Origin of the sequence: Xenorhabdus sp. BG5, from assembly GCF_015163665.1 — a bacterium.
Classification (GTDB): Bacteria; Pseudomonadota; Gammaproteobacteria; order Enterobacterales; family Enterobacteriaceae; genus Xenorhabdus.
In genome coordinates, this window is record NZ_JADEUG010000018.1 from 1 (window position 1) to 57,671 (window position 57,671).

At 41.7% G+C, this 57,671-nt stretch carries 48 protein-coding genes, 1 tRNA gene and 6 pseudogenes (1 of these 55 running past the window's edge); 24 read left to right on the forward strand and 31 right to left on the reverse strand.

Translation table 11 applies throughout. The features are described from left to right. Positions 1 to 159 precede the first annotated feature (159 nt). From IQ209_RS10920 to IQ209_RS10965, 10 genes and pseudogenes are all read right to left on the reverse strand, one after another. Positions 160 to 336: pseudogene (locus tag IQ209_RS10920) on the reverse strand (HK97 gp10 family phage protein); the annotation flags it as partial. Position 337: 1 nt separating this feature from the next. Then, positions 338 to 685, reverse strand: coding sequence for a hypothetical protein (locus tag IQ209_RS10925; RefSeq protein WP_193851333.1), 348 nt, complete (start codon positions 683 to 685; stop codon positions 338 to 340). 2 nt (positions 686 to 687) lie between these two features. After that, positions 688 to 1,059, reverse strand: coding sequence for a hypothetical protein (locus IQ209_RS10930; protein ID WP_228005834.1), 372 nt, complete (start codon positions 1,057 to 1,059; stop codon positions 688 to 690). Continuing rightward, positions 1,037 to 1,291, reverse strand: coding sequence for a hypothetical protein (locus tag IQ209_RS10935; RefSeq protein ID WP_228005835.1), 255 nt, complete (start codon positions 1,289 to 1,291; stop codon positions 1,037 to 1,039). Before IQ209_RS10935 ends, IQ209_RS10930 begins: the two co-directional genes overlap by 23 nt. Before the next feature lie 76 nt (positions 1,292 to 1,367). Continuing rightward, a pseudogene (locus IQ209_RS10940) lies at positions 1,368 to 1,871 on the reverse strand (major capsid protein); the annotation flags it as partial. Positions 1,872 to 1,878: 7 nt separating this feature from the next. Next, a pseudogene (locus IQ209_RS10945) lies at positions 1,879 to 2,808 on the reverse strand (phage portal protein); the annotation flags it as partial. A 2-nt stretch (positions 2,809 to 2,810) separates the two neighbouring features. Further along, positions 2,811 to 3,353 (reverse strand): HK97 family phage prohead protease, encoded by a 543-nt coding sequence (locus IQ209_RS10950; protein WP_193851334.1) that lies wholly within the window; start codon positions 3,351 to 3,353, stop codon positions 2,811 to 2,813. Between the two features lie 43 nt (positions 3,354 to 3,396). Next, positions 3,397 to 4,553 (reverse strand): annotated as a pseudogene (locus tag IQ209_RS10955) (phage major capsid protein). Positions 4,554 to 4,719: 166 nt separating this feature from the next. Further along, positions 4,720 to 5,115, reverse strand: a complete 396-nt coding sequence (locus tag IQ209_RS10960) for a DUF1240 domain-containing protein (protein WP_193851335.1) — start codon at positions 5,113 to 5,115, stop codon at positions 4,720 to 4,722. Continuing rightward, positions 5,112 to 6,077, reverse strand: a complete 966-nt coding sequence (locus IQ209_RS10965; RefSeq protein WP_193851336.1) for a hypothetical protein — start codon at positions 6,075 to 6,077, stop codon at positions 5,112 to 5,114. Before IQ209_RS10965 ends, IQ209_RS10960 begins: the two co-directional genes overlap by 4 nt. 426 nt (positions 6,078 to 6,503) lie before the next feature. Between IQ209_RS10965 and IQ209_RS10970 the strand changes: the two genes are divergently transcribed. Then, a complete protein-coding gene (locus IQ209_RS10970; RefSeq protein WP_228005836.1) occupies positions 6,504 to 6,914 on the forward strand; it encodes a helix-turn-helix domain-containing protein in 411 nt (136 codons plus the stop codon). Here IQ209_RS10970 and IQ209_RS10975 read toward each other — a convergent pair. Together IQ209_RS10975 and IQ209_RS10980 are read right to left on the reverse strand one after the other, a co-directional pair. Next, positions 6,912 to 7,763, reverse strand: a pseudogene (locus tag IQ209_RS10975) (tyrosine-type recombinase/integrase); the annotation flags it as partial. The gene IQ209_RS10970 and the pseudogene IQ209_RS10975 sit on opposite strands and share 3 nt — an antisense overlap. Positions 7,764 to 7,957: 194 nt before the next feature. Beyond that, positions 7,958 to 8,045 (reverse strand) — tRNA-Ser (locus IQ209_RS10980). 181 nt (positions 8,046 to 8,226) lie between these two features. Here IQ209_RS10980 and tusE point away from each other — a divergent pair. After that, positions 8,227 to 8,556, forward strand: coding sequence for a sulfurtransferase TusE (gene tusE / locus IQ209_RS10985; protein ID WP_193851337.1), 330 nt, complete (start codon positions 8,227 to 8,229; stop codon positions 8,554 to 8,556). Positions 8,557 to 8,571: 15 nt separating this feature from the next. Here tusE and yccX read toward each other — a convergent pair whose 3' ends face one another. Further along, complete coding sequence (yccX, locus tag IQ209_RS10990; protein WP_193851338.1) at positions 8,572 to 8,850, reverse strand: acylphosphatase; 279 nt, start codon at positions 8,848 to 8,850, stop codon at positions 8,572 to 8,574. Between the two features lie 233 nt (positions 8,851 to 9,083). Between yccX and hspQ the strand changes: the two genes are divergently transcribed. Then, positions 9,084 to 9,404, forward strand: coding sequence for a heat shock protein HspQ (hspQ, locus tag IQ209_RS10995; protein ID WP_187651412.1), 321 nt, complete (start codon positions 9,084 to 9,086; stop codon positions 9,402 to 9,404). A gap of 69 nt (positions 9,405 to 9,473) precedes the next feature. Here hspQ and IQ209_RS11000 read toward each other — a convergent pair whose 3' ends face one another. After that, positions 9,474 to 9,887 (reverse strand): CoA-binding protein, encoded by a 414-nt coding sequence (locus tag IQ209_RS11000; protein WP_193851339.1) that lies wholly within the window; start codon positions 9,885 to 9,887, stop codon positions 9,474 to 9,476. Positions 9,888 to 9,977: 90 nt separating this feature from the next. Between IQ209_RS11000 and IQ209_RS11005 the strand changes: the two genes are divergently transcribed. Continuing rightward, positions 9,978 to 10,406: a methylglyoxal synthase gene (locus IQ209_RS11005; protein WP_193851340.1), complete on the forward strand. Its 429-nt coding sequence runs from the start codon at positions 9,978 to 9,980 to the stop codon at positions 10,404 to 10,406. On the opposite strand, the pseudogene helD reads toward IQ209_RS11005, so the two are convergent. Next, positions 10,404 to 10,892, reverse strand: a pseudogene (gene helD / locus IQ209_RS11010) (DNA helicase IV); the annotation flags it as partial. The gene IQ209_RS11005 and the pseudogene helD overlap by 3 nt on opposite strands. A 66-nt stretch (positions 10,893 to 10,958) precedes the next feature. On the opposite strand from helD, the gene yccS reads away from it, so the two are divergent. The 11 genes from yccS (at position 10,959) to IQ209_RS11065 (ending at position 24,299) form a co-directional block, all read left to right on the forward strand. After that, on the forward strand, positions 10,959 to 13,124 hold the full coding sequence (gene yccS, locus IQ209_RS11015; RefSeq protein ID WP_193851341.1) for a YccS family putative transporter: 2,166 nt from the start codon (positions 10,959 to 10,961) through the stop codon (positions 13,122 to 13,124). A gap of 404 nt (positions 13,125 to 13,528) precedes the next feature. Next, positions 13,529 to 14,557, forward strand: a complete 1,029-nt coding sequence (locus IQ209_RS11020) for a radical SAM protein (protein ID WP_193851342.1) — start codon at positions 13,529 to 13,531, stop codon at positions 14,555 to 14,557. 4 nt (positions 14,558 to 14,561) lie between these two features. Beyond that, a complete protein-coding gene (locus IQ209_RS11025; protein WP_193851343.1) occupies positions 14,562 to 15,905 on the forward strand; it encodes an acetyl-CoA carboxylase biotin carboxylase subunit family protein in 1,344 nt (447 codons plus the stop codon). Between the two features lie 4 nt (positions 15,906 to 15,909). Then, entirely contained in the window at positions 15,910 to 17,121 is a 1,212-nt protein-coding gene (locus IQ209_RS11030) for a hypothetical protein (RefSeq protein ID WP_193851344.1), read from the forward strand. A 34-nt stretch (positions 17,122 to 17,155) separates the two neighbouring features. After that, positions 17,156 to 18,304: a DegT/DnrJ/EryC1/StrS aminotransferase family protein gene (locus IQ209_RS11035; RefSeq protein ID WP_193851345.1), complete on the forward strand. Its 1,149-nt coding sequence runs from the start codon at positions 17,156 to 17,158 to the stop codon at positions 18,302 to 18,304. Then, positions 18,301 to 19,152, forward strand: coding sequence for a hypothetical protein (locus IQ209_RS11040; RefSeq protein ID WP_193851346.1), 852 nt, complete (start codon positions 18,301 to 18,303; stop codon positions 19,150 to 19,152). The genes IQ209_RS11035 and IQ209_RS11040 overlap by 4 nt, the downstream gene beginning before the upstream one ends. Next, entirely contained in the window at positions 19,142 to 20,521 is a 1,380-nt protein-coding gene (locus IQ209_RS11045; protein ID WP_193851347.1) for an AAA family ATPase, read from the forward strand. The genes IQ209_RS11040 and IQ209_RS11045 overlap by 11 nt, the downstream gene beginning before the upstream one ends. After that, positions 20,518 to 21,378 carry a hypothetical protein gene (locus IQ209_RS11050; RefSeq protein ID WP_193851348.1) on the forward strand — a complete coding sequence of 287 codons (861 nt, stop codon included), beginning with the start codon at positions 20,518 to 20,520 and terminating at the stop codon, positions 21,376 to 21,378. Before IQ209_RS11045 ends, IQ209_RS11050 begins: the two co-directional genes overlap by 4 nt. A 1-nt stretch (position 21,379) precedes the next feature. After that, positions 21,380 to 22,465 (forward strand): GNAT family N-acetyltransferase, encoded by a 1,086-nt coding sequence (locus IQ209_RS11055; RefSeq protein WP_193851349.1) that lies wholly within the window; start codon positions 21,380 to 21,382, stop codon positions 22,463 to 22,465. Positions 22,466 to 22,474: 9 nt separating this feature from the next. Then, positions 22,475 to 23,647, forward strand: a complete 1,173-nt coding sequence (locus IQ209_RS11060) for a hypothetical protein (protein ID WP_193851350.1) — start codon at positions 22,475 to 22,477, stop codon at positions 23,645 to 23,647. A 124-nt stretch (positions 23,648 to 23,771) separates the two neighbouring features. Continuing rightward, positions 23,772 to 24,299, forward strand: a complete 528-nt coding sequence (locus IQ209_RS11065; protein WP_193851351.1) for a nucleoside 2-deoxyribosyltransferase — start codon at positions 23,772 to 23,774, stop codon at positions 24,297 to 24,299. A 49-nt stretch (positions 24,300 to 24,348) separates the two neighbouring features. Here IQ209_RS11065 and IQ209_RS11070 read toward each other — a convergent pair whose 3' ends face one another. Next, positions 24,349 to 24,972 carry a TfoX/Sxy family DNA transformation protein gene (locus IQ209_RS11070; protein ID WP_193851352.1) on the reverse strand — a complete coding sequence of 208 codons (624 nt, stop codon included), beginning with the start codon at positions 24,970 to 24,972 and terminating at the stop codon, positions 24,349 to 24,351. Positions 24,973 to 25,275: 303 nt separating this feature from the next. On the opposite strand from IQ209_RS11070, the gene sulA reads away from it, so the two are divergent. Together sulA and ompA are read left to right on the forward strand one after the other, a co-directional pair. Beyond that, positions 25,276 to 25,785, forward strand: a complete 510-nt coding sequence (sulA, locus tag IQ209_RS11075; protein ID WP_370588414.1) for an SOS-induced cell division inhibitor SulA — start codon at positions 25,276 to 25,278, stop codon at positions 25,783 to 25,785. A 356-nt stretch (positions 25,786 to 26,141) separates the two neighbouring features. After that, a complete protein-coding gene (gene ompA, locus IQ209_RS11080; RefSeq protein ID WP_193851354.1) occupies positions 26,142 to 27,266 on the forward strand; it encodes a porin OmpA in 1,125 nt (374 codons plus the stop codon). A 58-nt stretch (positions 27,267 to 27,324) separates the two neighbouring features. Here ompA and matP read toward each other — a convergent pair whose 3' ends face one another. Then, entirely contained in the window at positions 27,325 to 27,774 is a 450-nt protein-coding gene (gene matP, locus IQ209_RS11085) for a macrodomain Ter protein MatP (RefSeq protein WP_193851355.1), read from the reverse strand. 207 nt (positions 27,775 to 27,981) lie between these two features. Between matP and IQ209_RS11090 the strand changes: the two genes are divergently transcribed. After that, complete coding sequence (locus IQ209_RS11090; RefSeq protein ID WP_193851356.1) at positions 27,982 to 29,712, forward strand: Lon protease family protein; 1,731 nt, start codon at positions 27,982 to 27,984, stop codon at positions 29,710 to 29,712. A gap of 85 nt (positions 29,713 to 29,797) precedes the next feature. Next, positions 29,798 to 30,316 carry a bifunctional 3-hydroxydecanoyl-ACP dehydratase/trans-2-decenoyl-ACP isomerase gene (gene fabA / locus IQ209_RS11095; protein WP_193851357.1) on the forward strand — a complete coding sequence of 173 codons (519 nt, stop codon included), beginning with the start codon at positions 29,798 to 29,800 and terminating at the stop codon, positions 30,314 to 30,316. A 79-nt stretch (positions 30,317 to 30,395) separates the two neighbouring features. Here the strand turns inward: fabA and rmf are convergent, their stop codons facing one another. The 6 genes from rmf to rlmKL form a co-directional block, all read right to left on the reverse strand. Beyond that, entirely contained in the window at positions 30,396 to 30,554 is a 159-nt protein-coding gene (gene rmf / locus IQ209_RS11100) for a ribosome modulation factor (RefSeq protein ID WP_193851358.1), read from the reverse strand. Positions 30,555 to 30,736: 182 nt separating this feature from the next. Then, positions 30,737 to 31,342 (reverse strand): membrane integrity-associated transporter subunit PqiC, encoded by a 606-nt coding sequence (pqiC, locus tag IQ209_RS11105; RefSeq protein WP_193851359.1) that lies wholly within the window; start codon positions 31,340 to 31,342, stop codon positions 30,737 to 30,739. Further along, positions 31,342 to 32,991, reverse strand: a complete 1,650-nt coding sequence (pqiB, locus tag IQ209_RS11110; RefSeq protein WP_370588415.1) for an intermembrane transport protein PqiB — start codon at positions 32,989 to 32,991, stop codon at positions 31,342 to 31,344. The genes pqiC and pqiB overlap by 1 nt, the downstream gene beginning before the upstream one ends. A 1-nt stretch (position 32,992) precedes the next feature. Then, positions 32,993 to 34,261 (reverse strand): membrane integrity-associated transporter subunit PqiA, encoded by a 1,269-nt coding sequence (gene pqiA / locus IQ209_RS11115; protein ID WP_193851361.1) that lies wholly within the window; start codon positions 34,259 to 34,261, stop codon positions 32,993 to 32,995. A gap of 49 nt (positions 34,262 to 34,310) precedes the next feature. Further along, entirely contained in the window at positions 34,311 to 36,221 is a 1,911-nt protein-coding gene (locus IQ209_RS11120; protein WP_193851362.1) for an ABC transporter ATP-binding protein, read from the reverse strand. A 4-nt stretch (positions 36,222 to 36,225) separates the two neighbouring features. Then, on the reverse strand, positions 36,226 to 38,361 hold the full coding sequence (rlmKL, locus tag IQ209_RS11125; protein ID WP_193851389.1) for a bifunctional 23S rRNA (guanine(2069)-N(7))-methyltransferase RlmK/23S rRNA (guanine(2445)-N(2))-methyltransferase RlmL: 2,136 nt from the start codon (positions 38,359 to 38,361) through the stop codon (positions 36,226 to 36,228). A 137-nt stretch (positions 38,362 to 38,498) separates the two neighbouring features. Between rlmKL and IQ209_RS11130 the strand changes: the two genes are divergently transcribed. Next, entirely contained in the window at positions 38,499 to 39,611 is a 1,113-nt protein-coding gene (locus IQ209_RS11130) for a YcbX family protein (RefSeq protein ID WP_193851363.1), read from the forward strand. Between the two features lie 231 nt (positions 39,612 to 39,842). Here the strand turns inward: IQ209_RS11130 and IQ209_RS11135 are convergent, their stop codons facing one another. The 3 genes from IQ209_RS11135 to pepN form a co-directional block, all read right to left on the reverse strand. Beyond that, positions 39,843 to 40,394, reverse strand: a complete 552-nt coding sequence (locus IQ209_RS11135; protein WP_193851364.1) for a cell division protein ZapC — start codon at positions 40,392 to 40,394, stop codon at positions 39,843 to 39,845. A gap of 159 nt (positions 40,395 to 40,553) precedes the next feature. After that, a complete protein-coding gene (gene pyrD / locus IQ209_RS11140; RefSeq protein WP_193851365.1) occupies positions 40,554 to 41,564 on the reverse strand; it encodes a quinone-dependent dihydroorotate dehydrogenase in 1,011 nt (336 codons plus the stop codon). A gap of 252 nt (positions 41,565 to 41,816) precedes the next feature. After that, on the reverse strand, positions 41,817 to 44,435 hold the full coding sequence (pepN, locus tag IQ209_RS11145; RefSeq protein WP_193851366.1) for an aminopeptidase N: 2,619 nt from the start codon (positions 44,433 to 44,435) through the stop codon (positions 41,817 to 41,819). A 326-nt stretch (positions 44,436 to 44,761) separates the two neighbouring features. Between pepN and pncB the strand changes: the two genes are divergently transcribed. The 4 genes from pncB (at position 44,762) to IQ209_RS11165 (ending at position 51,655) form a co-directional block, all read left to right on the forward strand. Further along, positions 44,762 to 45,976 (forward strand): nicotinate phosphoribosyltransferase, encoded by a 1,215-nt coding sequence (pncB, locus tag IQ209_RS11150; RefSeq protein ID WP_193851367.1) that lies wholly within the window; start codon positions 44,762 to 44,764, stop codon positions 45,974 to 45,976. A 220-nt stretch (positions 45,977 to 46,196) separates the two neighbouring features. Then, entirely contained in the window at positions 46,197 to 47,597 is a 1,401-nt protein-coding gene (asnS, locus tag IQ209_RS11155) for an asparagine--tRNA ligase (protein ID WP_193851368.1), read from the forward strand. Positions 47,598 to 49,098: 1,501 nt separating this feature from the next. Further along, on the forward strand, positions 49,099 to 50,223 hold the full coding sequence (locus IQ209_RS11160) for a porin (protein ID WP_193851369.1): 1,125 nt from the start codon (positions 49,099 to 49,101) through the stop codon (positions 50,221 to 50,223). Between the two features lie 241 nt (positions 50,224 to 50,464). After that, the gene (locus IQ209_RS11165) at positions 50,465 to 51,655 is read left to right on the forward strand and encodes an amino acid aminotransferase (protein ID WP_193851370.1); all 1,191 of its coding nucleotides are present in this window, start codon (positions 50,465 to 50,467) and stop codon (positions 51,653 to 51,655) included. 87 nt (positions 51,656 to 51,742) lie between these two features. Here IQ209_RS11165 and IQ209_RS11170 read toward each other — a convergent pair whose 3' ends face one another. From IQ209_RS11170 to mukB, 5 genes are all read right to left on the reverse strand, one after another. Beyond that, on the reverse strand, positions 51,743 to 52,375 hold the full coding sequence (locus IQ209_RS11170) for an MBL fold metallo-hydrolase (RefSeq protein WP_193851371.1): 633 nt from the start codon (positions 52,373 to 52,375) through the stop codon (positions 51,743 to 51,745). A gap of 45 nt (positions 52,376 to 52,420) precedes the next feature. After that, a complete protein-coding gene (locus tag IQ209_RS11175) occupies positions 52,421 to 52,969 on the reverse strand; it encodes a YcbK family protein (RefSeq protein WP_193851372.1) in 549 nt (182 codons plus the stop codon). Positions 52,970 to 53,305: 336 nt separating this feature from the next. After that, a complete protein-coding gene (gene ldtD, locus IQ209_RS11180) occupies positions 53,306 to 55,024 on the reverse strand; it encodes a L,D-transpeptidase (protein ID WP_193851373.1) in 1,719 nt (572 codons plus the stop codon). A 257-nt stretch (positions 55,025 to 55,281) separates the two neighbouring features. Next, positions 55,282 to 55,995, reverse strand: a complete 714-nt coding sequence (gene aphA / locus IQ209_RS11185; protein WP_193851374.1) for an acid phosphatase AphA — start codon at positions 55,993 to 55,995, stop codon at positions 55,282 to 55,284. Between the two features lie 171 nt (positions 55,996 to 56,166). After that, positions 56,167 to 57,671 carry the final stretch of a chromosome partition protein MukB gene (gene mukB, locus IQ209_RS11190; protein ID WP_193851375.1) on the reverse strand. It continues 2,959 nt past the right edge of the window, so 1,505 of the gene's 4,464 nt are visible here — the last part of the coding sequence; its start codon lies off the right edge, out of view; it ends in the stop codon at positions 56,167 to 56,169.

The window sequence follows — 57,671 nt, forward strand, 5'->3', positions numbered from 1 at the left end:
GTTGATTGGTCTGGTGCTGCATCGGGGCAACCCTGCGCAATGCGAATAATAGCGTTACGACCAATGAGTTTGTTGGTTTCTACCGGGCAATCTGCCATGTGAATAACCTCTACTAATAGAAATAAAAAAGTCGCATTAAGCGACCTGTTATGATGTGCAGCGGAATTGGGAGTTAATTAGCGTGGAGGTATCAATCGGGGTATAAAGCGCAGCCTGAGCACTGCCGATATACAGAGCCTTATACATTGCACGGACAACTTTCCGCCCCCGAATATCACCGATTAAGGCATTGAGCCGGGATTTGGCTTCACGAATACCTGTGACTTTGACGCCCATATCAAGCTCCTGTCACCAGCGCATAATCATCAGCCAAACGTTCGAATGTATCCGCATAACGAACAAGATGTTTGATTTCGTCGGCACCTGCCGCAACAGGGTTAGGATCGGATGATTCACCAATGAGGATATAATCTCCGATGGAGGCATCTGCTAACTCCGTCCAAAAAGTGTTTTTGGCAACCAATTCAGCGCCAATACCTGATATTTTGTTGGACAAGCCACCCTGATAATCACACTGGATGATTTTCGGCGCTTCATAACCCAACGGTCGGCCATACTCATCAGTTCCTAACTGTTTCCAGAAAGTGCAAGGGGCGGTATAAGCCCAATTAGCAACACTGCTCATGATCACCCCACAACATCAAAGAATCCGACAGATTTACTCTCCAGTGGCAAATCAGACAGGCAATTGTGTTTGTCCCATGCCCTGATTTGTTTAAGCAGGTAATCTGTACCAGCTGAATCATAATTGAATGAACGCGAGCCACCAGATGGTGAACCCTGCGAGGCAATCTTTCTTGCACCTGATAGGGAGGCCAAACGGACAGTGGCGTAAATAAGCAATAGCTTTTGCGTTTGCGTTGACTCATCATAATTAGCAGACAGGCATTCAGATTTGGCATTCACTTGATCCAACAGCAATTGAAGCACCGTATCAGGCAGCGTAAACCCCAATTCGCCGATCATCGGCTTGATATCATTCAGCGTTATCTGCACCATCGGGTTTATCCCCCTTTCCTTTACCTTTTGGGGGCTTATCAGGCTTAGTATCAGAAGAATCTTGAGGCGGTGTTGCTACCTCAAACACTCGGTCTTCAATTAACTCCACCAACCCAATTGCCGACCATCGCTGCGCCGTAAGCTGATCCACTTCCGCAAAATCACCAACCTCCAGTTTTTGGAGGTTGGCACCAGAAAACAGATTGCCTGCAATCACTTTTACCAGTGCCATAATGCTTCCTTATCCTTTAGCGAACAGAACGCCGTGCTTGTTGTTGATATCGGTCTTGACCATCAGGCCAGCCGCACCCCATGTACGCCATGCCAACGCGTTCATCAGCCTTCAAGCCTTTCCATGTTTTGCCGTCAAACTGAACATAGTTGCCTTCGCTGTCTTTGAAGCCGTTGAAGATGTAGTCCATGTACTGACGGCGAACGCTGCCAACCGAACCCTGTTGGGCATCCGCCAAAGATGCTAGCGCTGAACCTTTGTTAAAAATCGGATCACGCCATTGGAATTTGAATCCAGAGTCGTGAATCGGCACCATTGTTCCATCGAATGAATACGCACGCGCATCCAATGCGGCACCAATTTGACCACTCATGGACGTATGCGCCCAGCCTTTGCCACCTGTACGAGCGTACTCATAGACAGACTCTTCCAGACGAACAGAGCGCGACAGCGGCATCAGGTCATTCAGAAGTGTAAACTCAGTGTTAGGCTCGAACTCCGCCAGCACGGTCTGGTCATACGTCCGGTACAGGCGACGAATATCGTCGATAGCATTGACTGCATTGAGTTGCGGAGCATTTTCACTACGAAATCGTCAGAAAAGCACGGGATGCCTCACTAAAATTGCTGTAAGTGCTGTTTGAATACTCTTGCAGGAAGATCGGGCTGACATTGAACATCCGGGCGATATCTTCAATGGTGAAACGGCGAGACGCCAGCCATTCGGCATCTTGGTTACTCATGCCTAATTGTTGGTATTCCATGCCACCCTCAAGAATCGGCGTTTTCCCGACATTGCGAGCGCCTTTATAACGTTCGAGCGCTTCCAGTGCCTTATTACCTTTGAGGCCATCCAGCCAGTCAGCCGCCTTAATCACTCCCGCCGCCATCATGCCGTCTTTCATGATGCTTGCGCCGTGACGTTGTTGTGCCAGCCCCAAACCCAGCGTTTCACGGCAAATGGTGACAGGGGAACGACCTAAAAAGCCGTCTTCCGTGGCATAACGCAAATGCAAAACTTCTTCTTGCAGATAGATTTTTACCTTGCCACTATAAGGTTCGGTAATGGTGTAAGCGAACCGGTGATCCGATAATCGCTGAGGTACAACGGCTGACGGCGGGTAAGGATGCAATGATTGTGGCTGCCCGTCTTTATCCCAAACAATGACGGCATAAGCATTGCCATTTAGCAGACAATGACGCATTAAGGTTCGCTTGAACTGAAACGGAGTTTGGCAGTCGTTCGGGCACTCATTGAGCAAATAATCAACCGAATGATCGCTCAACCATTCGCGGGACTCCGTGCCTTGATTGTTTCGTACCCTGTAAAGATAACAGGGCATTGTTGCCACCGCTTCACTAATCACCGTGACAGCATTCATCACGGCGGGCAGACCTTCGGCGCTCGAAGATGAAACATGCTCCCCTGATTTAGTATTGGGAATGCCTGTCAGAGAAAGTAGTTCATCAATGCTTATGCTACGGGTTTCCGGGGTTTTGCGGGTAAAAGGCCACATGATTACACCTCGGACAGTTGCAGCCAGTAATGACGCAAATCGTAAGGTTTATCGACATTGAGTGAACGTTTGGCAATTTCTACGCCGCTATCTGGATAGGCGGGTAAGCTGGTGATCGTGATTTCCCGCAATTCAGCTTCTAAGACGGTTCTGATATAGGGTATTTGTCCCGTATCCCATTGATCTTTGATTGTCCTGAATCCGAAGCTCATTCCGGTAATATCACCCCGTTCAACCAGTGTCAGTACATCACGCCCTAATTGCGTATCTGGCGGTGTGAGTTTGAAACATAATCCGGTGGCATCTTCGCTAAGTTGCAATGTGCCGGATGTAGTGCGACCTAACAGGTTCATGTGATCATGTTCATAAAGTGCCCTGATATCTGCGCCTGTGGTTAAGCTGGCGCTAAAGGCATTCGGAGCAAACTGCTCTACAAACTCATCCCATAACACTTGTGATCGGCTGTTCCATTTAATCACATAGCCTGTCAGTTCCTTATTACTGGCAGAAAGCGATGCTGTGCGGATTTCAAAATCATTCTTCATCGGTAGACTCCAAAACTATAAAGGGGTATCGCTTCCCTTATCGTTAATCCGCTTTCGTGCCTTTGATTTCCAGCACTTTGATTGCGTTGGAATCCACCAGCCCACCACCCAAATATTTATCAGTGTGAACCTTATAGAAAACCCCGGTTCGGTGATATTGTCAGGACGGGTACGGGTTCCGGTTTGATGGTCAACGATGAAGTAGCCGCGTTTAAAATCACCCAGACCAATAATGTTATCTGGCATAAATTCGAGATAATGGACAGGCAAGCCTAATAGCATGTCAGGATCACCCGCTTGCAGGCGTTCGCGCCAGATATAATCGCCGTTGCCGTTTTTCAGCTTCTGCACCTGCGCCGCTGTTGTGGAATTCATCACCCAAACAGCATTTTTACGGTATTTGTTCTTGAGCAGGAATTTCAGATCAATCAGACTATCGGCTTCCAGTTTGGCAGCTTCCAGCTTTTGCAGCGTGCTAAATGCGCGAACCTTATCGGCTTGGGTATCACGGGGATAAGACAGAAAACCTTTTGCTTTCTTGCTGCCGTCACCGCTCACGAGATCCGTTTCTTCGGTATCAACGAACGTATCTGCAATCTCAGAAGTCAGCCAACCCAAGATATCCACATCGCTAAAATCGATAATTTCCTGTGTGGTTTTGGGATAAGCATAGATAGGAAATAGCTTGATGCTCACTTCTTCCATTTTCGGCGTAGACGTCTCACCGCGAGCCTTGCCCTCTTCGGAGTGTGCAATCGCTGCGCCACCCACAGAAACAAGCTGTTTATATTCATTGCTACGAGTGGTTTTGATGGTACAGATTCGACGCATAACAGATTCATCAGCCAGTTGCTGCATGATTTGCTTGTTCAGCTCAGGGATAACGGTATAGCCACCATCTGAGGGCACACCTGTAGACAGGGAACGAGTTTCCCCGGACAGAATATAATTGCGCAGTTCGTCATTGCTGAATTTGTCGCTGGCTGGTTGAGTCTTCACCTGATTACGTTCTTCATCCGACAGCGCCTCATAACGGGCAATTTCGGTATTGAGTGCATCAGACTGCGTGCGCAGCTCGTCGAACTGTTTGGCTTCATCGGCGCTGAGTGAGCGCTTTTCGTCTTCGGCTTTGGTAAGCAGCGAGCGCATTTGATGGGTTAAATCGGATTTTTGTTGACGTAATTCAAGTAGTTTTTTCATGATGTTTTTTTATATTGATTTATTTTTAATGGAATATATTTAACAGCATGAGAAATAATAAGAAAGAAGGGCTGCTACGGTGTTTAATCACACAATAATAAAAAAGCCTCTGGGATTTAGAGGCTAAACAAGAGAAAACATGAAGATATAATATTTACAAGAAATTTCATTTACACAATGACAAATTTTTTACGTAGGTTGTTGGTGACATCCACGATATTTTATCACATGTGACATAACCATCGCTTTTTAACTTGTAACTAACACACAAAGAAACAGGAAAGCTAATAATAAATGATGCAATCATCAACCTACTCAGGTATTTGACAATTATCTTGTTATATTTAGGTAATCTGTCAAATAGGAAGAAATAAATAGAGCCTGCTATAGAATAGAACAATAGAGGGGAAGATATAAAACCTATGACAACGCCACTAGAAAATGTTATTTCATCTTTCATGAGAATTAATGAAAAAACACTTTCACTCACTAAATACATCATAAATGACATAAATAATAAAAGTATTAATCCAGCTAACGCTTTTAAATATTTGTTATTCACCTGATTCTTCCCATCGTATTGAAAAAATATTGTAAGTCTGCTTCCCGTATTCTTGGTTTCCTTTTCATTTCCTCTTTTAATAATGCTATTAATTTATCACTTACTCCATAACGTTTATCAAGAATATCCAAACCATAAGCTACCACAATTCCGGTAAGCAAAACTATTCCAGCAACAGCAATAATGCTACCACCTACAATAGCTGTCGCTGTTAAAAATGTACCGACAGCCCAAGATGCAGCAGCAACAATAGCGGTTTTAGCCATATCCATTGTTATATTGCCGATAAAATCGGCTAAAGTATATTCATCCTTGAAAATACTTTCTATCAATCTATAGCCAATCGAAAAGACAATACAGAATCTAACACCTTTGATAATACTAGCATTAAGTCCCTGCTGTCCTATCCCCATAGCTAACATTTGAGGGTGGCTAGCACCGTATCGGGTTCCCCTGACAAGACGCCTAAGACCAGCATGACCTGACAGATGAATATATTTTTTCCCATTTTCTCCCACATAGGTTTTTGCAGTAATACTTAACCTCTTAAATTCCCGGCAAACATCAGAAAACCCATGTGAATCATAAATATTTCCCGCATAGGTGGAAATAGGATCTGTGACAGAAAATACATACGCCATAGGATTTTTTTTCTTGTTATCTACTTCCGTGCCTCTTGCAAATTCGTCTCCGTAACTTAGATTTTCTGCTTCCGTACCTCTTGCAAATGCTTCTCCATGACTTGGGGTTTGTGGATGGGAGGGACTGATATCCTCAATAATGCTTTCGGCTTGCGCTAATGTGAGAACAAAGTGATATTGGGTATTATCACTCAATACTTTTTCTAACCCAATGGCATCAAAAAATTCATGCTGGGGTTTTAGCTGATTAATCCCTACATTACCCCTTAAAAAATCGCCCATATAACCATCCCAAGTGGGATTATATTTTTTATGTGTCATTCCTCAATTCTCCGTAGCACCCAATATCAAATTAATAATTGATTGACTTGTGTCAAGATTTCCGATGTAGCATCAATTAAGCAGGATATAACAACAATGCTTACCCATTCCAGCATGGAAAAGATCCACCTTTAAATTTGTGATGAATCTCTATTCTTAAGCAAAATCAGACAATTACTTAATTTTAATTTCAGTCATACCATAATAAAAAAATTATGCGCTAAATTTATTATCCCAGACTCATCCGGCTTTTATTTACCTGCCAGAGATACCCCCTATAAATCTTTTTCGCCCTCTCAGTTATGCACCCTCTGCACAATCCCCTGAAAGCCTTGCTATATCTGAGTTTATCGCAATTAAGTTGATCGGATAAATGATCTGCATTGGTGTTATCATCGGTCATCCGATGACTTACCGCCTGTTCTTATGAAATTGAAATCGAATATCACACTGTCTGAAGCTGAACGTATTACCTTACAACAACTTGCCCTGAATCACAGACACCGGGACATCCGTACGCGAGGAACGGGTTTGCTCATGCTTGCCAGAGGCATCAAACCCCGTCAGATAGCCGCTGAGATAGGATGCAGTCTCAGAGTTATCTATGACTGGGTTCACTTCTGGCACGATTCAGGGATAGCGGGATTATTAGGTGGGCATGTCGGAGGCCGATATCCCGCCATGACCCCTGACATGATTACCACAGCGGTCGAAGCCGCCAGTGCAGAATCTCTGACGTTAGCCCGGATCGCACAGAAAGTCGAGGACAAGCATGGCCCGCTGCCCTGTACGCTTGAGACGCTGGCGAATACCCTGAAAAAACAGGGGCTAACCTAAATCGATAACTTGCTCTGATAATGGCACTATATGAGTATGGCGCATTTTCATTTTTTCAGCTGGAATTGTCCAAACAGCCTTATCTAAATTAATCTCTGACCATTCGGCTTTGCGAAGTTCTCCCGGACGAACGCCCGTTAATATCAGCATACGCAAAGCCGTTCTGACTATCTGACTTCCCATATATTTATCAATAGAGCGCAGAAATTCAGGTAATTCATCTACTGAAAGGTGGGCGTAGTGTTCACGTTGATGAGGGATAAAAGCACTCGCTAAATCGGGAGCTGGGTTATATTCGGCTCTGCCCGTAATAATTGCATATGTCCAAACTTCACCACAGCGTTGGCGGACTTTTTTTAATTTATCGGTGACGCCTCTCTTTTCCATAATAGCAAGGAGGTCTAATAATTCGAGGGGTTTTATTTCAGCAATCGGACGATGGCCAATATAAGGAAAAACGTCTTTTTCGAATGCGTCCATCATATCTTCACGATAACCAACAGACCACCTGTCTTTTCTTCCCTCGAACCATTCACGCGCAATGCTTTCAAAGGTGTTACTGATTTCTCCCTGAGCTGCAAGTTTCTTCTGTTTTTTATCTTGGTTGGGATCAATACCTTCGGCTATCAGTTTCTTGGCTTCATCACGCTTTCTTCTGGCCTCTGCCAGAGTGATAAGCGGAAAAGTCCCAATAGCGAGTAACTTTTCTTTTCCTGCAATGCGGTATTTCAGTCGCCAGTATTTAGAACCGGTTGTCTTTACCAGCAGGTATAAACCGCCGCCATCCGATAGCTTAAAATCTTTATCTTGGGGTTTTACTGTTTCGACTTGTCGGGCTGTTAGTTTCATATTTCCAGCATCCTTGCCCCTCACAGTAACGGGGGTATTTTTTTAGGGGGGTACAGAAAGTTACCCCTATATATACCCCCTGACTGGGGTACATTGCAATAGATGCCAATAGACGTTAATAGCGCTTTATTTGGGAGTTTTCGTTGATTTTACTGGGAAAAGTAGACTTTAAGAGATGCTGCTAGAAGTGTAGATGGCGGAGGAGGAGAGATTCGAACTCTCGGATGGTTTCCCATCGGCGGTTTTCAAGACCGCTGCCTTCAGCCGCTCGGCCACCCCTCCGTGATGTCGTGCACTATAAACATCACAGTTCCCAATGTAAAGTATTTATCTGTTCAACTGCCGTTAATTTATTCATAACACTGTCTGTTGGTCTATTTATTCGGCATGTTGGGTAATCTTTCTTGGGGATAGTGGTGATTTTTGCTAAATTGCAGCCATCGTTATTGGATGGTAAAAAGTTATGTTGGTATTTGAAGATCGTGAAATCGAAACTGATGCACAAGGTTATCTAAAAAACTACCGTGATTGGCAAGAAGCCATGGCTCCTATCATTGCCGAGCAGGAAGCAATCGCTCTAACCGAACAACATTGGGAAGTTATCCATTTTGTGCGTGAGTTCTATGAAGAATTTAATACTTCACCCGCTATTCGTATGCTAGTCAAAGCGATCGCCCAAAAATATGGTGAAGAGAAAGGGAATAGCCGTTACCTCTATCGCCTGTTTCCCAAAGGGCCTGCAAAACAAGCAACAAAAATTGCAGGCCTTCCCAAGCCAGTCAAATGTATTTAATTTATTCATCCGTCACTAATGGCGGATGCTAAAATCATTCATCTCTTCTACTTCACAAAACTGAGATTGAAAATGTTCTATTTTGGCGCCCGGAGGCCCACCCCGCTCTAGCCAATGTGTTAACTTTTTGATTTGTGCATCATTGCCACAAGCAACAATCTTCACACTTCCATCATTCATATTACGAACATATCCCGCCAGCTTATTTTTCTTTGCCCAATGGTAAGTGTGATAACGGAATCCAACTCCCTGTACCCTGCCGTAAACATAAATAGTCATGCTGAATTTAGTCATCGTTATATTCCTCCCAGACAAAATGGTAAGAACTTTGAAGCGTTAAACCCACTTTTGTTATTGTATTTTATATACGCAACAGCTAATCTGAAATTATGCGATGGCGATCACAATGCCATCTTAATTTCAAAAATCAGGCAAAATTCCGGTTACCGTTACTGGGTGTGAGCTTGAAATTTACCTTACCGCCCTTATATAAGAGTCATTGCAAGATTTCTTTGGAGGTGGCTATGATGATGATTGCCAGCAAATTTGGTATCGGCCAGCAAGTACGACATAGATTGCTGGGTTACTTGGGTGTTATTGTAGATATTGATGCTGAATATTCTTTAGAACAGCCGCAGGAAAATGACATTGCATCTAATGCTACCTTACGTTCAGCGCCGTGGTATCACGTTGTGATGGAAGATGATGATGGTCAGCCTATCCATACTTATTTGGCAGAAGCCCAATTGACTTACGAAACATCAGATGAACATCCAGAACAATCTTCTCTGGATGAGTTAGCCGAATCTATCCGCAGTCAATTACAAGCTCCACGACTACGAAATTAAATGCTTTTTATTACCATTATCCAAATCATAACACTAAGGTGGTGAATAATGAGCCAATCGCGGCCTTATTCACTTTTCCATCCCCAACCGCGGGATTTCAATTTTTGGACAACGATCCATCACAACATCTAACCCTTCATTTTCTGCCAATAATTTTGCTTCTTCATTGATAACGCCTTTTTGTAACCAAAGGACTTTAGCGCCAATGGCGATTGCTTCCTCCGCAACACCATAAACAGCATCTGCGTTGCGAAATACATCAACCATATCGACCGATTGTTTAATATCAGATAATTGCCCAACAACAGGTTGGGTCAATAAAGTCCGTCCCGCCAATTTAGGGCTGACAGGAATAACTTGATATCCCTGATTCAGTAAGTATTCCATGACCTTATAACTTGGACGATCTGTTTTCTCACTCGCTCCGACTAACGCGATGGTTTTTACCTTTCCCAGTATATTCGCTATATGCTGATCACTCATTTTATCCTCCCATCTCCTCCACAGCATTTTCATTTGGTTTATCTGCTACAGTGTTTATGATAAATAATTTATTTATATAAAGGTATCTCTATGGAATCAACTGTTCGCACCTTACCTGAATCGAAAAAAATTGCGCTTGTCGCACACGATCATTGTAAAAATTCTTTGCTGGCCTGGGTTAATAACCACCATGCTTTGTTAGAAAAACATACTTTATATGCCACAGGAACGACGGGGCATTTAATTCAGCAGGAAACCGGGTTGCCTGTAACGAGTATGTTAAGTGGGCCAATGGGAGGTGACCAACAAATCGGTGCGCTGATTTCGGAAGGCAAAATCGATGTTTTAATCTTCTTTTGGGATCCTTTGAACGCGGTTCCTCATGATCCTGATGTTAAAGCTCTGCTACGCGTGGCAACGGTTTGGAATATTCCTGTTGCAACCAACTGTTCAACTGCCGATTTTCTCATCAACTCAGTACTTTTCTCTCAAGATGTTGATATTTGCGTGCCAGATTAACCAATCCAGACAAATCTTATAATTGTCCTGACAATTTTCAAATTGCGCGACTCGTTGTAATGGCAAAGGTAAAGCCTGAAATATTTCTTGGATTTGTTGCTGTACGGAAACTAAATCAGCAGTTTTCAACCAACGACTTTGTTGTTTGATTTTAGCTACTTCATTTACTTTAACTGCCAAAACATTAGCACTGACATCGCTCATGTCGAGGCTCCATTTTTGCCATTCTTTTAATAGATAATGGTAAAAACGTTGTGTTTGCTGCCATTCAGTACCATGCAGGCAAACTACTTTTCCTTCTGGTAGTTCAAATTCCAATTCCCCCCAAACAATCCCTCGCTTACACTGAATACTAATTAATTGATTAAATGGAATAAGGTACTGGTGCTTGTCACCGCTAACTTCAATGCCAGCATTAAGTAGACATACCCGATTATAAGGGTGCTGAGCGAGGCGTTGGCCAATTTGCGTTGATCTTAGTTCCATTGTCGTGGCACCGTATCTGAAAATTGTTGAACTACTTCATCAAATCAATGTTGTTAGGAGTATTTTGTGCTAACGGTTTTATCCAGCTCCCGCCATTCTCTGTATAACAGTCACACCCTCTATTATATCCGTATATTTATTGCACTAACAGGAGCCACTCTCATCCCCTGGTTATTAGGGGAAGAACTCAAAATAACAATTCCACTGCTGTTGGGTGTCGTTGCAGCAGCATTAACCGACTTGGATGACCGCTTGGTTGGGCGATTACGTAATCTCATCATTACCTTAATTTCTTTCTTTATTGCTTCGACTTCTATCACGCTGCTGTTTCCCTATCCGTGGCTTTTTATGCTTGGTTTGGCAATATCCACTTGCGGCTTTATCCTGCTTGGTGCACTGGGACAACGTTACGCCACCATCGCTTTTGGTGCTTTACTGATTGCCATTTATACTATGCTCGGTTCGTCAATCTTCCCTGTCTGGTATCAGCAGCCTTTGTTACTGCTTACTGGCGCTATCTGGTATAACTTGCTGACATTAACAGGCCATTTATTATTTCCTATTCGCCCCTTGCAAGAAAATTTAGCACGCTGTTACCAGCAACTTTCAGCGTATCTCTATGCTAAAACCAGCCTGTTTGATCCCGATTCTGAGACTGATGAATATAAACAATCTGTGTTTGATGTTGCCATGGCGAACAGTGCGTTAGTCACAACGTTCAATCAGGCTAAAAGTTCTTTGCTAAGTCGTTTGAAGGGAGACAGGGGACAACGGGGTACTCGCCATACATTGCATTATTATTTTGTCGCCCAGGATATCCATGAACGCGCCAGCTCATCCCATGTTCAGTATCAAAAACTAAGAAAAGTGTTTCGCCACAGTGATGTTATGTTCCGCGTCCAGAGGTTGCTTTCCATGCAAGCGCGGGCATGTGAACAGGTTGCACAATCTATTATCCTGCGTAAGCAATATCAACATAACCCGCGGTTTGAAAGTGCATTCAGCTACCTTGAAAGTTCGATTAAGCGTTTAAGAAATCAACAAGGCACTGACACTAAGATTATGGCATTTGATAATTTGTTGAAAAATTTACGTGCCATTGACGCCCAATTAGCCGGGTTGGGTTCAGATCAATATCTTCTTTCTCAGGGCACCTCTCTAAAAGATAAACAAGAAGAAACGCAGTTATCTGAAGACGATTTGACTGGCTGGCGTGATATAGGGTTTAGGATCAGAAGTCACCTGACACCACAATCTGCCCTATTTCGCCATGCTATTCGTATGTCCATTTTGCTGTGTACTGGTTATGCCATTATTCAGCTATTTGATTTACAGCGCGGATATTGGATCTTGTTAACCAGTTTATTTGTCTGCCAACCGAACTATAGCGCCACCCGTCGCCGTCTGGCCTTGCGTGTGATGGGTACACTGGCAGGAATTTTAATTGGCCTGCCCATTCTCTATTTTGTCCCTTCCATTGAAGGCCAATTAGTGTTGATTGTTATTTCTGGTATGCTGTTCTTTGCCTTTCGTAATAGCCAATATGCACATGCAACGCTCTTTATCACTCTGCTGGTATTACTGAGTTTCAATTTATTAGGCGAAGGGTTTGAAGTAGCACTGCCAAGAATCATTGATACATTAATAGGTTGTGGTATTGCTTTACTTGCCGTGAGTTTCATCTGGCCAGATTGGCAGTTCCGCCAATTACCTCAGGTAATTACCCGCACAATGGGAGCTAATTGCCGCTATCTTAGTGCAATTTTAACTCAATACCACCAAGGCAAAAGTAATAGTCTGAATTATCGGGTTGCCCGTCGTGAAGCTCACAATTGTGATGCTGAACTGGCATCAGTGATCTCAAATATGGCATCGGAACCCAGAAATTATCGCATCTCCCAAGAAGCCGCTTTTCGTCTACTATGCCTCAATCACACCATGTTAAGTTATATTTCTGCTTTAGGTGCCCATCGAGATAAACTTAACGATCCGCCAATCTTAGAAACTCTTAATAATGCAATCTGTTATGTTGAATCCACATTAAAACAAGGCCAAATGAATGATGCTACATTGCAACCCACGGTGAATCATTTATTAGAAAAAATTAATCTGATACCTTTTGAAAGTAACAGTAAAGTCCAGCTTATACTACAACAAATAGGATTACTCATCGAACTATTACCAGAAATTGTTTATTTAAAAAAACAAATTAGTGAGCAAGAGTCACACTAATAAATCATCCCCAGGGGGCAATACTGCCCCTAAATGGGTTTTCATAATACTGAGAGTATCAGATGTTGGAGTTCCTTACCCCGCGCGGCGCACGGGGTAAGGAATACCCCTGTCATTTTGAAACGCTATTTAGAAATGGAATGATTACCTCCCCAATAATTTAATAAACACCATTAAAAAACCACCATCAAATAAATAATATAAATAAATACCTCATTGGCTTTCAATAAAAATTGATATTTACAAATATTAATATCATAAGCATTCGTTTTTGATATTGATTATATGCAAAACTTCTGTAGAATCAGAAATCCATAAAAAAACAACAAACAGAAATATTTATTTTATTTTTTATTAATAGTAATAATTATCACTTTTGAATTTATAAACAAATGGAAAACAAGATGGAAGAGACAATTGCCATTGCTAAATATCCTATTGGCCTGGATCCGGAAAAGCTTTTTGCCACCCCCAAACTTAACTATGCATTTATACGTATAAATAATATTTGTAATGCACGTTGCGAATTTTGCGATGTATGGCAAACCGCTCAGATTGATGCACACAAACAAATAGACATGATTAGACTTTGGCAAGAGTTAGAGACCCTCTCACCACAGGAAGTCAATATTCATGGAGGAGAGGCTTTTTTATCAAAAGATTTTCTGGCCATTCTGGATTGTAATAAAAATACACCGATCTCCATTACAACCAATGGAACTGCTTTATCAAAAAAGATCTTCAATCGTGTACAAAACAAGAGCCATCTTGTCAGAAAATTTTATATCTCAATTGATCATGTAGAACCCGAAAAAAATGGCGAGTCACGAGGCATTCGTTGGTTAACAAACAATCTTTATGATGCCATGGAATATATTAAGCAGGAAATACCCGGTTCTGTTATTGTCGTCAATCATGTTGTTACTTCATTAAATTATGACACTATCGATAAGTTCCTGCTTAAAATGGCCGAATTGTGCGTTGATGGTGTTAATCTTATTCCGATTAAAGATTATCCTTTACTGTTTTTAAATACTGCTCAAATTAAGTTATTTATGCAGAAAATAAATATCTTACTGAAAAGCAAACAGATTTCACGCCATTTATTTATGGATGCCAATTATGAAATTTTCGGCCGCAATGAGGAGGATTATTGCCGCGCTGAAATGGGACATTATAACGCTTCTGGCAAAAAAGCCTGTGCCATTCCACTGACAACACTATTCATTGATGCCGTAACAGGAAATGTCTACCCTTGCGATACCACGATGTATCGACCAAATCCTGAGCAATATATTATGGGGAATGTCTTGGAAAATTCATTACACGATATTTGGCACGGTGATAAATTCTCACTATTCCGTAAAAAAATGTATCCCGTAATCACTTGTAACTGCATTAAAGGCTGTGATCCTGCCAATAGATTAAGGTAAAACGATGTCTCTGGAAATACGTATCAATAATCAGGCTAGTTTTCATCGCGGGAAGCCGACTATCTTCTGTATGCCAGATATCAAAGATAGTGAACGTTTTGTTCAACTCTGCTATCAATATAATTTAAATCTTATTCTGTTGATCAAGAAAAAATGGCTGGACTCCACGGATTGCTCTTTAGCATTAGCATATATAGTGATTGATGATCCGTTAGCTAATCACGCCTGTAAAAAAATAATAGAAGCACTGAAACAGGTCAAAGACACACTATCAATTATCACTGCTCCAATTCACATCGATTACTTTATGGCTTTTTCTGAGCTTCATGTTGAATTAATGGCTACCATCGCAACCCATATTAACCAAGATACCCATATCATTGATGTAGCCCAATCATTTAGAGATAAATGGATAATGCGGAAGACTGCCAATGAACGTGGGCTATGTTGTCCCAAATTCACGCTGGCATCAGAAATGCTAACCTCACCTGAACATTTCGAGGTCTTTACTGAATCCGTTGAGAATTCTGCCAGACGCAAAGGCAACCAAGTCGGTTTTATTGTAAAGCCACGTTCATTTTGGGGATCGATGGGAGTGACCGCGTATCCAGACCGCATTTCATTGTTTTATGCATTACAGGAACTTGATGCACCTGAAGAATATCTGGTGGAAGAAAAAATCCAGGGTAAGTTACTGCATGTTGACACAGCAATATTCCAGCATCAGGTTATCTATCAAAGCATCGGAGCTTACGCCTGTTCATTACTTTCTTCCGATCAACCCAAACCCAGCCATTTTATGTGGCATACCATGCTGCCAAATTCTCCTGATAGCCACAGACTGTTTGAATTTAATCGACGGGTATTGCAGGCATTCAATCTCGAATACGGTTTTACTCATACTGAAATCTTCCTTGAAGAAAATACTGACAATCTTATACTTTGCGAAACCGCATCACGTCCACCAGGACTCAGACTATTCGACCTTCATGCGCAAGCCTATAGTAAGCATGCCTTTGATGTCTTTATCAATGCATTAATTTCCCCTGCTTCGATTGGCAAAGATCCTGCTTTTTCCATAGAGAATGCTGATCTCAATTGCATTGGTATGATCATTTTTAACCCACCGATTGGAGAAGTAAAATCCATAACGCCTATAGAAGAAATTATAGATGAGCATGTGATTGGATGGGAGCAATATGCCAAAACGGGCAGTTATTTTTCCAACACCCATTACACTGAAAAAATGGGATATATTATTTGTTCTGCCAGAAATGAACATGAATGTTTGAAATATTTAAACAATTACAATAATAAATTCCATTATACAACCACAAAACAAGATTAAGACGATGATAAGATATCTGTTCCTTATTTCTTTATTGATTAATGGTGTTGGCTCAAGTATTCTTGCTGTCGGATACCCCTATATATTATTATCTGAAAACACGCCAGAGACAGACTATTATGCCAATATGGGTGTCATATTTTTATTCACATCCATTGGCGCTTTGTTATGGGGTTATAAAATTGATTACTCAACAGATATTTGGAAGTTTCGCATTGTTATATTATTGATTGAAATCTTTAGCACATTGTCATTATTAATATTATTATTGAGCAAAATAACATTTTCTCCTATTATGTTGCTTTTATTTATTTCATTATTGGAATTTCTTTTTGCCTATGAAATCCCATGGTCACGTGTTGCCTGGCATGAACTTAATGAATGGACAGAGCAACAAGGTGGTAATCATTTGAATGTTTCTCTCTATATTGTTATTGCTACATCACTTATTTCAGCCCTTGGCCCTGGATTTGGTGCTTTACTGGGTATTACTCAAGGAATAGATACGATTGTGACTATCAAGTTATTCTCTCTGCTGCCTTATTTTTATGTCTGCTATCTTATGATAAAAATGCAGATAAAACGTACAACAGGGCAAAAACCCCAGTTATCCGTTGGGTTACGTTCTGTATTTCAACAGCGTTATTATAAGACATTTGCCATTGCTATTGTTTTCGCAATTTTTGCCAATGCGTTTTTGATGGTGGCACTCCCTGTTGTTGTTATGGAAAGTTTGGCGAATGAAAGTTATGGATTGGTCACCCTGTTCTATTTACTCAGTGCCCTGATACCTATTTTCTGTACAACATTACTCAATAAAACAAGCGTTGATAATCGTATCCAACGTTATCCCATTTCAATATTTATTGGTCTGTTTATATTTGGCATTCTGTTTTTTCAGCTACACATTTTTTATGCGAAGTCCTTTTTCTATTTGCTCTATAACATCGCAATAATTTATTTCAATGTATTAATTACCAAGACCATTTATCAAAAGGGATTGGAAATGCAACAAGGCCGTCTGTTTTCTTTATTTCAGATCACAATGAATTTTTCATTCCCAATAGCTGCAATCACCGTATCCATTGCTCCTGGCTCCACACAATCTTTTTTACCTGTGGCCGGTTTCTCCATACTGTTACTGATTGCAATAGCTGTTTATTTAATAATTCAAATGAATAAAGTACCTGCTCCGCCCCATCATTGGCACAGGTGATATTAATAAGAATATTGATTATTAGGATTATACAATGTCATATCTTAGACCTTACCTCGGTAATACCAAGATTGCTGATAATATACAATACCGCTTGCAAACCGTTCTTGATAATAAAGCGGTGTTTAGATATGCCACAGAGAGTCAATACTGCCGTCAGGCAGAAAGGCTGTTACAAAATATTCTGCATACCCAACATACCATCCTACTGACAAATGGTACTGTCGCACTCAAAGCGGCTTTGCTTGGACTCAGACCCAAAATAGGGCAATGGGTTCTTATCCCTTCTATCTCATTTATCGCTACTGCCAATGCCGTGCTCAGTTGCGGATTAATCCCTGTTCTTGTTGATGTCGATGACAATGGCATGATGTGTCCAGAGGCATTAAACAAGACAATAAATCAAATGGATACCAAACCTCTGGCAGTCATTGCCGTTCATTTGGAAGGCACTGCTGCTTCAATTATTGAAATCGCCCAAATATGTCAACAACATAATGTATATCTGATTGAAGACTGTGCACAAGCGATGGGGGTGAAATATCAAAACCAGCCTGTGGGTACATTTGGCGAATATGGCTGTTTCAGTTTTCAGGCCAATAAATTAATTAGTAGCGGTGAAGGAGGATTGCTAATTGCTAAAAATAATTCTCTGTTCCTCAATGCCTGCATGATGACTGACCACGGTGCTGAGCGCACAGCAGAAGGCTATCCAGATTGGAGCAATAGTATTGGTTTTGGTGACAATAATAAATTCAATGAAATACAAGCTGCATTATTGATTAACCAATTGGAAAATATTGAACAGTTCCGCGCCTTATTAACCGAACGTTATCAAGCAATCCTGCAACATTTACCCGCAGATTGGATCATCCCACGCCCGAAAGGTACGATACCCGTTTCTGTCTGGTTAAAACGCAGCAAATTGCCCAAAGATCGCTTTAATTCAACACTGCTATATGATTGGCAAGCCTGGGATCTGGCTAACCATCCGATTATAAAAAATCAGCTTTCTCCCTACTCTGACCGTTTCCCTTGGGCTCTACAAGAAAGTCCACTCCCTTTATCAGCATTAGTGAAACATAAAGGAATTGTGAATGACCGTATTTGCCTGCCTGTACCTATTGATAATGCGATTTACGATAATGTCTTACAGTGGGCTATGGACGGAAACCTATCATGATATTAGACAAGAACTTTTTCACTCAGCTCAGCGGGAATAACCAGCCTGTCCGATATGTGTTGGGAGGCTCTTGTATTTGTTACGCAAAAGGTGTACCTACCCGACTTTCACTACAAGATTTGATCGATTCTGTGTTGCCAGCAATTATCGCTTCACAGCACAATGCCCCTGTCTATCTCTATTTTCAATCCCATGAAGCAATCATGATGGCCGACTTGTTGCATTTTGATCCTCAACAAGCTAACCACACAACAATGAGAGAATGGTTGGAAGCTGGCATTGTTTATACTTTGGCGCAGCTTAACATCCCTTTACCCCCAATCTATTGGGTGGATACCTCCGAAGATAAAATCCGCCAGCATATTGATCAATGGGTTCCCCACATCAAGACGGTGTTGCCAACCTCAATGCTATATGGTCTCTACGCCAAAAAACCGGATGCTACTTATCCGCAGGGAACAGATGAAGAACAGATGATGTTGGATGTATATTACCGCAACATTACTCTTTATACCCCCGAATTCCTCAGCACAGCACTTGAAATTTCCCCAGAGCAAACGCTGTTTGTGGAAAATACCACGCAACAAAAAGCAATCCAGATTTACTATCATGCGACTGGGCAGAATTGCAATATATTGCTCTACACTCCGCCACCAAATACACAAGGTAAGGAAATGTGTTTGGGCAATAGCAATCATAAAATCGAGTTACGTCTCACCGCAAAACAGATTATGCATCGTGCCGCTAAAATTGGTCATGGCGATTATTATCAATCCGTCTTTAATCAGCATTCTATTGTCGATATCATGCGAGGCTGGCAATTAAAGGTATTAGGCAATGAAGCATAAAACTGTTGTTGTCATTAGAGGAACACCGGCAAGTGGTAAATCTACAACGTGCAACCGCTTGAAAGATGTCATGCTGGCACAGGGGCTAACCGTCTCCTATTTACCATGGGATACTTTTCATCATTTTGTTGAACCAAGAACATCCCTTACGCCAAAAATCATCATGGAAGATACCTTGCGGTTGCTAAAGGTTGCTGATGATTGCCTTGATGCGGGCAGTGACTTGATCATTCTGGATGGTGTATTCATTTATCCTGAAGAGATTGACGCTATCCATTCCCTATTTACGCAAAAAGGTGTTCGAACTCTACATTATCGGCTCGTTGCGCAGGAACCAACGCTGATTACCCGTAATCAGGAGCGAGCTATAAAAGATCGTTTGCCAGCTTCCCGTATCAGAGAAGTCGCACAGGATAGTTTATGGGATTACAATGTACCTCATGAAACTTTGCTTGATAGCGCGAAATATTCTCCAGACCGTATTGTGGCACTGATAAGCCAGGTAATTATGCAACAATCTGCACCCATTGCCCTTTTTACCAATCCAACCACTTCTCATTTATGGCGTTTAGGAACAGCATTACGTTACCTTGAATTCAGGCGTTTTGAGCATGTTGATCTGGTTTGGCAAGAAGGCCAGCAACAGTGGCAAAGCAATACTTTCTTCGATTTCACTTTTATGGCCCAAGAAGAAAAAGCATTACTCTCTTTTTTAAAGCGGCAACCTGTTTTATTTAAGTATCTCAACGCAAAATCCCGCGCCTATTTCTACCTGCATGATTTAGCGCAACAGCAGGGTTTACAATGTCATGAAGAAAGCAAATGGTCAGCACCTATTGTCAACATACCGCCTGAAACAACAGTCGCTGACTTTTTGATCCAGCACTCAACACGATTAAAACGCAGTATTAAGAAAGCACGCAACCACCATACCGTCACACGTTATAGTACTTCGAGTCAAACTCAGCAATTGTGGCAAGATGCGCTGTATGTGGACGCGAAAGGCTGGAAAACCATTCAACAGAGTGATATGCGCAGCCTGAGCCGTGAAGACCTCCAATATCTCCCTGGCCTGTTAGCCAAAAGTAACCAATATCATCTGGCAGTCACTTATGACGATAACGGTACTCCCGGCGCTTGGTCATTGATGATAAATAACGGTGCGGGTCAATGGTATGCCGCTAAATGGGGTTGTAGCTATCAAGGTAGAGAAAAATTAATGGGAATCAATTGCCTGATTAGTCATCTGGAAACGCTCTATTGCCCCTATACTGGCCTTCAAATTGATCTATGGGGCAGAGAAAATGAATTCTATGATCAGTTAGCTAATGAATATATTGAGCGTCTTCATCTCAGGATAACACCATGATATCTCACCGCAATCTGCTCTCTTTGCAAGGTATACCATCTCAGCAAGATATCATGAATTATGGCTGTTCAGTACGAGACTTTTTTCGTGAAGATCTACAAACCGTGGCGACTCAGGGCTATTGCCTGATGCCAGAGTGGATATGTCAAAGCATGGTTGAATCTGTTTACGCAGCCAATTGGCAGCCACTCTTCTATCCTGTTTTACCGCCAGAGCAAGCCAGCATGATTTTGCAAGCGGATATCCAGGCTACGATGGCAATGCTAGGTGCTCTTCCACAACCATGTGCCATACTTCTCGCCCATCCTTTAGGTTATATCGATCCAGGGTGCATGGAATTTTTACGAGAAATTCAAAACAACCACAATATTCATGTATTTCTGGATCTTTCTCAGGGTTATGGAAAGAAAGATTGTTTACAGGAACTCCTGCATGTTCATGCCGCTTATTATTCTTTCAACGGCAATAAACTTATCCATACCGGTGGAGCATTGCGTCTTCGCCTAACAAACAGAGAGCATATTCCCTCTACTGTCAGAAATATTTTTACTACCTTTTATACCGCAGCCGAAGAAAAATTCGCGGCATTGAGAGAGCATCTACAATCTCACTTTATTGAAGATGATATTCACAATGCCTCACTGTACGCTTCTTACCAATCAAGCCCCTATCGTACTGTATTAAATTGGGAAAAATGTTCGCCCTTCCTGCAAACATTACTTAAACATCAAGGACTGGTTCAGCCGTTACTTGCCAAACCTCGACAAGAAAAAGAGCATTCCAGCTTAAATTATCATCAATGGTGTGAGAAAGTTATGTTGATGTTTAATTCACCAAGAGTTGAATGGAGTCAGTAAAATGTTAGAACTCAAACAAGTTACCCCTCAATCTTCCTTATGGAATTCATTTCTTCATCTTTATGGAGAATATTTTCAACGCCATTGGCCAGAAGTCTTTGGAGATCAGCCAGATGAGGCTATTGCAAAGGAAAATCATACTATCCTTGAACAACGCATCCAACAAGGTGACAGGGGGCTGTTTTTGTTGCTAAATGCCGGACAATTAGCGGGATTAGCCAATGTGTATCTTGAACGGGAAGAAAAAGTGACCCTGAATATTGCGGAATTTTATATCAGGGATGAATACCAGCGCCAGAAGCTGGGTTATGGATTATGGCATGCCATGTTGCAATGGGGACGTCGCCACGGTGCCACACATGTTCATTTGGAAACAGATGCAGGAAAAAATGCCAACTTTTTTTGGCAATCTCATGGGCTTTCAAGCCATCAAGTCGATGAACGCATACACTACAATGGCCCTATACCCCCCTTAAAGATACTGTGGATCAGACATGGGAAAATTATCCCGCTTGACCATTTGGATTACTGCCCTGAAGATAATGTGATCGCCCTTGATGCCGCTTCAATCAAACAGGCTGAAGAAATTGGTAGACGAATATTAGGGAAACTTCCGTGGCAAAATATTTATACTTCACCCCAACGCCGAGCACTTGAAACTGCCAAAGCCCTCAGCTCAGCATATAAGTCTTGTTCAATACAAGAAACTAATGCCCTTTGTGAATTCTTTCCAGAAGAGCTTATTGGCATGAAACTGGCCGATATTCCACATCGCTATGGTGAAGATTATGCTTATCGGTTACTGCATACTCCCCTTGATTCCCCTTTCAAAGATTCAGAACAGGTAACGGACGCGGCTGATAGAATCCATCGTTTTATTATGCAAATTGGCGATGAGCTCTCAATATCCTCTGTGCGGATTATTATCTCCCATCAAAATTTGCACAATATTTTCTTAGCTCATTTAATGACAAATAATCTCAATCTTTCTGGACGATTACATATTAATAACCTCCATGGCAGTACTTTTTTATATTGTCCTTATACTAAACAATTTGATATAGAAAATGTAAACATTCCTTTATGAGAGAACAATATGTTAAAAAATATTCCCTATATTATTTTTGACGCAGATCCATTCTGTTTTGGCCCAATATCCACCACGTTAAATGTGGTGGAAAAATTAAAGCACCGGAATAAATTAACATCGGACACTAAATTTATTTTATTAGGCACATTGACTTCTTCTCAATTAGGTCAAAAATCCGGCTTGTTTGATGAAATTTATGAATGTGATACCACTTCAGCCACAGAACTTTCACGCTATTCTGAGCTTATTTCTGGTGCAAGTTTGTATATCATTAACACTAACCTTAACTCGATTGATTTCGTTTCAAAGTTTAATACATCAATTATCTATATCGACACGCTATTTTGGATGTGGGATAATCTTCATGTTGATTTGCACAAAACTGAAAAGACATTTATTCAAGACTTTCATGGAATAGAACGCAATATTGAACGATTCCATGATAAACTTGGTAATTATCAAGTTATTCCACCAATTCTTCACAATTCTCTGCAACAATGCATGATGGATGACTATCCTCCAGAAGGTATATTAATTACTCTTGGTGGCATTGATACAGTCTACGCCGATACAACAGATTTTTATTATCATTTTCTCAAAGAGTTGTTGTCTATTCCCCAACTGCAAAATGAAAGCAACATTACTATTGCAGGTGGAGGCAAAACTATCGTAAATCTGGCAGAAATATTTGCCAAAACACATCCTCATATTCATATTGGCTGTTTTTCAAGGCATGATTTTCTGCAAAAATTACATCGTGCCCGTAAGGTATTAGCCAATCCAGGTCTGACAACATTTTATGAATGTATCACTCTTCATAAAGATGTTTTTTTCTTACCACCACAAAACTATAGTCAACAATTACAATTAGACGTATATTTACAAAATTATTATAGTCATGAATATGGTTTCTTATGGCAACCGGAATATGGTTATCCTGATATCCCCCCATATCTGCCAGAGAAAGATGGTTTAGCATTAATTAAAAAATGCAATGACTTATTTATTAATAACCCTAAAGAAAGAAAACGAGCTATGAATAAGATAAGTCAATTTCTTGAAAAAGAAAAAAACAATGCTAATTATTGTCATGATATTTTTCAAAATAATTCAGGTGATATCATTGCTGATTACATTGAAAATAGCATCTCCAATCAAAAATTGCAATACATAACATAACCATAAGTTAGATATAACACAACAATGAAAATATAATTTATTCCAATAATAATTTTCTGTATAAAAATAAATTATTATCATTTATTCACAAATATTAAAGCTTATTCCCATAAGAGGCGACCCTATGTCCATAATATTTTCTGATGTTAAAGTATTTGTTGGTGGCCCTATCCAACACGCATTGAAATTAAGGGTATTAGACAATAACTTACAAGTTCACATTAAATCTGCTATTCACCATCTGGAATCACTTGGCGCAGAAGTTTTTTCGGCCCATCGTACAGAGCAATTTGGCGAAACAACACACTTATTTACTCCAGAGGAAGTTTCCCAGCGGGATCGCCAATGGATGGAACAATGTGACATTTTTGTTGCCATTTTGCCTGTCTGCCCACAACAGAAACAGCTAATAAGAACAGATGGTACCCATATTGAGTTGGGTTGGGCTTCCGCCTTAAGACGTCCAATCATATTAGTCACCGAAAAACCCTTTGATCAATCTGCCAGCCATTTACTAAAAGGCCTGTCTGCTATTGCTCAAGTTCATCATATTCACCTGAATGATTTTGTATATGATCCGGCTATATTAAGTCATACGATTCAATCTATTCTAGAAAAGAAAGTTATCCCAAAATCTTCCGCCGTCGCATGAAGCCCGGAAATAGTAGGGGCTCACGCCCCTATTCACTAAATTTCATTTATTAAGGATGATTATCTGAATTATAGTGAACCAGTTCGCTGTGCCAGCTAATTAATTCATCACGTAATTTTTCTGGTAATACCGCAACATGACAGCCTTCTATTGCACCTGCTAATGTCAGCAACAAACTGACATTTGTTTTTTTCCTATGCTGCTGGAGTTTGAGGTAAGTTGCTTTTGCCCCCAATATTCTTAATTCTTCTACTTTAGAAATACCCACTTTCCATAATTGCCTTTCTAAAGCGATCCCTAAATTAGGGAGATCTTTAAGCCTAATCGGTATTTTTTGTCTATTAATCATTTCTTTTATTGTGTATTGGTAGGCTAAATTTACATACTCAAATAATTGTTTTTGATCCTGCCAAAGTGATTCATTAACACGGTAATACCGTAAAGTCACCGGTATTCCTCTTTTTGAATAAATAAATTTTTCCATTCCCCTAGCTTTAAATAGCACCTCAGCGTGACTATTTCCTCGTAAATAAAGCTCCCCATCAGAACTGATGGCAAATAAAACATCATCAATTAACAATCCAATGCCGCCAAATTGAGATTTTTTCTTAAGCTTTCCCAGTGAAGATACACCATGTTGCAATTGAACAAAACGAGCTCCAGATAAAAACATTTTTTATCACTCCATGAATCACATTCCAAAGTAATGTTTAATCATGCCTTCTGTTAATAAAATAGATAACCAGAACAATTAATTAAAACCATACGCAATCTATTTCCAACTGCCAATCGTTAAGGCATAAAAATCCTAATTTCTGTAAATTTTTGCGAAGCGCTTTGAAAAAAAGAGACTTGCTTTTAATCAAATATCGTTATACTGTATAAATATACAGCTTATTGTGCGAGGAACATTATGAGCATTCGATCAGCGTGGGCATATCTCACTGAGAAAAAAACAGCCGCTGCTAACACAACAGTGAACGAACATAAAACAGACAAAAAAATGGTTGGGATGACCATGAAAAGAGTGTCTTTTGTGGAACCATTTCAATGCACTTCACACACGATAAAAGGCATGATCAGTGAGCTGGTTTACAACGAACATCAGCCTGTCATTAATCACATTCTTCTTCCTTTATTGCGCCAGTCTGGAAAAGAAAATCGATGGTTACTTTGGGTAAATCCTAATAAGAGGTTAAATCGCCAATGGTTAATGGATGCTGAGCTTCCTTTAAATAAAATTGTCCAACTCAACCAAATCCATCCTATTGCTTCAATTAGTGCCATGGAAAAAGCGTTGGCAAGCGGCAATTATAGCGTTGTATTAGGTTGGTTACCGGAATTATCAGAATATCAATTAAATACGTTACAAATAGCCGCGCAAAAGGGTATTACTCTCGGTTTTATTATGCGACCACAAAATTTATCACATCCATTTATTGCACAAGCGAATAAGCTAAAAATTCACTCTAATTATTATCATTGACTTAAATTAGGATTAATCTCAATATTTTTTATGAAAAATAAGCTACTCATTGATAATTATTATTGTTTGCAATGAAAATCAATATATTAATACTGTAAGCATTGTAAATATTCGTCAAAAATACTTATGTTTTGTCAGTCGTCAATTAAATTTTTTGTGTCATGAGTCACAGTGTACTTGTAACTTTTTAACTTCGTTGTAGACTTTACACAGTTTAGGGAGTTGTGCTTACCGCTCTTATATTTCAGAACACATCTTCTGATTAAAGCATAGTTACCTAACAGAACATTTTAACCAGTGGCTAACAATAAGGCTTTTAAAGCCAATTGCCTATTTGGATGATAACGAGGCGTAAAATGAAAAAGACAGCTATCGCAGTAGCAGTAGCAGTAGCAGCTTTCGCAACTGTTGCTCAAGCAGCTCCAAAGGACAACACTTGGTATACCGGCGCTAAGCTGGGTTGGTCTCAATACCATGACGTAAATTTCTACGGTAATGGTTATGATAACCGGATTGGCAACGGCTCTCCCCATAAAAACCAGTTAGGTGCGGGTGCTTATGTCGGTTATCAAGCAACCCCATACTTAGGCTTTGAATTGGGTTACGATTGGTTAGGGCGCATAGCTTATAAAGGCAGCACTGATAATGGTGCTTTCCGTGCCCAAGGCATTCAGCTGACGACTAAACTAAGTTATCCAGTGCTGGACAATCTGGATGTTTATACTCGCCTTGGTGGTATGTTATGGCGTGCAGACTCCTCTGCGACCTACAATTCCAATACATTAGCTGGAACGGGTCCAAAAGACCAACGTAGACTGAAAAACGACGACAAAGGTGTTTCTCCTCTGGCCGCGATTGGCGTCGAGTACGCATTGACCAAAAATCTGGCAACCCGTCTGGATTACCAGTGGGTTAACAATATTGGTGATGCCACTACCGTTGGTGCCCGTCCAGATAATGGTCTGTTGAGTGTTGGTGTTTCTTACCGTTTCGGACAAGATGAAGCTGCGCCGATCGTTACCCCTGTAGCACCTCCAGTTGTGCCAGCGCCAGCGCCTGTCGTTGAAAGCAAGAGCTTTACCCTGCGCTCTGATGTTCTGTTCAATTTCAACAAATCAACACTGAAAGCAGAAGGTCAACAGGAACTGAACAACCTTTATAACCAACTGGCTAAAATCGATCCAACCCAAGGCAAGGTTCTGGTAGTCGGTCACACTGACCGTATCGGTAGCCAACATTACAACCTGCCACTGTCTCAGAAACGTGCTCAGTCTGTGGTAGACTATCTGGTTGCTAAAGGTATTCCAGCAGATAGTATCCAGGCAGAAGGCCGCGGTAAAGAAAACCCTGTCACTGGCTCTACCTGTGACAAAGTTAAAGTTCGCTCTAAACTTATCGACTGCTTGGCTCCAGATCGTCGTGTAGTCATCAACATTCAAGGTACTACTGAAGTTGTGACTCAGCCAAAAGCTGCTCAATAATGCTATTCTAATCAATTTATTAAAAACCCCATTTTAAATGGGGTTTTTATCTGTGGACTTATTCCCCTAATATTGCTTCCAGATCCTGCTTCAAACTCGACATTTGGTGAGTATATTTTTCCCGATATTCAGCATCTTCCAATAGCTGTATGATTGTATCTGACAGGGTATTGCCACGACGTCGGGATAGCGCTGAAAGCCGCTGCCAAACACGAAAATCCAAGTCAATGGATTTCTTACGCGAGTGTTGTTGTTCAGCATTAAAATGACGTTTACGCCGTGCCCGAATCGTTTGCTTCATTCGGTTGGACAAATCCGGATTCATATGCAGGGCAATCCATTTCAGTACCTTGACTGGCTCGCTTTCTAAATTCATTAATTCATTGACCGCATCTTGCGCAGCACTTTTTTCAATGTATTTAGTAATCGGCTCACCTTCACGGTGTTTTTTTGCCAAATAAGCCCATTTCCAGCCACATTCCAGATTTTCCAATTGTTGATATTTCATTTCATCTCTCAGTGACAGCGTAACTTAAATTAAGCATAGCAACTATTTCTTTAAATTGCCTATAACAACACAGAATATTGGCATATTTTACAGACAATGAAAGCGCTGGCTCAAATGTCGTTTCTTTCAAAATTCTGGCATGTTGGTTCATTGCCTAATCTTGTATAATAAATGTTTTCCTTTTCACTATATGATGTAGCTATCACCTTGACGAATATAAAACTAGACTGGCAGGCATTACAGCCAAACAATACGCCTTATCAGGCACTCTTTAATTCTGTCGCTGAATTGACCCCCATCACAGTGGATGTGGTTCAACCCAGACTGCATAGTGGATTATCCCTTTTTTGTCAGGCCTCCCTGCGTCAACCTTTTATGCTGCTGAAAGCAGAAGAAAGTGATGCTTATCTGTCTCTTCTATCCAATACGATTTCCTCTTTGCTGCCGGAGAGCCGTCCAAATATCGGTGGTTATTACCAGATAGAGCACCAAACCATCACCTGGCACTCTTCAGGGGAAGGTATTTTTGCGCCAACTAAACGAGTCGCTTACCGTGAGTGGATTGAGCCAGAGCAATTATTTGGCAATGTCTATACGCACCAAGGGATACTTCAACTGCAACCGGGCCTTATCCATCAAGTCAATGGTGGTATCTTGATTTTGCCTCTGCGCACCCTGCTTTCTCAGCCATTGATGTGGGTTCGTCTCAAGCAGATGATTATTCAGCGCCGTTTTGACTGGCTGTCACACGATGAAAATCGTTCCCTGCCATTGCCGATACCGTCAATGGAATTGGATCTGCGTCTGATTTTAGTCGGTGACAGGCTCAGTCTTGAAGAGTTACAGGCCATTGAACCTGACCTGGAAAACAGCGCATTGTATGGCGAATTTGAGCTGGATATGCCTTTTCATGCAGCAGATGATCTGACAAGATGGTGCCAGTACGTTAATGGAATCATTCAGCAACAAAACTTGCCGCCATTAAGTGCCGATGCCTGGCCTGAGTTGATCAAACTTGCTATCCGTTACACAGAAGATCAATTCCGGTTACCTCTGGATCTTCAATGGATACAGCAAAAATTAGCAGCCGCAGCCAATTATCCGCAGGAAAAGCAGATCACCAAACATTCCCTGCAACAAGCGGAAGATAATCGTACCTGGCGTCATAGTTATTTAGCTGAACGCAGTATAGATGAAATTCTGAAAGGCCAGATATTGATTCACACACAAGGCTCAGTTATCGGCCAAATCAATGGGTTATCCGTACTCGAATATCCTGGTCATCCTGATCCAATGGGTGAACCTTCCCGTATCAGTTGTGTTGCGCATTTAGGGGATGGGGAATTTATCGATGTGGAACGCAAAGTTGAATTAGGTGGCAATATTCATGCAAAAGGCATGATGATCATGCAAGCTTATTTAATTTCTGAATTGAAATTAGAGCAGCCACAACCGTTCTCTGCTTCGATTGTATTTGAACAATCCTATAGTGAGGTGGATGGAGACAGTGCTTCGCTCGCCGAATTGTGTGCCCTTATCAGCGCCTTGTCACAACAACCTATCGACCAGCAAATTGCTGTTACTGGTGCCGTAGATCAATTTGGTTATGTCCAACCTATTGGTGGCGTTAATGAAAAAATTGAGAGTTTCTTCCGTATATGTCACTACCGCGGGTTAACCGGTCATCAGGGTGTCATTATTCCAACCACAAATGTTCAACATTTGTGCCTAAATCAAGATGTTATTGATGCGGTAAAGAGTGAACAATTTCATATTTGGGCAGTTGAGCATGTTTCTGAGACGATATCATTGTTAACGGGTATTCCTTATTATGATCCACAAAAAGAACACTTGTTAGCTATGATATGTGAACGCATTGCACAAGCTAATATTCAAGAAAGACCTCGACTTCCTTGGTTTCTCCGCTGGCTAGATTAACTCCATTGTTATCTGATCGGAGTTGTTGGGCGTACAAGTGTACGCTATTCTCTAGCCCTACATGATTATAAGGCTATCTGAGAATATGTTTAAAAAACAAGAGTCCTACACGAAAGAAGAACTTCAAGCCTCTGGGCAAGGTAAATTGTTTGGTGAAAATGGGCCACCGCTGCCTTCTGGCAATATGCTGATGATGGATCGCGTCACGAAAATGACAGAAACCGGCGGTATTTACGATAAGGGGTATATCGAGGCTGAACTCGATATCAACCCTGAGTTGTGGTTTTTCGATTGTCATTTTGTCAATGATCCTGTCATGCCCGGCTGCCTTGGCCTTGATGCCATGTGGCAGCTTGTCGGTTTCTTCCTGGGCTGGATCGGTGGAGAAGGTAAAGGCCGTGCACTTGGCGTTGGGGAAGTCAAATTTACGGGTCAGGTATTACCAACAGCCAAAAAAGTGACCTATCGCATTAATCTCAAGCGGGTCATTAATCGCAAATTAATTATGGGTCTGGCTGATGGTGAAGTTCTGGTAGATGGCAAACTGATTTATACTGCGACTGATTTGAAAGTCGGCTTGTTTAAAGATACTAGTGCCTTTTAATCAATTTTTATTATAACCTCTCTGTCTCCAATGCTGAGCACCTCCGCTACTGCGGAGGTGTTTCGTCTTTTTGATTAACTCATACACGATCTTCTTGCGCCTGGCGCCATCCCCCTAACCAATACGAACGAGCATCCAATGAATGATAAGGACAATGTTCCCGTGGCCGTCCCAAAGTGCCTGCATGATAGCCTCTGGAAAGTGCTCTTGCTAAACGGTCTCTTTTCTGTCTTTTCATGCCTTACTTCCTCACTTGTTACTATGAAGATAAAACAATGATCGTTTTTATCCGATTTTCTCTAAATAGGTTTTCATAATACTGAGAGTGTCAGATGTTGGAGTTCCTTACCCCGCGCGGCGCGCGGGGTAAGGAGTACTCCTATCATTTTGAAACGTTATTTAGTGATTATGCATATTCGGTTAATGTTGCAAAGAGAGTTGCCGGGCAATGGATTTGACTAACTGGCTGTAACCCTTAGCTAAAGTAAGCACTAATTCAGCGTAGCCATCTTTTTCCTGTTTCAACTTAAGGCTGAATGGCCGCCTAATCACTCTGCCTGGATTAGACAATAGCCAATAGCCTTCAATTAATACCTGTCCATCATAGCGCCCATGAAAAGCCGTTATTGTGATATCCAGAGCGTCTGCGCCTTTTTCTAATTCCTGCTGAGAAACCAAACGATGTGGAAATGCGGCACTCAGTTCTGAAATCAATACTTGTTGTAACTGTTGCTGCAATGGGCTAGCCCATAAATGGTTCGATGCATTGATATAGCTCACCTCCCCTGTCTGATAGACAATTCCTGGAGCAGCAAGGTAGTCAGAAAGGTTAACCTTTTTTATCCACAACTGCCGTTCATGTTTAGCCCCCAATTTGCCTTCCTGCGATACCTGGTTAGCCAGGGCAGGTAACTGATAATATGTTTTTAGTGGCTGGCTATCGCTGCATCCCGCAATAAGCCCACTTCCAACAATAAATACACTGGCGGAAATAAAAAATGCCAATTTTGAAATCAATTTTTTCATCAATCAGGCGCCTTTTTGGGTTCAGGATCTTTTATCGCTTCGGCTTCAAATACCAATGCATTACTCTTGTTATTGAGCGTCTTCAAAACAGGTTGCAATTCACGTAATACCTGCTCCAACTGTTGCATATTATCCATCAGCTTACTATAAGCTGGTGAGCCTGGCTGGATCCCCTGCATACTACGGTTCAACTCATGCAATGTATTTTGTATATCTTTAGGAAGTTCCTGTGCTTCCTTACTCGCAAGAACGTGATTTAATTCATCCATTGTTTTCTGCGCTATTTTGATTGCTTTTTGACTTTCTTTAAGCGTCTGCGTTGCCTGAACAAGCACCGGTTCAATCGGCATATTGTTAATCTTATCCAGCACCGTGGTAACTTTTTGTTGAATTTGCGCCAAGCCACTACTTACTGTAGGCAAAGTCTTATAACCCGCGATTTCATATGGGCCTTTCCAGGGTTTCTCATTAGTGAAAAAGTCCAGATCAATAAACAACGCACCTGTGAGTAAATTGCCTGGTTTCAAGGTCGCTCTCAATCCCCTGGCGATAGTTTCCTTCAATTCTTTATCTGTGTTGAGTCCATTACCTAACTCTTTCACAAATCGACCAGGCTCGACATGAATCAAGACAGGAATACGGAAGTCATTGTCGATGCGCTGCTTAATATCTTCACTATAAAAAGGCACTCTTGCTACCGTTCCTACTCGAATACCACGGAATTCGACAGGCGCTCCCGGCTGTAAGCCACGCACAGAATCAGAGAAAAACAGTAAAAAGTCTGTATGTTCTGTATACAGTGCGTTTTGGATACTTTTCTCGTTATCGTAGAGTTTAAAGACCTCTTTTTCCTTCACTGAATTACCCAGTTCCCAACCTTTTGGTACATCAAAACTAACGCCTCCCCCAAACAAGGTCGATAATGAAGCCACTTCAACCCGTATACCTTGTGATGACATATCAAATGTGACACCACTGTCTTTCCAGAATCTGACATTTGTAGTCAGTAAAGCGTCATAAGGTGATTTAACGAAAATTTGGTAACGAACCAATCGGGATGTCGGATCAAAAGTACCGGCCTCAACTGAACCCACTCGATATCCCCGAAATAACACGGGATCTCCGGGAGTTAATCGTCCTGCTGTTTCACTGGTCAGAATCAGACGAATACCCTTTGCATCAGGGGAAGCAAGTGGTGGAGCATCAAGCAATGAAAAGCGGTCTTCCTCTTCGCCTTGTGTGCCGGGCTGTAATTCGATAAAAACACCAGACAGTAATGTACTCAGACCAGAAACACCTTCACGGCCAATCTGAGGTTTCACAACCCAGAAAGCTGTATCTGTGCGTAGCAAGCGACTCATTCCATCATTTAGACGGGCTTTAATGATAACTTGCCCCAAGTTTTCGCTCAAAGACACACTTTCGACAACACCAACGTCAACACTGCGGCTTTTAATTTTAGTTTTACCGGCCTCAATACCTTCAGCATTAGAAGTAATCAATGTGACTTCTGGCCCCTGATGACTGAAATGATAAAACAGTATCCAAGCCCCAATCAGCACAGTGATAATTGGTACGATCCATACAGGTGACCAACTCTTAAGTTTACGAATTCTGGCCTGAGTCAGATCTTCTTCTTTATCCGTCACCTTACAACTCCTCATTCTTATGTAGCTCAAATTTACGATTGGCTTTGTCCCAGGTTAAACGCGGATCGAACATGATTGATGCAAACATCGTCAAAATAACAACCAGAGCAAACAGGACTGCTCCCAGGGCAGGATAAATACTCATCAGTTGTCCCATACGAACCAACGCAGATAGGACGGCAATAACGAATACATCAATCATTGACCAACGCCCAACAAACTCCACCATTTCATAAATAAAATGCATCTTTTCGGAATCATGGCTCGTTTGACTTTTTGCATCCCAGCATAACCAACCAATAGCCAGCATTTTCAATAAAGGTATCATGATGCTGGCAATAAAAATAACCATTGCAACAGGATATGAGCCAGATCCCCAAAGCAAAATAATCCCTTCCAGAATGGTGGAATTAATTTGCTGCCCCAGTGCCTGTGTCACCATGATAGGTAAAACATTCGCTGGAATATAAAGTATGGCTGATGTTATCAGTAGTGCCATTGTGCACTGAAGGCTATTACGGCGGCGAGCGTCCCCCTTTGTATGGCATCGAGGGCACTGAGATTGTTGGGCGGGCAAGATGGCGGTACAACTCTGGCAAAGCCTGACACCTTGCACCAAGCCAGGTTTTCCAGCCTGCAAGGTGTGGCAAACTTTAGGTGCCGGAGCAATTTCATTCCAAAACCAATGCCTGTCAAGACACTGAAATGCCCTGATCTGAAACAGACAAAACAAGCAGTAAGGGAAAAAACTCAGGCCAATGCTGATTTCACCATGTGCCATAAGTTTAACAAAGCTGACCAACACGCCCGCAAGGAAGATTTCTGCCATGCACCATGTTTTCATCTTAAACAAAATGCGCGCCAACTCTATTTTTAAGCGACGCGCCATTTTGACGTTCTGACATAAGATGATGATGGCAACCATACAAAATGTCGGCACAAGCTGAACGAAGATCAAAAAAAGCGCAGCCATGCTGGAATAGTCTTCGTTGAACATCACCTTGGGGATCTGAGTCAACTTTATCTCACTCACAATCCCCGCCACACTCATGCTAACAAAAGGAAACAGGCAAGCGAGAAAAAGCATGATTAATGCGCTTAATGCATAGCCTGTTGGTTGATTACGCGGCTCTCTCCATTTTGCTGTCAGCAACGTATGACACCGTGGACAAACCGCCTTTTTCCCTTGTTCCAAATCAGGCACAGCCACCAGCATGTCACACTGGGGACAAAGAACCAGCTTGCCATGCTGGTGGTTATTGGAACACAAAGTGTTTCTCCTTTAGCAAAACCCACAAGTTTCTTTTATGCGGCAGCTATCATCCATTTTTCATCATTTCCAATTCCTGCCAGCGATCAAACGCTTTTTCCAATTCTTGTTCTTTATTTGCCAGTTCATTCAGAACATTTTGCGTAATTTCATGTGATTGATTGAAGAATTCCGAGTCACTGACCTGAGATTGCAATTTATTGATCTCTTCTTCTAATTTCTCTAATAATAATGGTAGTTGTTCCAATTCACGCAGTAAATGGTAACTTATCTTATTGTTTGTTCGTTTAGGTGATTGTTTCGGCTTAACCGCCTTGTTTTCAGCACTCACCTTTTTCTCTGAAGCTTGACGCAAGGAAACGGTTTGTGCCTGTTGCTGCTGGGCATCGTAATATCCTCCCGCATAATTGTTGATTTCACCGTTACCTTCAAAAATCCAGCATTCAGTGACTGAGTTATCAACAAATTGGCGGTCATGGCTGACCAAAATCACAGTTCCGGTATAGCTATCAACGAGTTCCTCAAGTAACTCCAATGTTTCAACATCAAGGTCGTTGGTCGGTTCATCAAGAATAAGCAAGTTGCTTGGTTTCAAGAATAGACGAGCCAGCAACAGGCGATTGCGCTCACCACCAGACAACGCTCGTACAGGGGTCATCGCGCGTTTGGGATGGAAAAGGAAATCCTGCAAATAACCCAATACATGACGGGAACGTCCATTGACCATGACTTCCTGCTTACCTTCAGCGAGGTTATCCATAACGGTCTTATCAGGATCCAGTGCGGCACGATGCTGATCAAAGTAAGCCACTTCAAGTTTAGTCCCACAATGAATGCGACCACTGTCTGCTGACAGATCGCCCAGCATTAATTTTAATAATGTCGTTTTACCGCAGCCGTTTGGCCCCACTAACGCAATTTTGTCGCCACGTTGAACTTGAGCGGAAAAATTTTTGACCAATGTTTTATCACCAATCTGGTAATTCACATTTTCCATTTCAAACACAATCTTACCGGAACGCGTCGCTTCTTCGACCTGCATTCTCGCTGTTCCCATAACATTGCGGCGTTCAGCACGTTCTACACGTAATGCTTTCAATGCTCTTACCCGACCTTCATTACGGGTACGCCGTGCTTTAATACCCTGGCGGATCCAAACTTCTTCCTGCGCCAATTTTTTGTCAAATTCGGCATTCTGCAACTCTTCAACCCGCAGCGCTTCTTCTTTTCCTTCAAGATATTTATCGTAATTTCCCGGCCATGAGGCCAGCTTTCCGCGATCCAGATCAACAATACGTGTCGCCATGTTGCGAATGAATGAGCGGTCATGGGAAATGAATACAAGGCTGCCATTGAAGTCTTTCAGGAAATTCTCCAACCATTCAATAGTATTGATATCAAGATGGTTGGTTGGTTCATCAAGAAACAGCACTTTGGGAGCGCAAACCAGTGCCCTGCCCAATGCCGCCTTACGCAACCAACCACCAGATAATGAAGAGAGTTTCGCTTCTGCTGGCAAGGAGAGTTGTTTTAATACGTCGCTAATCCGACTATCCAATGACCATAGGCCACGGATATCCAGCACTTCCTGCAACTCTGCCAGATGATTGAGATTTTTCTCGCTAGGATCGGTTTCTACCAAACGCGAAACATGATGGAACGCTTTGATGTATTCAGCCTGCTCTTTTACCCCTTCCGCAACAAAATCAAATACCGTACCTTCTATATCACGGGGAGGATCCTGCTGTAAGCGCGCAACAATCAGGTCTTGTTCATAAATAACCAAACCATCATCCAAGGGTTGTTCTTTTGCCAACACACGCAACAATGTCGATTTTCCCGCACCATTGCGCCCAACCAAACAGACTCTTTCGTTTTCTTCGATATGCAGTTCAGCATTATCCAACAGCGGTGCATCACTGAATGATAACCAAGCACCGGATAAACTAATCAATGACATAATGTTATTTGTCCTCGCCAACGTGATGCAGTAACCAGCAGTTATGGATCTGACGGTTACGGGTAAAATCCTGAGATAAAGTCTTTTCTGTTATTTCGTTTGCAACCAGACCGATTCTATCTAATTCGGCAAAATCCATTTTAAAACCCCGTTTATTATTGGAGAACATTAAGGTTCCCCCCGGACGTAACAGACGTTTTAATTGTTTCATTAATTCGATGTGATCACGCTGAACGTCAAAAGTATTTTCCATTCGCTTGGAGTTAGAGAATGTTGGCGGATCAATAAAGATGACATCGAATTGTTCACGGGCCTGAGCTAACCATCCTAAGCAATCAGCCTGAATCAAACGGTGTTGACGCCCGGTTAAACCATTAGCTTGTAAATTTTTCTCTGCCCATTCAAGATAAGTACGAGACATATCTACCGTGGTTGTCGAACGCGCCCCTCCCAATCCTGCATGAACTGTCGCCGAACCGGTATAGGCAAATAAGTTAAGAAAATCTTTGCCCCGACTCATTTCACCCAATTTTTTGCGGGCAATACGGTGATCAAGGAATAACCCCGTATCCAAATAATCGGTCAGATTAACCCAGAATTTTGCACCATATTCGTTGACCAAAAAGAATTCTTGCTTCTCAGCCATTTTTTCATACTGACTTTTACCTTTCTGACGTTGGCGAGTTTTCAAGATCAGTTGGTTGGATGATAAGCCAAGCACATTCATTGTTGCACTGATCACATCAAACAGGCGTTGACGGGCTTTATTGGCATCCACAGATTTCGGCGGAGCGTATTCTTGCACAATGATTTTATCGGCATAGCGATCAACAGCAACATTGTATTCAGGTAAATCTGCATCATATAAACGGTAGCAATCAATACCTTGCTGCTTGGCCCATTTGCTGATTTTTTTTTCATTTTTACGCAAACGGTTAGCATAATCCTCAGCGATACCGATATCCAATGACTGAGGTTTATCCGCTAGCTGTTCATTTTTCTGGATGACATAATTCTTTTGGATACAATCCAGAGGGCCGTTTTTAGCCTTAAACTCACGCTCTGCGCGTAATTGCAAACAACCCAACAATTCTGGCGAAGCACTGAACAGTGATAAACGCCAGCCAGGGAAGCGGGCTTTCATCACGCGACCAAATACACTGTGCAGCGCGATCAGTGCAGGTTCGCTTTCAAGACGTTCTCCATAAGGCGGGTTGCTTAATACCGTTCCCTCTGGCCCTTCCGATAAGGGGTTTTCCAGTTTGCTGGCATCTCCCTGCTGGAACTGGATCAATTGGGATACCCCTGCCCTACGTGCATTTGAACGTGCCATATCCATTACACGGCGATCAATATCCGTTCCAAAAAAACGGGAAGTCGTTTCCTGTAACCCCTTACGGAAACGGACCTGTGCTTCTGTAGTCACTTCACGCCAGATTGTTTCATTGAATTGCAACCATGATGTGAATCCCCAATACTGACGATGCAAACCGGGGGCGCAATCTGCTGCCATCATAGCCGCTTCGATTAGCAACGTTCCTGAGCCACACATTGGATCAACCATTGGCGTTCCTGCCTGCCAGCCAGAACGTAAAATAATCGCGGCGGCAAGGTTCTCTTTCAGTGGTGCCTGTCCAGTCAGATCACGGTAGCCACGGATATGCAGGCTATCACCACTCAAATCGAGTGATACAGTTGCTTTCTCTTTATTCAGGAAAACATGGATACGGACATCAGGCTGTTGTTTAGCAACATCAGGACGTTGTTTTATTTTGCGCATAAAACTATCGACAATAGCGTCTTTTACTTTCAATGCGCCATATTGTGTATTTCTGATCTCCTCATTCGTGCCGCTAAAATGTACAGAGAACGTACTATCAACTGAGAAAATCTCGCTCCAGTCAATGGACTGGACACCAAGATACAGATCCAAATCACTATAAACGTTAAATTCGTTAAGCGGCATCATGATACGGGATGCTAGTCTGCTCCACAGCAAACTTTTATACATCATCCGATCATCGCCCTGAAAATGAACCCCACCTTGGGCAATCCTACAGGATTGCGCTCCCAGGATTTCCAGTTCGTTCTTTAACAGTTCTTCCAGTCCACGTGCCGTGCTGGCAAAGAGAGAGTTCATCTTATTAATCATCACAAAAGTTCACCACCAAAAAAATTGTGGCACATTATAGCCAATACCTTCGACATGTCCTAAAGTTGCTGACACAATAAAGATAAAATGCTTTGGCAAAGATAAAAATATTTGGGAGATAATGGATGTTAACGCTGTCGCGCCTCTATACCTACCCCGTCAAATCCATGCGTGGATTACAACTCTCTCATTCTCTCGTCAATGAAAGTGGCCTGATGTTTGATCGCAATTTTATGATCACCACAACAGATGGTACTTTTATTACTGCCCGCCAATATCCACAGATGCTGCTATTTACTCCAACTATGCTCCATAACGGTCTGTACTTGCAGGCACCAAACGGAGAAAGCGCCACTGTACTTTACGATGATTTTAAAGAGGAGCGTCTCCCCACTGAAGTTTGGGGAAATCATTTTACCGCGTTAGTCGCACCTGAAAGGGTGAATAGTTGGCTCAGTGACTTTTTTGATAAACCTGTACAATTACGCTGGCTCAGTGAGGAACTAACACGACGGGTCAAGAAATTCCCCGATATTTCTTTATCATTTGCAGATGGTTTTCCCTATTTAATTATCAATGAAGCCTCTTTTCATGCCTTGCAACAACGCTGTCCTGCCAGTATTAAATTAGAGCAATTCCGTGCCAATATCATTGTCACAGGTGCAACCCCTTTTGAAGAAGATCGCTGGCAAACCATCCAAATCGGCGATATTGTTTTCGATCTGCCAAAACCGTGCAGTCGCTGTATTTTGACAACAGTCAGCCCAGAAAAAGGCCGCAAAAATCCGCAAAGTGAGCCACTGGCTACCCTACAGTCTTTCAGAACAGATAAAGAAAATGGTGCGGTTGATTTTGGGCAGAATGCCATTGCCCGTAATAGCGGTATTATTCGAGTTGGGGATCGTGTCACCATTTTGGAAAAGAGAACGCCGCGCGAATATGGTAGTGGTGAACAAGCAACCGATTTGTCTATAAAAGAAGGGGTTCAACAGTCCGTTGCTATTGAATTCAATGGACAACGTTTTATTGGCAATAATCAGCAAATTATTTTAGAACAACTCGAAGATCAAGGTATTCAAATTCCCTATTCATGTCGTGCCGGAATTTGTGGCTCCTGTAAGATAGCCCTGATTAAAGGGGATGTATTGCCGCTAAAATCGACCGCCATTAAGGATAATGGAAAAATTCTGGCATGTGGCTGTATACCTCAAAATGATTTAGTCATCGAACTAAGATAAACATTAATAATATATAACGATAGCATTTGTATTTAAATCAGGCAGTATAAGTAAGCTGGCTGGCTGATTTTTATTACTGAGCTTTTAAGCAGGCAATATATTATGGAAAAAACATGCCATTGATTGATGTGATAAATATATCTGAATGTGAATGATAAAGGGCGTTCAATAATGCTGATAGAAGTAATTTATTTAGGTTAATAATATTAAGGACATAACGGCCTAATGGCACTAAATTGCCCTATCATATATTGATGATTGAATTGGCTCGACATAGGGGATGATGCGATCATTCATGACCTTAATGGGATCACAAAAATTCATGACTCGATCGTGCATCTCTAACTTTTGCTGTGCCAATAAACACAAGCTGGCATTATCACCCACTTCTGCGACCATAAATAGCGCTTCAATACCGCTATCCTGTAATTTAAGCTGAATAATTTCGCCGTGTTCTGGTTTCTCTACCAAAGAAAAATGGGAAAAATACCAGCTCTTAGGCATTTGTGGTTTCATAAAACGTAACGCCACCACCCCGTTCAAAGCTAATTCAGCGCTAAACGCAGGAGCCATATTGATGCGACGTAAATGCTCTTCAAAGGTATAAAAAAACGCGGCATCATCGACTGAGAATGACATTTCTTCCATTGTAACGGCGTAATCAGTCAACATCCTGACAGGGAAACGGGAACGAAAAACCATGCCATTAGCGAGATCGAGCATGATACGGCTATGCTCAGGATCAAAATACCAGCGCCACTGATCATCAGGTCTAATTTTCATTGATTACCCTTTTATGCTCAAAATAGCTTTTTTGGTTAAAATAAGCTTTGCCAGTGAAATAAACAGTTAAAAAATAAATGATAAAATCTAATCTATAAGACAAAATATAGACGAGTTGAGGGCAGAAATAAACCCCTACCCCCAAATTGCAGCAAATATTCAGATATGATTAACAATATCTTTAATGAGTTTTGGTCCTTTATAGATAAAACCGGAATATATCTGAATTAATGAAGCACCTGCTTCTATTTTTTCCCTGGCTGCAACAAGTGAATCAATTCCACCGACACCAATAATCGGTATTTCACCTTTTAATTCTTGCGAAAGGCGGCGGATAATCTCTGTGCTACGCAATTGCACAGGGCGTCCACTCAATCCCCCTGCCTGCTGACAGTGATTCAAACCTTCGATAATCTTTCTATCCAATGTGGTATTTGTTGCAATAACGCCATCAATATGATGACGCATTAAACTATCAGCAATTTTTATTAATTCTTCCTCTGAAAGATCGGGAGAGATTTTAACAGCAACAGGAACATACTTTTGAAATTTTTGCTGAAGTTCACTTTGCTTATTTTTAATCGCAGATAAGAGATCATCCAGTGCATCGCCGTACTGTAATGTCCTCAAGCCAGGCGTATTAGGAGAAGAAATATTGATAGTGATATAACCTGCATGAGGATAAACTTTATCCATGCAAATTAAATAATCATCTTTTCCATTTTCGACCGGAGTATCTTTATTTTTGCCGATATTGATCCCGATAATCCCGTCATATTTTGCGCGCTTAACATTCTCAACCAGATTATCTACCCCAAGGTTATTAAACCCCATCCGGTTGATGATCCCTTCCGCTTCAACCACCCGGAATAATCTTGGCTTATCATTTCCAGCTTGCGGGCGCGGTGTTACTGTACCAACTTCAACAAACCCAAAACCCATTGCTCCAAATGCATCAATGCAATCACCGTTTTTATCAAGACCTGCGGCTAAACCCAGTGGATTTTTGAAGGACAAGCCCATACAAGTAACGGGTTTAGTGGCAACTGACTGGCGGATAAGAAATTCGAAAGGAGTACCAGCAACACGTTTGAGTTGGCGGAAAGTCAGTTCATGTGCCTGTTCAGGATCAAGCTGGAACAATGCCTTCCGTACTAGAGAATAATACATTTAAATTAACCTATTGTTCTTTGTAATTGTTTTTACGTGAGAATTGTTAGTGATACATTTTGAATTATATGCAATCTCATACATATATAATTGCTGCGTCGTTATAACTGGAAGAGAGCGTTAATTTACCATTATATGAATAAACAAAAAAGCCCTCTCTATATAAGCAGGTAAAAACAAACCCCGTTTAAAACAACAACGAGGTTTGTTAGCGATCTCATCTCCGACAATAACCGAAGGATATGTTACATATTAACTTTCAAGCGCCTTGGTAATCTTTTCGAACAGGTCACCAGATAAGTTTTCTATCCCCTTCAACTGTTCCAATGCCGCACGCATCAAAGCCTGACGTTTCTCATCGTAACGTTTCAAACGAATCAATGGATCAATCAAATGTGATGCTACTTGCGGATTTAGGCTATTCAGTTCGGTTAGCACTTCCACCAAGAATTGATAACCACTACCATCTTCAGCATGGAAAGCCACGGCATTTTTGCTAAAGAATATTCTCAGCAGTGAATAAACACGGTTTGGATTGCTCAAGCTGAAAGAACGATGTTTCATCAAGTCACGCACTTTCTCAAGCACATCGAAGGCCGGATTGGTGGCTTGCAGCCTGAACCATTTATCCATAACCAAGCCATTCTGATGCCATTGCTTATCAAATTCATCCATTAATTGATAACTGCAAGGCAATTCAGCAGATACAGCCGCAGATAAAGCAGCGATACTGTCAGTCATATTATCAGCGTGATAATATTGTGTCGCCACTAATTTATCGGCCAACTCTTTAGTATCAATAAAGGCCAGATAGTAGAGGCAGGTATTACGCAAATCACGTTTTGCAATATCCTGATGCTCTACACGGTATACGCCTGTCTGGAGGCTGTGATAAACCGCAGAGAATTCATCTGCCATTTCATTGGCCAATGCTTTTGTCATAGCACGAATGACATCATGGATAGCTTTCGGATCTACCACCGTAAACAGCTCTGCTATTTCATTTTCAGACGGCAAGGTCAGGATCAATGCAGCCAGAGCCGGATCGATATCTTTATCCAACAATACTGCACGGAAAGCATCAATGACATGCATTGGTAATTCCAGTGGCAAGGATTTTTGGTGACGGGCAATATTCAGTTTCACATAGTTGGTTAGCAATGCCTGCGCTGCATCCCAACGAGAGAACTCATTACGCGCATGTTTCATCAAGTATGAAAGCTGCTCATCACTGTATGGATAATCCAATTTCACGGGTGCAGAAAACTCACGCAATAAAGAAGGAACAGGCCGTGATGGAACTTCATCAAAGACAAATGATTGTTCTGCATTAATAACATTCAAAACATGATGCACAGGCTGACCATGACGACGTAGCGGGATCACTCTTCCTTGTTCATCATAAAGTTCAATATCCAGAGGAATGTGCAGCGGTTGTTTTTCTTTCTGATCTGCCGTTGGTGATGTCATTTGACTGACATGCAAAATATATTGCTGCTTTTCTGCGTCGTATTCATCATGGACAGTCAGTACAGGTGTCCCTGATTGGCTATACCAACGGCGGAAGAGTGTCAAATCGACGTTTGAAGCATCTTCCATCGCCTGCACAAAATCATCACAGGTAGCCGCGCTACCATCATGGCGATGGATATAAAGCTGCATACCCGCCTGAAATTGTTCTTCACCCAATAAAGTGTGGATCATCCGAATCACTTCCGCGCCTTTTTCATAGACGGTCAACGTATAGAAGTTATTCATTTCCATCACCTGATCAGGACGGATAGGATGAGCCATAGGGCCAGCATCTTCGGCAAATTGTGCAGAACGCATAACACGCACATTCTTGATACGGTTAACCGAACGTGAACCCAGATCAGAACTGAATTCCTGATCACGGAATACTGTCAGCCCTTCTTTCAGGCTTAACTGGAACCAGTCACGACAGGTAATGCGGTTTCCGGTCCAGTTATGGAAATATTCATGTCCGATCACAGCTTCAATGGCAAGATAGTCTTCGTCAGTCGCTGTTTCTGTTTTTGCCAGGACATATTTAGAATTGAAGATGTTTAATCCCTTGTTCTCCATCGCCCCCATATTGAAAAAATCAACCGCGACAATCATGTAGATATCAAGGTCATACTCCAAACCAAAGCGGGTTTCATCCCATTTCATCGAGTTTTTTAACGATGTCATGGCCCAGTCAGCACGATCCAGGTTGCCCCGATCAACAAACAGCTCCAGTGCTACCTTACGGCCACTGCGGGTCACAAACGTGTCACGCAGGACATCAAAATCCCCCGCAACTAATGCGAACAAGTAAGCAGGTTTTGGGAACGGGTCCTGCCATTTTATCCAATGACGCCCATCTTCCAGCTCCCCTTGTTCAATACGGTTACCATTGGAAAGCAAGAATGGGTATTTGGATTTATCCGCAGTAATGCGAGTAGTAAAACAAGCCAGAACATCTGGGCGATCCAAATAATACGTGATGTGACGGAATCCCTCTGCCTCACACTGAGTACACAAGGCATCACCAGACACATACAGTCCCTCAAGGGCTGTATTTGCGGCCGGGTGAATTTCATTCACAATTTTCAGGGTAAACTGGACAGGAAGTTGTTCAATCAGCAGCTTTCCATCCTGTTCCTGATAATGCTCCCACGCTTTATCATCGACATAGATGCCTTTTAACGTGAGATTTTCGCCATCCAAAACCAGTGGGGTAATGTCATTAGCCTGACGTTTTACCTGACTGATTGCCGTCACCGTTGTTTTTTCAGCATCCAGATCAAAATCAAGATCAATATTGGTAATTGTGTAATCTGGTGCTTTATAATCCAGACGGTGTTTAACGAGTCGCTGTTGTGTCATAGGGAACCTTTTCCATTATTTTTAAAAACATAAACGCTGCCATAGAGAAATCATCCTTTCAATCAATAAGTCTCTTTTTTTAGATGTTAATAACTTATTAAATAAAAGTATAAATGATGTGGTCAGCATATTAGTACTTTCGTGCTAATTGTCATCTCATATCTCATTTAACATGATATTATCTATAAACGGATTAACCTTAATCTTTAGACTCGGGAAAATATATGTAGCGATATGGCTTCAATAACCCAATAATCACGGTATACTCTCCCGACTTTATCGATTTAGCTGACACGAATATGCTCCGCGAGGATGCCTGACGCGCCATGACTTTAGACGCTACCCCGATTATCAAATCACTGCTTGATACTGATGCCTATAAGTTTCACATGCAACAAGCAGTGTACCACCATTACAACAATATTCCTGTTGTTGCAGAATTTCGTTGCCGTGGTGATGAACTGCTCGGAAAATACGCCGAGCCATTACGTCATCAAATTGACATGATGGCAGACTTAGCATTGACAGAACACGAAGTCGATTATCTTTCTCGCCTGCCGTTCTTCAAAGAGGACTACCTGAACTGGTGCAAAACATTCCGCTTTAATCCCAAACAAGTCGAAGTTTCTGTTACCCATGAAGGGCAATTAGCCATCCGCATTTCCGGTTTATGGCACGAAGTTATCTTGTGGGAAGTGCCTCTGCTTGCCCTGATCAGCGAATTGGTTCATCGTCATCACTCACCTGAAATAACGCCGGAAGATGCCGTTATTCAGCTGAGAAAACTGATAGAACTGTTTTACAAAGACGCTGCGGAAAAAAATATCGATCTATCCGGTTTTAAATTAATGGATTTTGGTACTCGCCGTCGTTTTTCACACGCAGTGCAATATGCCATTATCAATGAGCTGAAAAATAGCTTTCCTTATTTGATTGGAAGTAGTAATTATCAACTGGCAGAACAGCTTGATCTTCCGCCTCTCGGTACACAAGCCCATGAATGGTTTCAGGCCCACCAACAAATTAGCCCGGAACTTGCCAATAGCCAAAGAGCAGCACTGCAAACCTGGCTGAATGAGTATCCAAACCAGTTAGGTATTGCCCTGACTGACTGTATTACTATGGATGCTTTTCTGCGGGATTTTGACAAACCATTAGCAACAGCTTACCAGGGCCTGCGTCATGACTCAGGTGATCCTATTGAATGGGGTGAAAAAGCCATAGCACATTACCAATCGTTGGGTATCAATCCAATGACGAAAACATTGGTGTTTTCTGACAGTTTGGATCTGCAAAAAGCACTGGCGCTATATCACCATTTCCATAAGAGAATTAATGTTGTTTTCGGCATTGGCACACGACTGACTTGTAATATTCCGGGCATAAAGCCACTGAATATTGTTATTAAATTGGTCGAATGCAATGGTAAACCCGTGGCAAAACTTTCGGATAGCCCCGGAAAAACCATCTGTGAAGATGATGAGTTTGTCAACAGGTTACGTAGGGCGTTCGACATTCCCTATATAGAGAAAGCGGTATAGAAAAACGGCATAATCTGTCTAATTATCTTTTGCGTAACCGACTTCATGTTGGTTACGCAAATAAAAAACAACTTTTCCCTCTGTTTCCCTATTAAGACCCGCAATTTCCTCTTGTTTCCTGAGAGATGACAAGTAAGATAGACGATCTGCTCCCTGATTAAGGGAGTATTTGGTAAATCTATCTAGTTATTAATCCACTATATACAAAAGAGAGAAATTTATGAGCGTAGCGCCTGTAGTCGATGTACTGCAAGGCCGGGTTCCGGTTGGCAACGAAGTCACCGTTCGCGGTTGGATACGTACAAGGAGAGATTCTAAAGCTGGTATCTCGTTCCTCGCCGTCTATGACGGTTCCTGCTTTAATCCATTACAGGCCGTCGTTAATAATAATTTACCTAATTATCAGGATGAAATATTACATTTAACCACGGGCTGTTCTGTCGAAATCACCGGTACAGCGGTGGAATCGCAAGGAAAAGGTCAGGATTTTGAATTGCAGGCCACTAAAGTTGTTGTTGTTGGCATGGTTGATGATCCGGATACTTACCCAATGGCGGCTAAACGCCACAGTATTGAATATCTGCGTGAAGTGGCTCATCTTCGCCCACGCACCAATTTGATCGGCGCCGTTGCCCGTGTTCGCCATACACTGGCCCAGGCCCTGCATCGTTTCTTCCATGAAAAAGGCTTCTTCTGGGTATCCTCGCCGTTGATCACCGCATCAGATACAGAAGGCGCTGGCGAAATGTTCCGCGTTTCCACTTTGGATTTGCAAAACTTGCCACGCACAGATAAAGGCGAAGTGGATTTCAGCCAAGATTTCTTCGGCCGTGAAGCTTTCCTTACTGTATCCGGTCAGTTAAATGGCGAAGCTTATGCTTGTGCATTGAGCAAAATCTATACCTTCGGACCCACTTTCCGTGCAGAAAACTCCAATACCAGCCGTCATTTGGCAGAATTTTGGATGGTTGAACCAGAAGTGGCTTTTGCCGATCTGAATGATATCGCCAGACTCTCTGAAGACATGCTGAAATATGTTTTCAAGGCTGCATTAGAAGAGCGTGCTGATGATCTGGCTTTCTTTGCAGAACGCGTTGACAGCGAAGTTATCACTCGTCTGGAAAAATTTGTTGATTCAGATTTCGTTCAATTGGACTACACCGATGCGATAGAAATTCTGGAAAATTGTGGTCAGGAATTTGAAAACCCTGTTTTCTGGGGTGTGGATTTGGCATCAGAGCATGAGCGTTATCTGGCAGAAAAACATTTCAACGCGCCAGTGATCATGAAAAACTATCCAAAAGACATTAAAGCCTTCTATATGCGCATGAATGACGATGGTAAAACTGTTGCAGCAATGGATGTGTTAGCTCCAGGCATCGGTGAAATCATCGGTGGTTCCCAGCGTGAAGAGCGTCTGGATAGGTTGGATCAACGTATGGAAGAAATGGGGCTGAATAAAGAAGATTACTGGTGGTATCGTGATCTGCGCCGTTACGGCACCGTTCCTCATGCTGGTTTCGGTTTGGGCTTCGAACGTCTGGTCGCTTATGTTACTGGCGTATCCAACGTTCGTGATGTTATCCCATTCCCACGGACACCAAGAAACGCAAGTTTTTAATGAATTAGCTCAATAAATAAGCTAAAAATCAATTCCATGAAAAGCCAGCTTTTGCTGGCTTTTACAGCTTTTCAGTAAGCCTTGCTCAACTTCACAGATAAATAATGATTTAGGGTAAATTTTGCGGGAGTTCTGCCGGTTTGAATTTTCAGAGCAAAACAGCCGGATCTGATATTTTTGTGTCTCAGCAATCACCGCGTCATGGACGTAGCCGGCATTTAATAACAATTTGTCCAGATGATATCCCGATAAATTGAAATTCTGCGCTTTGACAAACTAGCGTTGAGTGTAAGCGGAGGGCGCCAATTTTCGAGTGAATACTATCCACATTGAGAAACTTATAGGGGTGTCCAATAATCGCGGACACTCTCAATGGCGTCTCTTATTTGATCGTAATACCGATCTTGATAACTCATTGCAAAATTCAGAGGATACCGACTACGCCATCCGGCAAGATAAGGATGCGTATTATAAATAGAATATAATATTGTTTCCTCAGTGGGAGTGGGGCCAGTACAGCAGGTTAGCTCGTCTAGCTGAGTACCGATAAAGTGAAGTCTTAATCGTGGGTACCTAATGCTGCCACTAGTCACCGGACTATAAGATATCTCATTTCTATTAACAGGAGACCAAAATCTTTGATGTCTATTCATTTCGCTTTTCATAAATTCATTAGAAAATTCGTTGTCATCTTCTGCTCTAAGCATAATATCACCTTAAAACATTACGAATAATTATGAATAAATGTAGTTCAAGCTAACAAAAAACGTAATAGATTTTACTTGTATAAATTTCCTATACCCCGCATCAATCTCGAGGATCTTAGCGTCAGTATTGGTGCGCTTCGGCTTACCTCTTCCCTAAGACGGTTATTCAACTGTTGCATCTTGCTTTGCAGCGGCAGTAATTCGTTGCGTATAAACACCTTAGCCGCACCGGGGTATTATAGTTAGAATATTTTAACTTTTTCTTACTTTATAGATTCAAAACAACACCCTAAGCTAAATAGTAACTGATGAATTAGAGTTATAATTTTGTATTTAAGCAAAAATGACCTCACTTACCAAATTCATTGATATTTAGGTGTTTTCTATTTATCAATTAACGTGGTTTTTCAGTATCAATTCATAAGATTAAGAAATAAAAATAAAGCCACATTCAAATGGGGCTTGTTCGGAGTGTGGTCAAGATGTGGACATCAACAGCGAAAATTCTTTATTTTTGCTGTAGTAAAAAGCCAGCGAAAGTTGGCTTTTTTTATTTTATGGCGAAAAGCACACTAAAAAAGTTCCCTGAAATTTACATTTCGAAACATCTATTTTCACTTTGTTACTGATTCTGTGCTTTTGTAGCATTTTGAGGGTAGATAAAATTCATTACCAATGGAACACTGATCGCCGACTAATAAGACACTCGATACCCACAAATAGTTCCAAAATTTTTTAGTGTTCTATTTCTGGCAGTGGCAGGTGTCTAGATAACACCAATGAGGGTAATAATAATGAAACGCAATATTCTTGCAGTGGTAATTCCAGCTCTGCTGGCTGCTGGTACAGCAAACGCAGCTGAAATTTTTAATAAAGACGGCAACAAACTGGATTTTTACGGTAAAGTAGACGTTCGTCACCAAATCGCTGATAAAAGAAGCAGCGAAGATGGCGACGATTCTTATGCTCGTATCGGCATCAAAGGTGAAACGCAGATCTCTGACCAACTGACTGGTTTTGGTCGTTGGGAATACAACCTGAAGGCTAAAGGTGCAGAAGCTGATGGTGCAGATACTGCTACTCGTTTAGCTTTCGCTGGTTTGAAATTCGCTAACTACGGTTCACTGGATTACGGCCGCAACTACGGCGTAAACTATGACGTTAACGCATGGACTGACGTACTGCCAATCTTCGGTGGCGACTCCATGTCCAAAACTGATAACTACATGACTGGCCGTGCTACTGGTCTGTTGACTTACCGTAACACCGACTTCTTCGGTCTGGTTGATGGCCTGAACTTTGCTCTGCAATACCAAGGTCAAAACAGCGAGCGCACCAAAAATAGTCGTAGCGGCGCTACAGCAAATGGCGATGGCTACGGTTTAGCTACTACGTATAACGTGGGTTACGGTATCACTGTTGGTGCTTCTTACGCTAATTCTACTCGTGCAAACGGTGACTGGGTTAAAACTGCTGCTCACGGTGAACGCGCTGAAGCATGGAACATCGGTGCTAAATACGATGCTAACAACGTATACCTGGCAGCAATGTACGGCGAAACCCGTAACATGACTAAAGGCGTAGGTGGCCATGAATACCGTGGTGTAGTGACTCCATTTGACGGTATCGCTAATAAAACTCAGAACATCGAATTGGTTGCACAATACCTGTTCTCTGATTTCGGTCTGAAACCATCTCTGGCTTACGTTCAATCCAAAGGTAAAGATCTGGAACGTAACGACGGTAAAAAAGGTTTCAATGCAGATCTGGTTAAATACGTTTCTGTAGGTACTTACTACTACTTTAACAAAAACCTGTCTACCTACGTTGATTACAAAATCAACCTGTTGGACAAAAACGAAAAGGGCGATACAAACGCTCGCAACGTATTCGGTGTTGGCCTGACTTATCAGTTCTAATTACTGTTGATACACTGTTTAGCGAAAAACTAATCAGTCTATCTCAAAAAAGCAGCGCTCCGGCGCTGCTTTTTACATTTTACCTCTCTGTTTTTTCAGGCTCTTTTTTTCACTCCGTAAACTACTTCACAAGATTTTATTCTTTTTGCTACAAGTAGTTGGCAAATAGATTTCTTAAGGTTACCCTGAGCAGCGTATCGCTTATTTTGGGCTTAACTCTCCGAGTCTTGGAATCAAAAAAATGTTTGAAAAAATCACAGCAGCGCCTGCCGACCCGATTCTTGGTTTAGCGGATAGCTTTAAAACCGATCCCCGTGAAAATAAAATTAACCTGGGTATCGGCGTCTACAAAGACGAAACGGGTAAAACCCCTGTTCTGACTACTGTTAAAAAAGCAGAGAAGTTCCTGCTGGAAAACGAAACGACCAAAAATTATCTGGCTATTAGTGGATTACCTGAATTTGGCCGCGTCACTCAGGAACTGCTTTTCGGCAAAAGCAGCCCTATCGTCACTGACAAACGCGCCCGTACTATACAAAGCCCAGGTGGAACCGGCGCACTACGTATTGCCGCTGACTTTATTGCTAAGCAGACCAATGCAAAACGTGTCTGGATCAGCAACCCAACCTGGCCAAACCACAAAGGCGTTTTCTCCAGTGCTGGCTTGGAGATCCGCGAATACAACTATTACGATGCAGAAAGTCATGCCTTAGATTTCGAAGGTATGTTGGCAAGTTTGTCTGAAGCACAAGCCGGCGATGTCGTACTGCTGCATGGTTGCTGCCATAATCCAACGGGTATCGACCCAATCGCTGAACAATGGCAGAAACTGGCAGACTTATCTGCGGCAAATGGCTGGCTGCCCGTATTCGACTTTGCTTACCAAGGCTTTGCCAAAGGATTGGATGAAGATGCAGAAGGTCTACGCATCTTTACCAGAAACCACAATGAGCTAATCGTTGCCAGCTCTTATTCCAAAAACTTTGGGTTGTACAATGAGCGTGTTGGTGCCTGCACCATCGTTGCAACAGACAGCGATACCGCAGAAAAAGCATTCAGCCAAGCAAAATCCATTGTGCGTACCAATTACTCTAACCCACCGGCGCACGGAGCTTCCGTTGTGACAACCATTCTGTCCAATGATGATCTGAAAGCCGAATGGATTCAGGAATTGGCAACCATGCGTGAACGCATTCAGCGTATGCGCCAACTGTTTGTGAATACCTTGCAAGAAAAAGGCGCGAAGCAAGACTTTAGCTTTATTAGCGCTCAAAATGGTATGTTCTCATTCAGTGGATTGACTAAAGAACAAGTTGATCGCCTGCGTGAAGAGTATGGTATTTACGCGGTTAGCTCTGGCCGTATCAACATAGCGGGTCTGACACTGGAGAATATGGTTCCGCTGTGTGAAGCTATCGTTGCAGTACTTTAATCTCATCTAAGTTTCTCAAAAGCCGCTGACAAAGCGGCTTTTATCTGTTTCACATTTCTTACGTTACGGCAAGAAAAACGTTTGCGCTTAATCCTGTAAGAATGGATTGGTTTTCCGCTCATGTCCTAAAGTTGACATTGGACCGTGACCGGATATGAATTGATACTCGTCCCCCAATGGCAATACTTTTTCCTTAATAGATTGAATCAATTCATCATAGCTTCCGCCCGGAAAATCAGTGCGGCCAATGCTGCCCTTAAACAATACATCTCCCATTGAGATGATTTTATCGGTGTGGTTAGCAAGGATAATATGCCCCGGTGTATGCCCCGGACAGTGCAAAACGGATAACTCAATACTGCCAATTTTTAGTGTATCCCCGTCATCAAGCCAACGATCTGGCGTAAAAGAGGGGCATGGTTCAACACCAAACATTTGGCACTGAATTTCCAAGCCTTCTATCCAAAAAGCATCTCCCTTATGTGGCCCGTAAACAGGCACATCAAAATGCTTAGCGACTTCGACAGTAGCACCTACATGATCATAATGACCATGTGTCAGCAAAATTTGGGTAATTTTCAGCCCACGATGCTCTATTTCAGCGATAAGTTGTTCAGCATTACCACCAGGATCAACAATCGCCGCTTCCTGAGTTTCTTCACACCAAAGCAATGTACAATTTTGCATCGCCATCGTAACGGGGATAATGTGGTATTTCATTATATTGTTTCACTCCACAATCAAGATTCATTGTTGGTAATAAGATTACCACGTCCTGACCGGGCCTGTATCAATATGAATAAAATGACTCTTTGGATAAAACCCTACTCCCCCAGCCCGCATTTTCAATGCTGCCTTACGAATATATATGAGCTGAACACCATCAATGTGGAAATCCATAGCTTGTCCACGGGTATGATAACTGTGTTTTGCCACGCCACCACTGGCATGGCGCAACATATTATTTGTTGCCAGAGAACGATAACCCGAAACTAATTGAACAGGTTTATTTATTCCCATCAGCATTTGCAATAAATAAATTTGATCAAATAATTTCGGGTCAATAGCTTTAACCTTATTTTGCCTAAAATCGCGGAATAAATAATTCAGGCGAGCTAATTCTGACTTATTATACCGATGACCATCAAAGAATTCGGCTTTGAGTGTTTCCCCTGTATGCAGGTTATCAAAACGTAAAATTCGAGGATGTGGCGTTGTCAATGCAGCCAAAACCGATTGAGGTAATAAACTTAATCCCAATGCGGCCACACTTATACCGAGCCACTTTCGGCGATTGTGGTCAATGTTATTCATGGATAATTGCCCTGCTATTCTTTAATGTATTAATACTGTCTAAATGAATTTATAACTCAACTTAATCGACTAATAAGACATCGGAAAATAAAAAATAGTTTCAAGTGTTTTTGTATTTTACTGTAAATTCATCACCTTATTATTGTGATCTACTTAACATAATTAAAGTCATAATCAATAACAAAACAGCTCATTAAAACAAGCCATAGTAAAAAAACACTTTTAAAATAATGAGTAATAAAAGATAACAGAGAAGAAACATTATTCCCTTCTCTGTTTACAATATAGATATCAACACCAATTTGATTTCTTTAAGTTTATTAGTAACGGAAGAAATTATAAATCATTTCTTGCCACCAAGATCTTGTAAAGTGACTCTGAATGCTGCTTTGCATTCATATCGTAATCATAGATATCATCTCGGTATTGTGGTTTCCCTCCCTCATCAATCCACGCTGTTTGGTAATAGAGAAACACAGGAATTTTTTTGGGAATATTGACATATTTTGTTGACCATGTTTTCAATGAACTATTAACCTTGGCTTTATTCCAACCTGCATCGCCCAATAGCATATTGGCCAACTCAGGTGCTTTATTGACACGCACGCAACCAGAACTAACCGCCCGCATTTCTCGGCTGAAAGAAGCCTGATTAGGTGTATCATGCAAATAAATGGCTTCTGAATTTGGCATATTGAATTTAAAACGCCCCAATGAATTAGCTGGGCCAGGTGCTTGTCTAATACGATAAGGGAAATTACTCGGTGTTATTATTCCCCAATTAATCGATGAGGGATCGATAACTTTGGCGTCATTGCTCCAACTGGAAAATACCGTATAACCACGCGTACGAAAATAACTTGAGTCACGCATTGCCCTTGGTGCAATATCTTTTCGAGTCATGCTGGTGGGTACATTCCACGGAGGATTGATCACCACATTATTTAATTCACTACTCATGATAGGTGTTTTTCGGCTGGGACGTCCAACAACGACTTTAGAGCTCAATACCTCTTTGCCATCTAAATAATAGAAAAGTGAGTAATTAGGAATATTAACTAAAATACCTGTAGGAACATCTGCGGGAATAATCCGTAATCGTTGGATATTCAAGGCCATAATACGGGCACGGGTTTGTGGGGTCGTATTTAACCATGCTTTAGTGGATTTACCGATAACCCCATCGGCTGACAATCCGTGCAGAGCTTGAAAACGCTTTACAGCCGCTGTTAATTCCTTACCGTAAACCTTATTATCGGATTTGGCAGCAGATAAATCCAATATCCTTGAACGAGAAAATATTTTCCTTAATGCAATAACACTTTCACTACTTTGCCCTGGCCTTAAAGTTCCTTTAAATGAAAACTCAGTCCACGGCCGTTGATCAGATAATTGTGCCAACATCTCCTTACGCATATTTTCATACAGAGGATGATTCGGTGATAAACTCGTAATATAAGAAAAAGTACTATTGCTATTGATATGCTGTTGCCATGTATTAATTAAATGGGACTGGGGTAATTCAATCTTATAAGGAGATTGACTATATAACCATGAACTCCCTTTTTTATCCACATTACTAATAAAATGGAGATAACCTAACATAGCATCAGACAAGATGACATCACGTCCTATTTCACTTAATTCAGGAGAATGAAGTTGTATCAGCCATTTTTCAAATTGAGGTTGAAAACCCGCTAGCGACATTTCAACTAATTGATCTTCAAATTGCTTAATAGCTTTTTTATCTGACCATAATGGTTGCATTTTATTGTTAGCATATAAATTTGCCAAACGTTCAAGAAATATCGGTTTTACTTGTTGTGGCAACCAATTTTGTAACTGTTTACGATTTTCATCAATAGAATTTACCGGAGAAATAGGAACTGTCTTATCCGTTAAAATAACAGAACCTGCTTTTTTTGGCTCTGTAGGTAGTTGTTGCATACCACTTGATGACAGTCCATTTTGTTGATTTGCAAAAGTTCCTTCTGATACCGCCAATGTGCTACAGATAAAAGAAACTTTCAGTAACCTGACCGTGTTCTTCACCATAAGAGCCCACCTCACCTTATTATGTATGCAGCTATCCAATGACTTATTATAATTATCAACAGACCTATTTTATCAGAAAAGGATACTGATAATTATATACATAATTACCACTTAAGACAGGGAGCTTACCCAAGCACATTTTCTCTTACCAGGAAAAATAAAATATTCTTCATAATAATTTAAATTATTATGGCTTAAAAAAAGAAAAAGGCACCTTTAGTGCCTTTAATCAGAGTATATTGTGTTGAATTTTAAGGTTAATACTCAGAATTAATGACGACTTCTTCTCCAAACCGACCCGCTTTAGGTAAGGGCTGATAAGAAGAGTTTGATGCTCTCAAGATACGAATACCACGGATATTCAGTGCACGAGCAGCGGCAATATCAGTATCTGCATCGCCATAATAAATCTTCAAGTTGTGCTCTTTCATCCAACTGATTTTGTTATTTTTACCTGGTTCATCACCCGCAAAAATAACGGTATTCATTTTATCGGCTGGAATATGTAAGTCTTCCTGTAAGTATTTGGTCACCGCTTCTGTCTTAGTTTTTGTCCGGGCTGTAATGAAATAAATATCATCACCTCGCTTCAAATGCATCTGAACCAATTCAATACCAATCTTTTTTGGCATACTAAATTTATCCCATTCATTATTCATTTTTTCCCAAAATGCCGGATTTTTCAGATAACTATTGTCATTAGGCGAGTACTCCGATTTACCACGATAAAAACCTGGACTTGAAAACAGTACGGTATCATCAATATCAAAACCTACCGCCATTGCTGGTTGGTTTTGCAGACTTCGCTTGATTTGTTCTACGGATACCCAGTGTACCGCATGACGTTGAGCCAAATCTGCCGCAGAAACGCCTGAATTAACTTGCTCAGGCATAAATATTTTTGCTTGTGCCATGCTGTTCAAACCAAAAGCAAGCACAATTGCACTAAATATCAGGGTAACTTTATGCATCGTTGTTCCTTTTTTGACATTAGTAGTAACGGTGCGAAATAGTAAACTTTCCCATCACATCAAAACGAGACATACCGCACAAGGCAACAAATATCTAAAATAGGTGCTATCTCAATTAAGAAAGGGACATAACGTGTCCCTTTCTCAGAAAAATATCACTCAGTGATGAAGTTATTCTTGCAATATAGGCTGTGTCTGTGTTTGTGACTGCCCCGTAACAGGAATATCCTGACCAAAACCACGCAGCCCAACAACATGTACATGTTCTTGGTTATTGAAAATCTTACGTACCAGTTTATAAGTTGTCCCTTTTTCGGGGCTGATATTTTCCGGCGCAGCGATAATTAACTGCATATGTAAGCGTTCACATAACTCAAACAGCGTTGCAATGGATTTCGCATCTAATCGGGCAGCTTCATCAAGGAAGAGCAGTCGGCATGGTGAAATATCTTTACCACGCAGACGACGTGATTCCTCTTCCCAGCTCTGTACAACCATGACCAAAATGGACATCCCCGTACCAATCGCTTCTCCGGTAGAAAGTGCCCCACTTTCTGCTTTTAGCCAGCCATCCGAACCTCGGTTAACTTCCACTTCCAGCTCAAGGTAATTGCGGTAATCCAGTAATTCTTCACCAATAGTCTGAGGCAGACGTTGCCCTATATCGATTTGTGGGTTCAGGCGCTGATAAAGCTTCGCCATCGCTTCTGAGAAGGTCAGACGCTGGCTATTGAACAGATCCTGATGCTGTTCCTGTTGTTCAGAAAGCACATCTAACAAGAGGGAATGACTTTCACGCACATTCACATTCAGACGCACACCACCAACCTGTCCAAAAGAAACTACCTGCAACCCTTGGTTCAACATACGAATGCGGTTCTGTTCACGTTGAATGGTTTTACGAATAATATTCGCCACACTTTTGGAACTGATCGCCAGTTTCTGTTCACGGGCGGTTAATTCTTCCGTCAAACGCGCCAATTCAATTTCCATCTGTTCAATGGCATCGACCGGATCATCCGTTCGAATAATATCCTGCCGGATACGTTCACGCAGATGCTGGTAAACCGCCACAAAGAATTGGATCTTACGCTCAGGACGCTTCGGATCTTCGGATAAACGCAACGCATCGCGCAGATGTTCATTATCGGCTACAGCCAGACGCAATGCCCCCAGCGCCTTATCCGACATTGAACGCAGCTCATCACCATCCATATAAGCCAGTTCGCGGCGATGTAAGCGACGTTCAACGCCGTTGTCTTTCACCATACGCATAACTGCACACCAGCCCGCCTTGGAAGAGACCACCTGCTCACGCTTCTGGTAATAATCACGCTCAGATTTACGCAGTTTTTTCTGGAGATTTTCCATTTCCGCTTCACAGAACGCGATCTGTTTCTCAAGCTGATTAATGCGGGAACGGTTAGCACTCACAGCGGCGTGAAGCTGATCACGGCGTTCACGGGCACGATTTTCGGCGTTGGCATCTGCCTGGACACCGATATCTTTCAACTCCTGCTCAAGTTCTTTCAACATATCTTGCTTAGTGTCATAAGAACTTTTCAGTGATGCCAATACTTGATTGAATTGTGCATATTGTGCTTGCTGCTGACGCAATTGCTCACGCGCACGGCTACGATCAGATTCTGCGTGTTCAAGGCGTTGACGCAGTTTGT

Coding starts and splice junctions, on each gene's coding strand:
- pepN (WP_193851366.1), bottom strand. CDS start 44,435: ATGACACAACAGCGACTCGTTAAACACCGTCTGGATTATAAAGCACCA.
- IQ209_RS11030 (WP_193851344.1), top strand. CDS start 15,910: ATGATAAGATATCTGTTCCTTATTTCTTTATTGATTAATGGTGTTGGC.
- asnS (WP_193851368.1), top strand. CDS start 46,197: ATGAGCGTAGCGCCTGTAGTCGATGTACTGCAAGGCCGGGTTCCGGTT.
- ldtD (WP_193851373.1), bottom strand. CDS start 55,024: ATGGTGAAGAACACGGTCAGGTTACTGAAAGTTTCTTTTATCTGTAGC.
- IQ209_RS11135 (WP_193851364.1), bottom strand. CDS start 40,394: ATGAAAATTAGACCTGATGATCAGTGGCGCTGGTATTTTGATCCTGAG.
- IQ209_RS11070 (WP_193851352.1), bottom strand. CDS start 24,972: ATGTTTTTATCTGGAGCTCGTTTTGTTCAATTGCAACATGGTGTATCT.
- matP (WP_193851355.1), bottom strand. CDS start 27,774: ATGAAATATCAACAATTGGAAAATCTGGAATGTGGCTGGAAATGGGCT.
- IQ209_RS11170 (WP_193851371.1), bottom strand. CDS start 52,375: ATGAAATACCACATTATCCCCGTTACGATGGCGATGCAAAATTGTACA.
- IQ209_RS11175 (WP_193851372.1), bottom strand. CDS start 52,969: ATGAATAACATTGACCACAATCGCCGAAAGTGGCTCGGTATAAGTGTG.
- fabA (WP_193851357.1), top strand. CDS start 29,798: ATGTTTAAAAAACAAGAGTCCTACACGAAAGAAGAACTTCAAGCCTCT.
- IQ209_RS11020 (WP_193851342.1), top strand. CDS start 13,529: ATGGAAGAGACAATTGCCATTGCTAAATATCCTATTGGCCTGGATCCG.
- IQ209_RS11045 (WP_193851347.1), top strand. CDS start 19,142: ATGAAGCATAAAACTGTTGTTGTCATTAGAGGAACACCGGCAAGTGGT.
- IQ209_RS11000 (WP_193851339.1), bottom strand. CDS start 9,887: ATGAGTGATCAGCATATAGCGAATATACTGGGAAAGGTAAAAACCATC.
- yccX (WP_193851338.1), bottom strand. CDS start 8,850: ATGACTAAATTCAGCATGACTATTTATGTTTACGGCAGGGTACAGGGA.
- IQ209_RS11050 (WP_193851348.1), top strand. CDS start 20,518: ATGATATCTCACCGCAATCTGCTCTCTTTGCAAGGTATACCATCTCAG.
- IQ209_RS10930 (WP_228005834.1), bottom strand. CDS start 1,059: ATGGTGCAGATAACGCTGAATGATATCAAGCCGATGATCGGCGAATTG.
- pyrD (WP_193851365.1), bottom strand. CDS start 41,564: ATGTATTATTCTCTAGTACGGAAGGCATTGTTCCAGCTTGATCCTGAA.
- IQ209_RS11060 (WP_193851350.1), top strand. CDS start 22,475: ATGTTAAAAAATATTCCCTATATTATTTTTGACGCAGATCCATTCTGT.
- IQ209_RS11055 (WP_193851349.1), top strand. CDS start 21,380: ATGTTAGAACTCAAACAAGTTACCCCTCAATCTTCCTTATGGAATTCA.
- IQ209_RS11005 (WP_193851340.1), top strand. CDS start 9,978: ATGGAATCAACTGTTCGCACCTTACCTGAATCGAAAAAAATTGCGCTT.
- pqiC (WP_193851359.1), bottom strand. CDS start 31,342: ATGAAAAAATTGATTTCAAAATTGGCATTTTTTATTTCCGCCAGTGTA.
- IQ209_RS10965 (WP_193851336.1), bottom strand. CDS start 6,077: ATGACACATAAAAAATATAATCCCACTTGGGATGGTTATATGGGCGAT.
- IQ209_RS11165 (WP_193851370.1), top strand. CDS start 50,465: ATGTTTGAAAAAATCACAGCAGCGCCTGCCGACCCGATTCTTGGTTTA.
- IQ209_RS10950 (WP_193851334.1), bottom strand. CDS start 3,353: ATGAAGAATGATTTTGAAATCCGCACAGCATCGCTTTCTGCCAGTAAT.
- IQ209_RS10925 (WP_193851333.1), bottom strand. CDS start 685: ATGAGCAGTGTTGCTAATTGGGCTTATACCGCCCCTTGCACTTTCTGG.
- tusE (WP_193851337.1), top strand. CDS start 8,227: ATGTTGGTATTTGAAGATCGTGAAATCGAAACTGATGCACAAGGTTAT.
- IQ209_RS11160 (WP_193851369.1), top strand. CDS start 49,099: ATGAAACGCAATATTCTTGCAGTGGTAATTCCAGCTCTGCTGGCTGCT.
- rlmKL (WP_193851389.1), bottom strand. CDS start 38,361: ATGAACTCTCTCTTTGCCAGCACGGCACGTGGACTGGAAGAACTGTTA.
- aphA (WP_193851374.1), bottom strand. CDS start 55,995: ATGCATAAAGTTACCCTGATATTTAGTGCAATTGTGCTTGCTTTTGGT.
- IQ209_RS11065 (WP_193851351.1), top strand. CDS start 23,772: ATGTCCATAATATTTTCTGATGTTAAAGTATTTGTTGGTGGCCCTATC.
- IQ209_RS11130 (WP_193851363.1), top strand. CDS start 38,499: ATGTTAACGCTGTCGCGCCTCTATACCTACCCCGTCAAATCCATGCGT.
- IQ209_RS11120 (WP_193851362.1), bottom strand. CDS start 36,221: ATGTCATTGATTAGTTTATCCGGTGCTTGGTTATCATTCAGTGATGCA.
- IQ209_RS10935 (WP_228005835.1), bottom strand. CDS start 1,291: ATGGCACTGGTAAAAGTGATTGCAGGCAATCTGTTTTCTGGTGCCAAC.
- IQ209_RS11040 (WP_193851346.1), top strand. CDS start 18,301: ATGATATTAGACAAGAACTTTTTCACTCAGCTCAGCGGGAATAACCAG.
- IQ209_RS11035 (WP_193851345.1), top strand. CDS start 17,156: ATGTCATATCTTAGACCTTACCTCGGTAATACCAAGATTGCTGATAAT.
- hspQ (WP_187651412.1), top strand. CDS start 9,084: ATGATGATTGCCAGCAAATTTGGTATCGGCCAGCAAGTACGACATAGA.
- IQ209_RS10970 (WP_228005836.1), top strand. CDS start 6,504: ATGAAATTGAAATCGAATATCACACTGTCTGAAGCTGAACGTATTACC.
- rmf (WP_193851358.1), bottom strand. CDS start 30,554: ATGAAAAGACAGAAAAGAGACCGTTTAGCAAGAGCACTTTCCAGAGGC.
- pncB (WP_193851367.1), top strand. CDS start 44,762: ATGACTTTAGACGCTACCCCGATTATCAAATCACTGCTTGATACTGAT.
- IQ209_RS11025 (WP_193851343.1), top strand. CDS start 14,562: ATGTCTCTGGAAATACGTATCAATAATCAGGCTAGTTTTCATCGCGGG.
- ompA (WP_193851354.1), top strand. CDS start 26,142: ATGAAAAAGACAGCTATCGCAGTAGCAGTAGCAGTAGCAGCTTTCGCA.